Origin of the sequence: Candidatus Electronema sp. JM, assembly GCF_048287415.1 — a bacterium.
In the GTDB taxonomy this organism is placed as follows: domain Bacteria; phylum Desulfobacterota; class Desulfobulbia; order Desulfobulbales; family Desulfobulbaceae; genus Electronema.
The window spans coordinates 1-52,421 of the sequence record NZ_JBLWEN010000010.1 but is presented as its reverse complement, the minus strand read 5'-3'; the positions used below and the strand labels follow the sequence as shown (position 1 = coordinate 52,421).

Below are 52,421 nucleotides of genomic sequence, written 5' to 3'. Positions count from 1 at the left end.
CGATTGCGGCAAGGACATATTTGCATGTTTCAAGCCGCATTGCAGGCGCTTTTTTCAGAAAATTTCCGGCAGGTCTTCATTTGTCCGGCAGGCTGCAAATTTATGGCAGGTCAAATCAGCTGTTCAAAAACGTCTGACAATGATCAGCGGTGAAATAAATGATCCTGTCTGCGTCATCACTAGGCAAGACTGGATAGATGCTTCCCAGGAGAGGCTAATTTCGGATGCTTGCGTGGCGAAAGAGATGCGTTGTTATGGATTCAAATTGGGTCTGCGTGCCTCAAGATTTGGAATGATCATACATTATTCTATTATTCCAACCCGACATCATGACATGCAAAACATCGAAACTCTGCTGGAATGATTTGAAGGAACAGCACCTGCGGATAAAGGCTTCATTGATGAGTACAGACAGTCTTTCCTGCTGGAACGGCGCAACATTCTTGTGTCACGCCAATGCGGAAGAATATGAAATCAACGCTGCCTGAACCTTTTCTCAAATTCTGCGGACGTGCAAGAAAACGCATCGAAACTGTCGGCCCGCAGCTGACGGGCCGCTTCAAAGCCGGTCATATCCGCGTGCATGACTTATGGCATTTTCAATACCGTCTGATCCGAAAAATCTTAGCACATGCCTGTCTGTGTTTTCATCAACTTATCCTGCAATCGTCCTCCGCTTGATCTGGACGGGCTGGTTGCTGTATAAAGAGTTGCACATTAGGTTCTTGTTATCACCCCAGACCCAACCACTCGGTCGTCTTCATAGAAGACCGCAAACTGCCCCGGCGTGATGGCCCGCTGCGGCTCGTTAAAGCGCAGCAGCCAGCAGCCGTGCTCCGCAGGCATGATTTGCGCCTCAGCGGCCTGATGCCGCGAGCGGAGCTGTGCCCGGCCCTGCCACAGCGCGGGCGGCGGGATATGCCATTCCACCTCGGCCAGCCGCAGCTCGCGCTGGAACAGCTCCTCGTTTTTACCGACCAGCACCCGGTTGCCAAGCGCATCCAAGCCTACAACATACCACGGTGTCGCGTCAGGCAGGCCCAAACCGCGCCGCTGGCCAACCGTGTAGTTCCAGCATCCCTGATGCCTGCCGAGCACTCTGCCGTCCGCCGTGACAATTTCGCCGCTGCACGCCTTCAGTCCTTCTTGGCGCAGGAAGGAGGGCAAGTCCTGCCCGGCGAGAAAGCAGACATCCTGACTCTCGCCGCCCGCCTTGAACTGGCTGAAGCCCAGTTCCGCCGCCTGTGCGAAAACATCGCTTTTCCGCCATGTTCCCAGCGGCAGAATGAGCCGTCTCAGCTGCGCCGCGCTCAGGCGGCAAAGGAAATAGGACTGGTCTTTGCCCGGATCGAGGCCACGGCGCAGACAGCCGCCCTCAGTCCGCGCATAATGGCCCGTGGCCATTGCCTCCATGCCTTTGGCGGCCATCGTCTCAAAGAGCAGGCCAAATTTTATCAGGCGGTTGCAGATGACGCAGGGATTTGGGGTCAGGCCGCAGCGGTAGGCGGCGGCAAAGGCGGCGATGATCTGCTGGCGGAACTCCTCACGCAGGTCAACGAGATGCAGCGGAATGCCGAGCTGATCGGCAACCGCCTGCACCTTGGCGGCATTTTCTTCGCTCTCCGGCAACAGGAGCATGAAAAAGCCCTGCACGGCAAAGCCCTGCTCCAGCAGCAGCGCGGCGGCGGTCGTGGAGTCAACTCCGCCGCTGAGGGCGATGCCGATGGAACAAGCGGAAGGAATCATTTGTGGAATATGCGCAGGCAGCTATTCGCGCTTGAATTTGATGTTAAGTTTTTTCTGCTAACGCCTCATGTTCTCTGATGAAATCGTTCAGTATGAGCCAGTGATTACGAAGCTGTCCTCTGATTTTGCTGTTTTTCATATTGAAGTGCGCCATGTTTGCGTAGGTTAGATAGTTCCCCCATTCATGTCGGTAGGATTTTTTCCATGTTTTTTCATTTTCATCAAAATTCCACTTCATTTTTCTTCTTGCGCCAAGATAGGAAAATTTTTTAAACAGTCTTCGTCTAAATATTTCTCCACGTCCATCTTCGTACTTTGAAAATTTCGCATAAAAAGCTCCTCTGCGAACTGAATGTTTCATTATTCGGTAAAACCTCGACAAACTTGCCGATTTCAAGTACGTGAAGCGTCCATTAAACTCAAAGCCTAAATAGGTAAATCGTCTTCCTGTATTCAGATTGCCATTTGGGAGTATTTTACCGCAGATGTAACCCAGCGGTGAGGAATGAAATTTATATGAATTTGTTTTGCTATCCTGAATTTCCAGATCGTATTCTTTTATTGTATTCAAAACCAATTTTCGGAGCATTTCTCCTGAGCTTTCAGGCGTTACTACAACAATATCATCAGAGTACCGCCGGTAGAGACCGCCGCACTCTTTAACTGCCTCTGCTATTTTCGAGTCAAAGTCCATAAGGTACAGGTTAGCAAGCATGGAACTTATTGGTGAACCCTGCGGAATCCCTTTTTCTCGTTTTGATTGTGTACCATCATTATTTTTTATAAATTTATTTGATTTTATAATTCCTGCAGGTCGAATTTTCGACCTTAACTCTTTTGTCGTACAGAACGCAACGATCTCTTGGTTTCTTAAATTTTCAATATCTTTAACTGCAACTCGCTTGATACCATTATCTTTTTCGTATTTAATTAAGTCATTTTTGACGACATCGAATAACGACTTAATATCTATGAATGAAAATTTAGTAATCGCTTTGAAGATATTGTAATGATCACGAGGCAGTTGTTCGAGCCGCAGAAGGCTGGCCCAAGCAGATTTCAGTCGTAAATGGTTCAGGTTATCAAAGAAACTCTTTATGTCAAATATTGTAGCCACAAGCACTGGTGTTTTCTGCCGCCGAATAAACGAAAATACTTCTTCTGCGAAATCAACATTGTTCATTCCGCGTTGTTTTGTCGGGTGTGGAATTTTTCGATAGGCCGTTACAGAGTTTGAGAGATTTCGATGAGATAACTCCTCTTCATAGAGTTTTCCAATTTTGGTCGTGTAATAACTGAAGACGTTTGAGTCTATATGGTTTGCATAGAATATCTCACGATTTTTTGCACTTTTTTTGCGCATTCCTCCATTGATGATCTCATCAAACTCATCGTACTCTTTTCTGAATTTTCGAGTTAGCATTGTCCGATGGATAAAAGGAAAGAAAGCGTGCTTGGCGATATTTGCAGGGTTATTTACATACTTCTCGACCCAAAGACGATCAAATTCAATCAGTGGAAGTCCAATGTGAGGATACTTCTTGATCCTAAACCAGTCATTTATTCGTTTCATAAAAAATGGGGCATGAAAGCAGAAGCATATCAGGGAGCTTGCCATAGTAGTAGTACATGCTACCTCGACACTATAACTACAGTGCCGCCCCCTTCACGCTGGGATACAAATTACTGTGGTATTCTTCTTATACACTGCGCTTACGATGACTCAGGCAAGGAGACAAGATGATATGAACACAGCATCGTTGATCGAGCTTTGCGGAATGGCGGTCAGTCTCTGGCCGAATCACTCTTGCGCTGCTCAAATGAACGATCCCTGACCTCTACAGGTCAGGCGACGGTTAAGAAACGTACTACTTGGCTCTGCTTTCACGCCCCAAACACAACAATACTTCATTTTTTCCATTCTCGCCATTTGCAAAAAAAAAATTAGGAGTTACGCAGTTGAGTAACTCCTAAAAATAACAAAAGTTTCTTCTCGCATTAGCAATAGACACTATATCGATTTTTCAAGCGATCGGCATTGACTTTTTGCCAAGGCCTGAATCTTAATATGAAATTGTGCAGTGCGCAAGCAATCTCCATGACTGTGTCAGCAAAACCGCGCAGCCAGTTTCTAAATTTATCTTTAACAACCCTGCATCTCTTAACTCCGCTTATAATATGCTCTATTCTGACTCTTATTTTTGAAACATTTTTATTCATTTCCTTTTCATCAGGAGTTAAATCTGTTCCTGGTTTCTTTTTCATTGGTTGAAAAATAAAAACATCTTCAACTGAAAAACCTTGAAAATCTGCATCTTGCAGCAACGAGCTTCCTTTCGGAAGGACATATCCTGCTTCATCTGATATTTTTTTGTCATGCTTTTTTCCAGCCGCTGTAAATGTTAAAAAAATTATCACGCACGAAGAGTTTGCAATTATATTGTTTTTGACGGAAAAGGTCTTTTTTTGCCGCTGTAATATTCTTTCTGCCGTCCGCTGTCTTTTGGGCGATTTATATTCCGTTCTGTTCCGTCATGACAATAAACATCAGGTTTATATTCATTTATATTTTCCATGTTTCTGCATGGAGAAGAGCCGGATTCATTCAGAGCTGCGGGCAAGAAAGGTGTCAAACAATGTGTAAACATATCAGCCTTCGACTGACTGATTCCAAAAAGTTAACCGATTGCCGCCTGTGTCATGTACTGTTTCATATATATTAAAATAAAAAAAAGCCTGTCAGCAGAGCATTTTATCGGAGAACTTCTGTAAACAGCATGTTTGTTTCTCCTTTCTTTTCCTGCAATTGTAAATTTACTTTCACCTTCAGATTTTTTGAAATAAAAAAAAGAGAATTGAACTCGTCAACAGACGAGTCCTGTCATCGCAATGAATTCATTATTTTTTTTCAAAGAGTTCCGTGTAATTTGTCATTTTTATGTCCTCTTCGCCTGTTTGCTTTTTTTGGCATTAAATTTTGAATTAACAAATTAAAACAACAAGCAACCTGAAATTCGACACATGCTCTCCTTGCTTATTTTTTAATAGGCTTTTCAAAATGTTGATAGTCTTTAAGGCTGTTCCAATTGCCGCCCCATGTCCAGCCAAGCCGACGAAACGCCCGCACCAGCGGATGATTCTTTGTCAGTGTGCCCGGAGCAGCCGGGTCATATTTTGCTGCGGCGGGAAGTGTCGTCGTTCCTTTGATGTAAGGATTCTGCATCGGGTTGATGTCGATTGCTCTGCCATAGGCGTGTTGCGACAGATGAGTGGTGCCGACACTGAGACGATAATTGAATGAAGAGGTGTTGTTTGCAGCCATTGAAAGATCGTCATCCCAGCGGCCATCTTTACGGAATTGCGGAGCTGCAATTGGAATGACGGAAAAAATTGGAAAATGTTTTGTTCGAGCTAGCGCAAACACGGTTTGAATATCTTTTTCTAAGTCGCGGTCCAGCACAAGCTGTCCTTGGTGCAGTTTGCCGTCAGTTGAATAATACTGCACAACAATCAGCTTTTGCTTATTGCGGATTTTCTCCGGACACTCTGCGGACAATCCCTCGAACGCTTCCTGTTTCGTCATGCGGCTGTCAATGATCTGCGCCGCCGCGATGCTGCTGCCCGCCCAATTCAGCAGAATTATTGTCAATAGTACGTTTTTACAAATAGAATACGCAAAATTCTTCATCTTATCTCGTTGTTAGTATTGAATGCGCCGCAATGCCGCTCAACGCGAAAGATCCTGCCAGCCACGCGGCGAGCAGCAGCAGGCAGGCTGTTCGCGCCCTGCCTTGCGCTGGGAGAAAAAGCAAGGCGGCAGCCGGAATTGCTGGTAGGGCTATGCCTGCCCAGAAAGGCGGCAGATGCCGGAGCAGCTCCTGCATTCCAAGAAAAAACCACGGTCCGCCGATATGCAGCAGCCCGAAGCGTTCCTGATCCAAAGGAGCTTTCAGGACAACTGCGACCGCCAGCGTCACGACAATCAGCGCGGCATGATTGCGCCAGAGCGCACTGTAGCGGCGGAGATGCGGCCATAGACAGAAACCACCCAGCAGCACCAACCCAGCAATATGATGCAGATAAATCTTCCGCAGTCCCGCCGAGCTGAGATCAGCAAGGAGCTGATTCAGCGGTTTGCCGAAGAGCGGCACAGAACGGAGGATGTTTTCCGTGATCGCTCCGGCGGCATCGCCGGTTGCATCGCCTCGGAGGATGTAGCCGCTGAAGAGCAGGAGCAGAGCAATCAGCACCGCCGCGCTCAGGCGCAGCCACGCCGTGCGGCTGAAAGGAACTCGGTTCTCCCAAAGCACTGCGGCGAGATGGGCGAGCAGAAGGAGGAAAAAAAACTGGCTGGAGTAATAATGCAGGCTGCGCCAGAAGAAGCCAAAAGGAACGACCAGCTCGATGGTGGCGACCGAATAGGACGGCTCTGCCGGATTGTACTGCAAGCCGAGCACCAAGCCGGACAATAGCGAGATGTAGAGGCTGATCAGACTGTGCCCGCCCCAGCGCACCGCCAGCAGCCGCTCTTTCAGCTTATTCATCAAACTGTCACCACGTAGCCAGTCACTTTGCCGGTTGCATCCTGCTCCACCTCCACCGGAAACACGGGCAGATTGCGCTGCGCAGGCCCGGCCAGCCGCTCGCCCTGCGGCGTGAAGCGGCTTTGGTGGCAGGGACATTCAATAAGCTGCTTGTCTTCCAGAAAATTGACCCGGCAGCCGAGATGGGTGCAGGTGCGCGACACCGCCCAAGCTGTGCTGCGGTCGGCACTGGCAAAAAGGAAGAATTCCCGCTCGGCATGAACCCCGCTGCGCGGCAGCGGCGCGGCAATTTTGATGTATTTCGGCTTGGGCTTGATGGTGAAGCCGCTGAACCGGAACAAAGGGTGAATCAGGGCCAAGCCGGACAAGGCCGCCGCCCAGCGGACAAAACGCAGCAACACACTGCGGCGGTCGGGTTCTTTGGCGCAGTCCGGGCAGCTCATGCTACAAAATATAGCGGCTCAGGTCTTCGTTCTCCGAGATTTCCATAAGCTGCTGGCGGACATACTCCGCAGTCACGGTGAAGGTCTGCTCGCCCAGCTCGGAGGCATCGTAAGAGAGCTTGTCTAAAACGCATTCTATCACCGTGTGCAGCCGCCGTGCGCCGATGTCCTCGGTCTTCCGATTGACTTCCGTGGCAATCCGCGCCATTTCCCGAATCGCCGCTTCGTCAAAGTGCAGCTCGATGCCTTCGGTTTTCAGCAAGGCGGTGTATTGCTTGACCAAGGCGTTGTTTGGCTCAGTAAGAATGCGGAAAAACTCATTTTCTCCGAGCGGATGCAGATTCACCCGGATCGGAAAGCGGCCTTGCAGCTCTGGGGCAAGATCGGACGGCTTGTTGGTGTAAAACGCGCCGGAAGCAATGAACAAAATATGGTCGGTGCGCACCGGGCCGTATTTGGTGGTCACAGTCGAGCCTTCAACGATGGGCAGCAGGTCGCGCTGCACGCCTTCCCGCGACACATCCGGGCCGTGGCCGCCACCGCCCCGCGAAGCAATTTTGTCAATCTCGTCAAGGAAGATGATGCCGGTCTGCTCGGTGCGGCGCACCGCTTTTTCGGCCACGCTTCCGCTGTCCACCAGCTTCTGCGCCTCTTCTTTCTTTAGATACTCAAGGGCTTCGGGCACACGGATTTTGCGCTCCTCCTTCTGCCCAGCGAAAATCTTGGAAAAGGCCTCTTGCAGCGAGGACTGCATCTGCTCTAAGCCGGAAGCGGAAAAGACCTCGACCACCGGCCCGCCCGGACGGCCTGCGGCCACTTTCAATTCCACCGTGCGCTCGTTCAGCTCGCCGCTGTGCAGCATCCGGCGCAGCTTTTCGCGAGTTTTTTCGGCACTGCTCCGCAGCCGCTCCTCCTCCGCGTTGTCCTCATAAGGCAGGGCGACAACCTCGCCGTCTTGCGCGGGTTTGCGTTCCGGCAAGGGCAGGAGCAGGTCGAGCAGCCGCTCTTCCGCCGCCGCCGCTGCCTTGGCCGCCACCGTCTCCTCTTCTTCTTTGGCGACCATGTTGAAAGCTAACTGCACCAAGTCGCGGATCATGGACTCCACGTCCCGGCCCACGTAGCCGACTTCGGTGAATTTGGAAGCCTCAACCTTGAGAAAGGGCGATTGAGCTAAATGCGCCAGCCTGCGGGCGATTTCTGTCTTGCCCACCCCTGTAGGGCCGATCATGATGATGTTCTTCGGCGCGATTTCCTCGTTGAGCGGAGGCGGTACTTGCTGTCTCCGCCAGCGGTTGCGCAGGGCGATGGCGACCGAGCGTTTAGCCTCGTTCTGGCCGATGATGTAACGGTCCAGCTCCTGCACAGTCTGCTTCGGGGTGAGGGAATTAAGAGAATTCATAACTCATTATTATAGACAAAAAGATGATATTGGTGTATTTCCCTGAAACTAAACAAGGAGTGTTGACAAAATTATGTCAACACTCCTGTTAGGTTACTCAGATTGTGTTTTTCGTTCATCACGACTAATGAAAAACACAATCCAAGCAGAATACACCAAAGCTGAAATACCTAAGATGCCGAAAAATATCAACGCTGCTATAGAAGCAGAAGAAAATTTTGCAGCACTGAAGAGCAGAACTATCGGCACTGATAGAGCGATTACTGCGATAGTTAAAGAAGGGTTTTTCGAGAGATACGGAAACAACCGAGCAAGCTGCCTAATATCGACTTTCATGATCATAGCTCCATGTTAATGCTGAAAGTAATACAAGTATTTCTTTCAACGTAAAACTACTACGTCACAAAACTTTTGTATTCTTTCAGTTCACTATGAGCTATGCCATATAGCTGCTTTCTTGCACTACGGTAGGCATATCAAGTTAAAGAGCATAATCTTACTTCAATCTCCCCTCTTCTGTCAACAGGAAAACTATAAAGATTTTACCTGCCGAACTTCGCCTTCAGCGCGGCCTGCACGTGGGCCGGCACCATGCCGCTGATGTCGCCGCCGTGCCGTGCCGCGTCCTTGATGATGGAGGAGCTGATGTAAATCCAGCGGAAGCCGGTCATCAGAAAGACTGTTTCCACCCGCCGTTCCAGCTTGCGGTTCATCAGGGCGAGCTGAAGTTCGTAATCAAAATCAGAGACCGCCCGCAGGCCGCGAATAATGGCGCAGGCGTTTTTTCGCATCGCATAATCCACAATCAGACCGCTGGCGGTGTCTATTTCCACGCGCTCGTTAGCGGAAAAACATTGCCGGATCATGCTGATCCGCTCCTCCACACTGAAGAGCGGGGTTTTGGCAGGATTCAGGGCGATGGTGATAATCACGCGCTCGAACATTCGCAGCGAGCGCGTGATGATATCCACATGTCCGTTGGTGATCGGATCAAAGGTGCCGGGATAAATAGCGATGTTCACTGCCCCGCCTCCTCTATCCGCCGGTAAAACCAGAGACCAGTTTCGCCGTAGCTGCGCTGATCAATCAACCGAAGCTGGCCGCATTGTTCCGGCAGGCGGGCATTTTTGCGCTCCTCAGCGATCAGCAGACCGCCTTCTTGCAGCAGGCCGCTTTCCGCCGCTGCCGCCGCTGTTTTTTCCGCCAATTTTTTTTCATAGGGCGGATCGAGAAAAATCAGATTAAAGCGCATTCCAGCGGGCAGGCGGTTTTTCAATTTAGCGAGACTGTCGGGCTTGGCCAAATCAAGCTGAAGCAAGGCCGCGTTGGCTCCGGCGGCGCAGCGGCTGAGGCTGTCCTGAATAAGCTGCAAGGATGTTTTGGACAGGTCAGCAAAGACTGCCGCTGCCGCGCCTCGGCTCAGGGCCTCCAAGCCAAAAGAGCCGGTGCCTGCGTACAAATCCAGCACCGTGCTGCCGGAAATCTCCGCCGCGATGATGCTGAACAGGGCTTCGCGCACCCGGTCGCTGGTCGGGCGGATGAGCGTGCAGCCGGATTTTGGCCCGCTGATGCTGCGGCCTCTGGCAGTGCCGCCGGTGATGCGCATCGTTCAGGCTGTAATTCCGCTGTCCGATGACGGCGGCGGCTGATTTTTCCGCTTCGCCATGCCGTACAGCTCCATCACCAATCCTGAGGCGGCGTAACAGAGGGCAAGCACGAAGAGGGTCACTGGCGGCTCGGTGGCGATGACCGCAATGAAGAGAATTGCGCCAACAGTTGCCTGAAACCGCTTCTCTTTGGCAATTTTTACCTTTTTGAAACTCAGGTAGCGGTGATTGGAGATCATCAGATACGAGAGCAGATACACCAGCAGCAGGATGGACAGATGTTTGACTGTTCCAGTCGCGCCGAAAAAGCGGCAGAACATCACCGTGGTGGCGACTGCTCCAGCCGCAGCAGGGCAGGGCAGGCCGACAAAATCGTGATGCTTGATTTTGCGCTGTTCCGGCGGAGTTTCGGCGATGACGTTGAAACGGGCAAGCCGGAGGGCGGTGGCGGCGACATACAAGAAGGCGGCCAGCCAGCCATAGCGTCCGTAGGGCTTCAAGGCCCAGAGATACGCGAGCAGGCCCGGTGCCACGCCGAAGGAGACCATGTCGCAAAGGGAATCTAACTGCATTCCGAAGCCGGAAGTCGAGCCGGTCAGGCGGGCTACTCTGCCGTCCAGCCCGTCAAAGATTCCGGCGATAAGGATCGCCACCGCTGCCGAATAAAAATAATCTCCGCCCTTGATGGCGGCGACCATTGAATAAAAACCGCAGAACAGGCTGGTGCAGGTCAGCAGAGAGGGCAGCAAAAAAAAACGGTTGGGCCGCAGCAGTTCCATAGCACGCCTCACAGGCAGGAAGAAAGCAGAAAAAAGCAGGCACCGGATCGTCCGGTCTGCGCCGGAAAAAGCTATTATACCTGCGGGACGCGGAGATGCAAGAAAATCCGCCGCAGATTCAGCAAGGAAGCGGCAGGAGGCAGCTTTTCTTCTGCATGTGTGCTGAAACGGCAAACAGGCCGGAACGGAGCTGCTCATCCGTTCCGGCCTGTTTGTTGTTGCGGGGAGATTGCTATTTGATTTCAGACAGCAGATTTGGATCAGTCACCAGCTTTCTGACACCGTGCCCGTGCTCTTCTTGGAACACATTGTTTTTGCACCACTCGCCAAGGCTGTTGATGTCAAGTTTGGCGCATTGCGGGCGGACGCTCCACGTCACCTGCAAAGGCGAGCAGACTTGATCATGGTACGACGGCCCGGTGGTTGAACCCAAGAACTCAACCGGGATGCCGGTGTTGTCCGGCAGGGATTTGGCCTGATGCTTGCCGCCGATCAGCCCGCCGCTGTAGTTGAGATCATTGAAGTTGACCGCCGTGGGATCGTTGACCACCAAGAAGACTTGGGTTTCCACCCGCAGTTTGGGGTCTTTGCAGCTCTCAGCCAAACAGGAGCCTAAACCTTTGCCCGGCTTCACATCGCAGGAGCTATGCACCCAATGCACTTCAATCGTGTCGCCCGGCTTCAGTCCATTGCAGACCTCACCCTTCAGCGGCTTCAGCTCTTCAGGACGCAGCGACGCGGTGTCATTGCATTTGTAGCCGCCTCCATGACCATCCTCTCCTTCACCGGCATAAAGGGAAAAATCTTTCGCTTTGTGCTCGGCATTGACATGAAAATGGACATTACAGAGATTTAATTCTCTGTAGCTTGGCGCAACAGGAAAAAAGACCTTGCTCTTTCCTTCCTTGCTGTCAATATCCCTCGGTGTTTGCGGCCCGGCACTTTTGCAGTCAACAGTTGGCGGAGCTGGAGATTTTTCTTTTGAATCTCCTTTGTTGATGCCGACGCAGGAAGAAAGACCAACGACAGCAAGTGCCGCAACAATATATGATGGAATGATTCTTTTCATGATGATATCCTTATGAGTTTATTTGCTGTTATCGAAAATAGAACCGGCCAGTAACTTCATCTGTTGGCAATAATTTATTGTAAGCGAGGCGTATTTTGAAAGTCAAGGGCTGCTGTGATATTTTTATCACCCGGCCTGAACTTGCGAACGACCTGCCAAGACTGTTTGCTCACTTTAATACAAATTTGTTATCAACTCTCTCTATGCGGTTACAAAAAAGTATGACTTGCTGCAAGCCTGAACAGGTTATGTCGCGCACAACCGCACGCTTTTAAAGGAAAAGGAGCAATGCTGCAAAAATGGCATACACTTTGCAATAACCAGCGCAGGACGCGACCGGAACGCAACAAAGGATGAAGAACGCAGCTCTTTGGCAGCGCATCTTCCGGCAATAACTTAATTTCTTTGAAGGAGGACTTGTTATGAATCCGAGTGCGATCAATGCGGGAGACACCGCGTTCATGATGATCGCGGCGGCGCTGGTCATGTTCATGACCCCAGGACTGGCCCTGTTTTACGGCGGCCTGGTGCGCTCCAAAAACGTGCTCTCCACTGTGGTGCAGAGCTTCTTCTCGCTCGGCGTGATCGGCCTGATGTGGGTGGCCTATGGCTACTCCGTCGCCTTTGGCCCGGACATCGGCGGGGTGATTGGCGGCTTGGACTGGGCCTTCCTCAAAGGCGTGGGCTTGGAGCCAAGCGGCAACTATGCCACCACCGTGCCGCACATAGTTTTCTGCGCCTTTCAGCTCATGTTCGCCAGCATCACCCCGGCCCTGATCACCGGCGCCTTTGCCGAGCGGATCAAGTTTAGCGGCTTCCTGCTCTTCACTTTCCTCTGGACGACCATTGTTTATCTGCCGGTCTGCCACTGGGTCTGGGCGGCTGACGGCTGGCTGTTCAAGCTGGGCGCGCTGGACTTCGCAGGCGGCACGGTCATTCACCTCAACTCCGGCATGGCCGCGCTTATTGCTGCAATCTACATCGGCAAGCGCAGAGGCCACGGCAGAGACTCCTTCCTGCCGCACAGCTTGGGCATGAGCGTGCTCGGCGCAGGCATCCTCTGGTTCGGCTGGTTCGGCTTCAACGCAGGCAGCGCAGGCGCAGCCAACGCCGTGGCAGGTTCGGCCTTCTTTGTCACCCACATTGCGGCAGCAGCGGCAATGGTTTCGTGGGTGGCTGCGGAATGGATGCTGCATGGCAAGCCGACCGTTCTTGGCGCAGCTTCGGGCGCAGTTGCCGGACTCGTCGCCATCACCCCGGCTTCCGGCTTTGTCGGCCCGGTCTCAGCAATTATCATCGGGCTGGTTGCGGGCGTGCTCTGCTACTTGGCGATCAATCTGAAGGCAAAATTCAAATATGACGACGCGCTGGACGTGGTGGCCGTGCATGGCTGCGGCGGCACCTGGGGCGCAATCGCCACCGGCCTCTTCGCCTCCAAGGCCATCAACTCGGCAGGCGCGGACGGCCTCTTCTTCGGCAGCCCTGACCTGCTCTGGAAGCAGATAGTCGGCGTGCTGGTCACCTTCGCTTACTCCGGCATCCTCACCTACGTGATCCTGAAAGTCACGGACAAGCTGGTCGGATTCAGAGTGACGGACGAGGACGAGGTGATGGGGCTTGATCTGTCCCAGCACAACGAGGTAGGATATAATCTCTAACGATTCTCTCAGGCGCACGGAGGTGCGGGCATGAAAAAGATAGAAGCCATCATCAAGCCGTTCAAGCTGGACGACGTGAAGCACGCCTTGACCAGCCTCGGCATCACCGGCATGACCATCAGCGAGGTCAAGGGCTATGGCCGCCAAAAAGGCCACACCGAGATGTACCGTGGAGCCGAGTACCACGTCGAGTTCAACCCGAAGATCAAAATCGAGCTGGTGGTGCGGGCTGACATGGCCGAGAAGGTGGTGACAGCCATCCGCGAGGCGGCCCTGAGCGGCAAGATCGGCGACGGCAAGATCTTCGTCCTGCCGGTCGAGGACGTGGTGCGGGTGCGCACCGGCGAACGCGGCGAAGCGGCGGTTTGAGAATATCTACGAGGAGCTGTCGGCAGGCAGCTCCTCGTTTAAGTTGTGCAGTATGAACAAATCAGTCCATTGGCGCCAAAACCTCCCTTGACCGAGAGCCATCCGACGGCCCGATTATGCCGTCGCGCTCCATCATCTCGATCATCCGCACGGCGCGGTTGTAGCCCACCCGCAGCCGCCGCTGGAGCATGGAAACTGAAGCCTGCTGGGTCTCTATGACCACCGCCACAGCTTGGTTGTAGAACGCATCGTACTCTTCGCCGCTCTCCGCATCTTCCTCAGCAATTTTCAACATGGACTCATCGTAGTCGGCATTGCCCTGCTCTTTGAGGAAATGGATGATCCGTTCTGTTTCTGCCTCTGAGATGTAGGCACCATGAATCCGCTGCAATTTCACTGCGCCGGGCGGAAGAAAGAGCATATCGCCTGCACCGAGCAAATGTTCGGCCCCGGAGCTGTCAAGAATGGTGCGCGAATCCACCTTGGAAGAAACTTTGAAGGAAATGCGGACAGGAAAATTCGCCTTGATCAGACCGGTGAGCACCTCTGCCGAGGGCCGCTGGGTGGCAAGAATGATGTGCATTCCGGCGGCGCGGGCCATCTGCGCCAAGCGGGTGAGGGACGTTTCCACATCCTTGGAGGCGGCCATCATCAGATCAGCCAGCTCGTCAACGATGATCACGATATAAGGCAGTTTCTCCGCCGCAGTTTCGTTGTAGGAGTCAAAAGATTTGACCCGCGCCGCTTCCAGCAGCTTGTAGCGCCGCTCCATCTCCTGCACCGCCCAGAGCAGGGCGCGGCTGGCCATTTTCGGCTCGACCACCACCGGGTGCAGCAGATGCGGAATGCCCTCATATACCGACAGCTCAATCCGCTTTGGGTCTATCAGCAGCAGCCGGACTGCATCCGGCTTGGCTTTGCAGAGAATTGAGCAGATGAAGGCGTTGATCGCCACCGACTTGCCCGCGCCGGTGGCTCCGGCGATGAGCAAATGCGGCATCCGCGCCAAATTGGCCACGGTCGGTTTGCCGATGACATCCACACCGAGGGCGACAGTCAGGAAGGAGGCGGAGTTTTGATATGCGCTGTCCAAGAGAATGTCGCGAAGAAAGACTGTTTTGCGCTTGGGATTAGGAATTTCAATGCCGATAGCCGCCTTGCCGGGAATTGAGCCGACCACTCGCACCCGGTCCACTTTCAGCACCATTGCCAAATCATCGGCGAGATTGACGATCTTGTTGATTTTAATCCCGGCTGCCGGGGCGAATTCGTAGGTTGTCACCACCGGTCCCGGCGACACGCCGACCACCTCGCCTTGCACAGCGAAATCCAGCAGTTTTGCAATCAAGATTTCGCTGGTTTCGTCGTAATGCTGCTGGTCAATCTCAATATTTTCCTGCGTGTTCTCCTCCAGCAGGCTGATTGGCGGCAGTTGAAAATTGTCCCAATTCACCGGCTTTTTCTTCGGCAACGCAGCGACCGGCATTTCCGGCTTGGCCGCCTCGCGGATAAAGGGCAGTTTCTGGACAATCATCGAAAGGCCTTTCGCCGTTTCTTCCGGCGGCAGAGACGGCAGCATCTTGCGCTGCTCACGCTCGGCATTCCAGTCGGCGAGTTTTTCCTGCGCATTCAGGGCACGGGCGGCGGCGTTTTTTGCCGCTGCCGCTGTCTGCTCCCAGGTCCAAACAGCAGCAGTCAACGGCGAGAAACGGACTGCAGCCATCAACGAAAAGAGCAGAAGAAGGAGCAGGAGCAAGATGGAGCCAGTCTTGCCGAGCAGCCCTTCGAGCAGGTGCCGAAGCAGTGTGCCGAGAAAGCCGCCCGGCAGGACATGCTCCGGCGGAAAAATCAACTGATCCGCCGAGGCCAGCAGGCCGGAGGCGGCCAGCAGCACGCCGGTCAGCCCCGCGACAATGAAGGGCAGGCGGTGGAAAACAGCGCGGGCGGCAAGAACTGCGGCGGCGAGATAGAAAAGCAGCAGCGGCGGGAAAAATGCAATCAGCCCGAAGAACGACAAGAAATAACGGGCGGTGTAATGGCCGAAATGACCACACCAGTTCTCGGCGGGCAACTGCGGCTGAGGCGGCTGGCCGAGCAACGGCAGGCTGTAGCTGATCAGGCTGAGGAGCAGCACCGCGCCGAAAAAAAGGCAGGTGACTGCCGCCGCCTCTTGGCGCAGGGCCGCTTGGTTGCGCGGGGACATGAGGAAAACGACTTTGTTCTGACAGCAGCTCGGTTAATAAAATTGCATAAATAAAAAAAGGAGATGCCTTGCGGCACCTCCTTTTTTTCCAGCAGCAGGGGCGAAAAATTTTTCGCCCCTGCTGCAAGACAATTTACATGCCTGCGCCGGAAGCGGCCTTCTGCATCTTGACCTCAACCTTCTCGGTCAAACCGCTGTAGTAGGTGCGCAGGTGCTCCAGAACTTCCTCACGGCCAAAGTGGTCAACCACCTCTTTGCCCTCAGACAGCGCCTTGCGCAGCTTGGTGCCGGAGAGGATGACGCGGTCTTCCTTGGTGTGGTTGCAGGTGCGCAGCGAAGCCATGCCGTCGCACTTGTGGCAGTAGAAGGTCCAGTCGATCTTCATCGGCTTGCAAAGCAGGTCCTTGCCAGCAATGCCGGTGACCGGCACGCGGTCAAAAATCTCCTGCGCCTCGAACAGGCCGTAGAAGTCGCCTACACCAGCATGGTCACGACCGATCAGCATGTCGGTGATGCCGTAGTTCTGGCGGAAGGTGGCGTGCAGCAGGGCCTCGCGCGGGCCTGCGTAGCGCATATCCAGCGGATAGCCTGCGTTGATGACGTTGTCTTTGACAAAGTAGTTGTCAATCAGTATCTCGATGGCCTTGACGCGTACCGGGGCAGGAATGTCGCCTGCCTTCAGGTTGCCGATCAGGGAGTGAATCAGCACGCCGTCACAAACCTCAATGGCGATCTTGGCCAGGAACTCATGCGAGCGGTGCATCGGGTTGCGCAGCTGGAGAGCGGCAACCTTGGACCAGCCACGCTCCTCGAACATGGCGCGGGTCTCAGCCGGGGTCAAGTACACGCCCGGATACTCGGACGGATAGCTGCCCTGGGACAGCACCTTCACCGGGCCGGCGATGTTCACATCCTTCTGGTTCATGACCATGATCACGCCAGGATGATCTGCCGGAGCGACCTGCCAGAACTTGCCGTCCACAGAGTCCGCGCCGGAACCCATGAAGACCTTCTCGCACTCCCACTTCTTGTCGGCCTCGGTCATGTCAAACTTCTCCGTGACCTTCATGGTGGCGATGATCTCGCCATCTGCCTCAAGAGCGATCTCGTCGCCGGTGGTGATGGCGTTGGCATCGTCCTTGGTCACATCCAAGGTGATCGGCACAGGCCAGAAGGTGCCGTCAGCCAGCTGGAAGTTCTCGCAGACGCTTTTCCAGTCAGCCTTGGTCATGAAGCCAGCCAGCGGGGAGAAGCCGCCGATGCCCATCATGATCAGGTCGCCCTTGGCGCGGGCACTTACCTTGACCTTCTTCAGACCTGCGGCCTTCTCTTTCTCTGCGGCCAGCTCGCTGCCGTGCAGCAGAGCGCAGACCAGACCTTTGCCGCCGTGGGGGGCTACCAGTTTAGACATGACTTTTTCCTCGTTCAAATGATGGTTTATTTTCTCTTAAGAAATGCGGCGCACTGAGGCCGCAGCAAGAACGGTTTCTGTGAAGATGAAATCTTCTAATATAGGACAATGGGCGGAGAAGTCAAGCGGAAAACAAACGGAGCGGAAAAAGGAAACGGCCCCCGGCGTGATGCCGGAGACCGTCTCTCAACCTGCTCTCCGCTGCTTAGTTACTGAGAGCAGCGGTCTGTCCAGTTCTGCCTGCCGCTTTTGGTTTTTTTGATGGGCAGGTTCTCTTGGCTCACCTCGATGATCTCACCAGTGCTGGTCTGGATGAAGGCCTTGGCCGCGCTGTCGCCGGTGCCGACATGCATACTCGGCGTGGTGGAAAGACCGCGTCCAAGACTCAGCTTGTCCATGACAAATGCCCCGCCTGCTGTTCCACGGGTTGTGATGCCGGTGCAGGTCGTTGCCCCTGATGCACCGCAGCTCAGGTCGAACGTGCCGAAAACATTCTCTATCCATGCCGTGCCGGTCTGGTAATGCACGCCGTAGAGCGAGCTTTCCCCTTCAGCCTTGCAGATGTCGTTGTAGGGCTGATAGGTGGTGTAGGTCAGCAGGCCGCCAAGCAGGGCCGAGGTGCCGAGATTCCGCTCCCGCGCATCATGGAAGTCCCGATACCAGCCGTCAAGCCCGGTGGTGTAGTTCTTGCCGTCAACCGTCATGAAACCGGTGCCTGCGATGTACTTCCGCAGTTTCTCGAAGATCGGCACGTCAATCAGCGGAGAGGTTCCCGTATCTGTGGCTTTTCTTCCTTTTACGGAGATGCTGTTCATAACATTGGTCGGGAAACAGTAGTCCGCGTCCGTGCTGATCACCTCCGTGCAGGTGTATTGCGTGCGGTTCGTGACGCTGGTTTTGCAGTTGTAGCACGACAAAGAGGACAACGCGTTGCCGTTTGCGTCAACATGCGGAGAATGCAGCACATCCGCAACAATGATTTTGTCTGTCTGCATCAGGCCGCGCTTGCCGGGCGCTTTGGCGGGAGGAGCCGTTTGCGCAGAAAGATTGGCGTTCTGATTGTCGGTCTTGTTGATATCCCATTCAATCCGCGCCCATGTCATCATGGGATTATACTTGTAATCAAGACTGCTGGGCGGCAGTGTGGCCCAGTAATCAAAACTGGACAGCTCGTCCTTCAGCGGCTCCTTGAGACCAAAGAAGCCAATTTTGCTCCGATCACCTTGCTGGTCGCAATTCGCTGAGGCGCCAGGCAAGCACCAGCCGTCATCTGCCTTGTCCTGCTCGCTGAAGAAACGGCCTGTTCCTGCGTACACCCAGAAGTTGTCGCCGTCATAGCCGATGGAAGGTGCGCCGATGACCGGCATCTGCACATCAGCGAGCTGCCGCAGCGGGCCGTTGTTGTACTTCAGACTGTCAGCAGTATCATTCCACATTCCAGGCCAATCGGAAGGTTTGGCGGCGGTCTCTATGCCGTTTGGATTCAGCTTTTTCGTCACCATGCGGAAGACTCTGCCGCCTTTCTTCCAATAATACTGCCCGGCGATGCCGTTGAGATAACCTGGTGGATAGGGTTCAAAGGCGGAGCCGTCAATTGTGCCGAAATAGATTGCGTCAGTGCGATATCGTGCGCCCCGGTCATCAGGCGCGGTCAAGTTGATGTTGTAGTCAACCGCGATGATGTCGGAGATGAAGCTGGAATTGATGGTGCCGCCGTTGGTTGGCAGCGTGAAGACACCTGCTTCGCTGCCGCTGGTCGGCGCTGTATTAGGAATGCGGAATTGTTTCCAATCCGTTTTGGCTTGGAACGTTTTCGGCCAGCCATTATTCCAGTCGGTCACTTCGCCATTCAGCCACGAAAGCGGCATCACGGCGATTTTGCCTTGCGGGGCATGGCTGCCGTCCAGCTCGGTCGGGCCGTTGCCAAGGACAAGATACCAGTCTGACTTCACATTGCCTGTGCTTTCTGCCATGCCGCCTGAAGCATCCGCATTGGGATAACTGGAACGCATTGTCACCAACGAAGGCGACGAGGTGGTGTAGCCCATGTCGGCATAGAGCGTGTTGCTGCCGTTCAGCACTTGGGTCATCTCGCCCAGCAGACGTGGCGTTGCCGCGTCTGGGTCCGTGATATCCAGGACGAAATACGCCGAAGTGAACTGCCGATTCTCACTGTTGTAATTCGAGTCTGCGACATCAAGCAGGTCTTTGGCCTTCACTGGTGCGCCGCCGAAACGCATGGAGCCAACCAGAATAGTGCCCCAGCCGCCGGGATGGATGCAGCCTGCCGCAGTTACTCCTCCGTTACATGCACTTTCTGGCTCAAATATCTGCACATCAAAAATGCGGGGTTTCTGATCAACATAGTACTTATGAGCATAGTACTTGTCAGCCAGGCATTTCATGTGCGGCTGGAGGTTGTAGGGAAGATAGGCCCACAGCTCCTGCCCAAGGGCTTTGCCGCCGGTGCCGCAGCTTCCTTTGTTTGGCTGATTGCTGGTTGCGCATGTTCCGTCAGCCTCTGGAGGAGCGCAGCAGAACTGGCCGCCATTGCTTTCAAGATAAAAGCCGCCGTTCACCGCGTGCAGCATTCCGTCGTTGCTGCCGAAGTAAATCATGTTGCGCCGTCCTTTCCAGCGCTCCACGAAATCCCGGTAGGTCGGGTCGCGGTAGATGTAATGATAGGCTTCCGCAGGTTTGGCCACAAGAATCGGGGTGGAATGGATGATGTCGCCAAGCCGCCATGTTTCTGATAGCTGATTGGTAGGATCTGACGGATCGTCGCTGATCAGATTGAAAGCTCTGGAGCGCAGCACTTTATCCAGCCTCTTGTTGTTGTTGGCATCTGTCGTTTCATCAGTTGTGACCGAATCAACACCCTGAATCCACGTGACCAACCCGTCAAGAGATTCGCGTTCCCTTCTTTTGGCGTAATCAGCCGCATTTTCAGTCGCTCCTTGCGGCGTATATCCAGCGAAGGTCAGCAAGTCGGCGGAAGTCAGAAAATCTCTGCTGATTGGCCCGCGCCCGCTGCTCTGGGCAACCGTGTTCAGCGCGGTGAGTTTGCCGCTGTCGGTGCTCTTGGTGATGGTGTCGTTGATCTTGCTGCCGTTGTTGTAATAGCTGGCAAGTTCTGTCAGCAGGAACTGTTCCCCGTCATCCACGCGGCCATTGTTGTTGGCATCGTTCCATGTCCAGATTTTGCGCTCGTTCAGGACATCCATCTTTGCCAGCCGCTTGTTGGCCGACCAGAGATAGTTGATGTCAGTGATTTCCACGCAATTGCTTGAATTGGTGGCGGGACAGCGCGGATCCGGGGTGCTCGGCGTTGCATCTGGCTCGCCCGGACATTGCATGTTGTTGGTGTAAAATCCTTGAATATCGTAGCAACCGCGTGTTCTGTTGGCCTTAGTGCTGAAGTAGAAAAGCACTCGCTTGTCTGCGCCTGCATCAAGCGTGCCGTTGCCGTTGAGGTCCTCGCCTGCGTCCAGCTTGCCGTTGCCGTTGGCATCCTCACCTGCGTCCAGCTTGCCGTTCTGATTCGTATCCTCATACATCAGACCAGCGGAGCTGACAAAAAGCGAATGCACATCACCAACCCAAGAAACCTTATTTGTTGGCGTGGACTGATCCTGATGTTTAGGCCAGAACACCGCTTGATAGACCGCGCCGGAACCGCTGCGCGAGCTGGAGATAACCGAGGCTGCCGAACCTGCCGAAGCCCGGCTGAGAATGTCGTCCAGCACGGCGTAGAGATTTTTCTCCAACTGATCCGGGTTTTCGCCGGGATAATAGGAGTTGGTGCCGCCTTTGCTTGCCGCATAGCGGAGCAGGGTTTCCGGCTTGCACTCCTCCACAGCACCGCTTGCTGCTGTCGTGTTCAGTTTACTGGTGGCGACAACATAGGTGGAGATGTTCTGCTTCTGGGTCGGATTGCCGTCCGGGTCAATGAAGTAGCGGCTTTTGTAGGTCGGCCAGACGTTCTGTCCCCACCACGTCATGTCATCCAGATAGGTGCTGCGGAAGAGCGTGTCTTTGCAAGGGCCTGTGACAGGCGTGGTGGTCGTGGTCGGTGTTGGTTCGGCGGTGCCGTCGCCGGTCAGCACGTCGCCGTTCTTTTTGCTGGGGAAAAAGGTTGTCTGATCCACTGTTGTTGGCGCAGAGGCGAATTTGACCACCGCCGGATTCACATCGGTGGTGGATTCACCTTCCGTGATCAGCAGGATGTGGTTGTCCTGACACCAGTATTGCACCGGATCTTTGTCCAAGGCGTAGTCGGTGCAGGTGCCGTTTGTGTCGGTTTTGACGCAGAAATCAAGATACTTGTTATTGCTGTCCTTGGTGTCGCGCAGCCGGAAGGCATCATTCTGCGTATAATAGCCCAGAGCGGTGTACAACGCCTCGGCAAGCGGTGTCCATGAGGTGCCACGGACATCATTGATGGCTGCGGCCATATCGTCCACATGCCGCCGCTTGTTGCCGGGATATTCTGTATCCGTTGCATCCACGATGAAATCGCCTGCCTCGAGCTTGGCGAGCAGCTTTGCGCCGTCTTGGTTGCCGGTCGGACAGTAGCGGGTGACACCAGGCGTGACGTAATTCGTTTGGCATTCCGTGGATGCGCCCACATTATTGAAGGCCATCACGCCAAGCCGCAAGTCGCGCTGCACGTTGTGCAGGATGCCCTGAGGCCGCGCAGTCTGCTGAATGTAGCCCTTCATGGTGGCGATAGGATAATCGCCGCCCATCAGAGAAATGATGCCGGAATCAGAAACCACGCCGGGCACGTTCCATGTCTTGGTTGTGTCACCAGCTTGATCAGAAGGGTCAATCACTTCAGGCAACGCTGTGTCCTGGCAATAGGCGATGCTGGCATCAACGATGCAGTTTTCAACAGCAGTGGCAAGCTGGTTGCTGTTTCCAGTCTGGCCTTCCCATTGCCCGCCTACTGCGTTACCAGTCTGCGTCTGTCCTTCATTCGTGCAGCTATTGTTGGAACCGTCATTCCAGATAAATTGCTGCACCCAGTCAGAAGTAGCACAGTCTGCTAACGTGCTTTTGGTGCATTTGTAGTTATAAGAAGGCGTTTTTGTGTTTTTATAGAATGCGCCTCCGTATGAGTAGGTGCATTCCGTTGCCTGTCCGTTCATGTCGCACCCTGGACCGGTATTGTTGCCGTTTGGTGCTGGCACCGCAGGCTTTGCTATACAAGTCATCATCGTGCCCTGCGCCGGTTGCCAGCAGCGTCCCACATACCCTGCCCGTTGTGCTGGATTGGTGATATTGGAATCATAGATGCCGTAGCAGATGTAGGCACCGTAAGCAGGTTGCAGCGTGGACGAAGGATACGGCGGCGTTGTCCAGCTTGTGCATGGAGTTTGGTTGTTCGCGCAGTTTCCGCTGTACAACGCAGCGCAGTTTGTTGCCACATTGCTGATATTGCGGTATGTCTGATCTTTCCACCACTTGGAGCAGAACTGAAGGCTGTGATTCAACATAGGCCGCTGCTTGGTGATGTCGGTGTTGTTCGCCGGCATGGTCGCCAAGCACGAATCTATGGGCTGTCCCCAGTTGGCACCGTTCGGATCTTTATTCAGAATGGTGTCAAGCATATCTTGGCACTGCCCGGAAATCTGCATTCCCAGTGCTGTGACCGCCATCACTTCCAGCCGGGTGGTGTCGTCGCTGCTGTCCACCCGGTCTTTTCTGAAATAGGTCGAATCATCCTCATATTTGCCGCCCCGCACGCCGAGAGTCAGGTAGGACACGGTGCTGTCAGATGCCTTCACCATCTTCACCTGCTTCATCATGCGCGAACCAGAGCAACCCCGGTGCTCGGCAACCAGCACTTGTTCATAATAATTGTGCTTGCCGCCCGTGAGAATCTTCTTCTCAATGTCAAATTTGGAGGCTGTCGCCCAGTTGAGAAAGTTGCCGCGTGCGACAAAGGATGTCACTTTTGTCGGGGTGACAGCAGTGTCAATGGTCAGACAGAGCGCGTCAGTGCGGGTGTACTTTGTCCCGTTGCCGGAACAAGCGGCTGTTGCTGAAGCAGGCGCGTTCGCCAGCGGAGTAAATCCGCCTTGGCGCAGGCTTTGCCATTTTGCGCTGTCCTTGCCCGGCACATTGTTTTGGTTGCTGCCAACCAGCGATTGATACAAAATGCCTTTGTACGAAACAATTTTGCCGGAGCTGTAGCTTTCCGTGCTCATCCACGTGTGCTCAACGGGCTTCCAGTCGGTAACACCGGTGTTTGCCGTCAACGCTGTGCCCGTGCTGGTGCCGCCTGCCGCAGTGTAATAGAGCTGTGGGCCGTACCAGGTGAAGGATTTCGGCGGATAGGTGATGCCAGCTCCCCACTGGGTCAAACTGGGCACGGTTGCCGACAGCTTCCGCCATGTCACTCCGGTGTCTTTGTCAATGGTCGTGCCATTTGAAGTGCCTGCGGTGGTTGCTTCATAAATGTTGCCAAATGCCTGCACCCTGGTGTTGACTGTATAAGCAGTGCCGCTTTTCCATTCAGAACCACGATAGGTGTCCGTCACATCTGCCCATGTGTACCAGGCATCGTTCTTAAAATATCCACCGTAGGAATAGGTGTTGTCATAGCCAGTGACAGTAGTGATGTTCGTGCGGGTGCCGTTGCTGGACACATCCACAATGTCATAATCGCCATCCATGCAGCGCTGGTATTGCGCTTGCAGGCTGTTGTTGATCATCACCGGCGTTGTTCCATTCGCTTGATAAATCAAGCCCTGCTTGCTGTAGGCCGCGTCCAGCATCGAGCCGGAGTTGTCCAGCACCATCAGCAGGTTGGGCTTGGCCCCGGAAGAAAGGAACGGCGGAATGCCCACACCCGAACTGCACACACTGTCTGCCGTGCGTCCTGCGGCAGGCAGCAGCAGGGCCGCTGCGGCGCAGGACAGGGCTGCATATATCGTTTTTTTCATCATCGTATCTCCCAGCGCGTTATCGTGCTTCCGCTTATGGATAATTGCAGGCTCCGCTTGAACCAAGAATGTGGCCGTACTGAACGCAAATCACCGACTGGCTGCCGTTGCGTGGATTCGTATGCTGCACATTGATGTCATAGACCAGCGTGGCTCCGCCGCTGCCCATTCCTTTGCCCACACCTTCATAACCAGCGGCCATCTGCAAGGCCGAGCCTTGGGTCAGCCGTGTGTTGCCGCCAAGGAGGATATTGGAGTGCGGCTGGCTGTTGGTCGCCGTGTCATCAAAATTTCCAGCAGCATTGAACACCGCCGGAAAAACTATGGCCCGATCTGTGTCTTTTGGAATGGCAATGCCGTTCGGCGCATAGTTTCGCCAGAAACCCAGCGCGTTTCCCATGACGGCCAAATCATAACTGGTTGAGCTGCCTCGCATCCGCATGACCGCATTATCGGGGGTGTTCGCCCTGAAACCAAGACAGGCAACGCTCTGCTCCAGTGTTTCAGAAGCCAGCTCCGTCGCCGCGTCCGCGTTGTAAAACGCATCTTTATAGGCGCGGTCATTCATGGCGATCCGCCATTCTATCTCACTGTTCTGATTCACTGCAATGCCCAGCATGGTGAGCACCAGCAGGATGAGCAGCGACGCGACCATCACAAAGCCTCCCTCGCCACCGCCGTGTTTCCATATTTTCATAGCCAGCTCTCCTTAATTTTGCTGCTTCACATTTTGTTTGATGTAATTGAATGTTGCGATTTCCTGCTCGCCCAAGCCCCGGTTGACAGTCACAATCACTCGTATCAATTTAGGCTTTTGCTCTTCACGCTCGTTTATGGCATCCGGGATAGCGGTCATGAAGCAATTTCTGGCGACATTCCAATGGATAGTATAGACAGGAGGTGTCGTGCCGCTCGTTAGAGATGGGTAACTGTCAGGTTTCTGCTTATTGGTATCAGTTTGCAGCGGACTGTTATTAATGCCCGCGCATCCGTCTTTGTTCTTGTCCTCAAGATTGATGTAATCTTGCCCCAGCAGCAGCTCAATTTGGTCTGTCGCCCATGTTGCGCCGCTGGTGATGGTGTTGGCGCTGAGGTTTTTAGTGATCACGGCTGACTGCATTCCAAACAACCCCAGAATGCCGATGGTGAAAATCGCCATCGCTATCAGCACCTCTATCAGGGTGAAGCCGGTTTGCCCGGTGCGCAGCAGCCCTTTTGCGCAAACCGCAACTTGAGCAGCAAGGGATTGAGCAGGGGCGAAAAATTTTTCGCCCCTACTCAGCAAGCGGTCTATTCGTTCTGTTTTCATGATTACAGTCCAACATTGCGAAGTTCAATGGAAGTGACAAGCAGCCGCCGCTGATAATTGTCGTTGGGCGGATTGCCGGAACCGCTGGTGCGAGTCCATGCTTTTCCCGAAGCGGGAAGATAGGTTATGGTGTCCTTGTAGTAGGGATCAGGATACAACGAACGAATCAGAATAGAGAGCTGAATAATGCGCGTGTCTTTCGCCAAATCCGCTTCAGGCGGAGGTAGTTCTGGATGCCCCGGAGGACTGTTTCCTTGCAGATAACGAAACTCAATCGCATCAATTCCTTCGGCGACAGCCTGTTGCTGGCCGGGGCTGTCTTGAACTTGCAGATTGCGCATCAATCTGCTGCCCTCCAAGGAATATGTTACTGTATGGAGCTTCCATGTATTATCTTCCAACCCGCAGTATTCAAAAGAAAAATTATCCACCCCCATGTTCAGAATGCCATAGGTTGTCGGATTCACGCTGCAAACACCTCCCGGATTATAGCCGACCATCCGTATGTCTCTGGTTATGAAATCCAGCGCGGAGCGCAACTGCTGCTGGAGGTCAGCCACCTGCCCCTGCGTTTTATAGGAACGCTGCTGGATGCTGTACACACCGTAAACGCCTGCAATGACGAAACTGGAGAGCACCAAGGAGATCATGATCTCCACAAGGGTGAAGCCGCTGCTTGCAAGTATTTTTTTATTCATCATAATCCCCTCAGCTCCTGCTGAACTGTGTGCAGCTCAATCAAGGATTTGTTCCGTCATTGTCCCAAGAAACACCATTGAACCGCCGTATTTTTACCATGCCGTATGTTGTTGTCGTCACAGCATAGCAAACATCATGATTCTGATCGTCGAGATAGGTAGTGCCGGGATTGGCCGTTCCTGTCTTGCCGAAGGTGATATTAGTCGCCAACGCGGTGAAATTTTCCTTGTCCCATCGTTTAACCACCTTGCCTCTGCCATAATTAACACCGCTATATTCCGCCAATTCTCTTTTAAATTCTCCTGCATCCCATTTTTTGTTATCGTTGTCGTCAAAATAATAATATCCGGGTTGCGCAGAGGTGACAAATTTCACCCGGCTTTCAGCGTTATTTTTCACCGCCAGCAGCCGTGCCCGCTGCATGTCCGCATATAAGGTTCTTGCCGCGCTTTTCAGCCGCTGTTCTGGCAAGCCGCTTAAAAAACTTGGCAAACCAATCGCTGAAAGCGCACTGATCAACGCGATAACCACCATCAGCTCAACAAAGGAAAATCCCAAGTCTTCCGTTGTCAGCATTTTACTCCCAAGCAGAGCCGCTGAAGCGCCGCAGCCTGATGCCGCCAAACTGATTCACGCTGGCAGCATAGCAGACATCACTATTCTGATTTTGCAAATAAATATTTGCGCCGATTTCTGGTATTGGAATTTTCTTATTGTTTGTGTCCAGCCCAAGAAAAGCTGTTCCTTGCGGCTCGAAAATTATTGTTCCTGATGAAGGCACAGGACTTGTCTCAATTGCGTAGCCTGTGTCATAGGGCGACCAAAGACTATTTGCTTTTCCTTTGCCATAGCTGATGATTTTGCCGGTTCCGCCGTAACTACTCAATGTTTCTGTAGTTACCGTTACCGTTGCATTACTGTCATTTTTGTAAAATATTGAATATGTTCCGCCAGCTGCGGTACTAAACTGCACCGTTACTTTTTTATTGAGATTCACCGCTAACAGCCTCGCCTTTTGAAGGTCAGAGAGGAGACCTCTTGCTGCGCTTTTCAGCCGCCGCTCTGCCATGCCGCTCAACAGGCTCGGCAGCGCAATTGCCGACAAAGCACCGATCAGGGCGATGACCACCATCAGCTCCACAAAGGAGAAACCCGCTTGTTTGTGTGCGCAGTGTCGTAGTTGTCTGGTCATGATGTCATCTTGGGTTCAAACTTGCGGTCGAAATGCCCCTGCCCTGTTTATGCAACTTTTGTTCCAGTTATAAACAGGCACCGGTTTAACCGCGCTGCAACATCTCTCAATGTCAGGATAAAAAATACATTTTTATTCTGATGCACCATTTCTTCGCTTGTCTTCCGACAATGAAAAAAATTTCTATCGCGGCGGCTGACTATAAAAATATTTTACATTTCATCCGTCGCGCTGTCATCTGCTTCCGGCAGTTTCAGCTTGCTCAACAGCGAAGGATAGCTGATTTCCAGCAATTCGGCAGCCCGGCTCTTGTTGCCGCCGACCGCCTCCATCGCCCGCCCGATCAGCCACTGATCGACAATCTGCCGTCCTTTTTTGATGGAGGAAACGCCGCGCAGCAGCTCCAGCGGATGCCTGCCGCCGCTTTCTGTCAGCAGCTCCGGCAGATTGTCCGGCTGAATCAGCCTGTCCTCGGCCAGCAGCACGGCCCGTTCCAGCACGTTTTCCAGCTCGCGGACATTGCCCGGCCACGAATGCGCGAGCAGCCGCTGCAAGGCCGCCGGAGCGATACCCTCAATCTCAGGCCGGTTCATGCTGACAGCGAATTTTTCAACGAAATACTCACAGAGCTGCGGAATGTCAGCGATACGCTCGCGCAGCGGCGGCAGGTGGATGTTGACTACGTTGAGGCGGTAGAACAAATCTTCACGGAAGCGGCCTGCCCGCACTTCCTCAGCCAGATTGCGGGCTGTGGCCGCAATGAGCCGCACATCCACCCTGCGGCTGGCCGATGCGCCGACGCGCCGGATTTCCTGCTCCTGCACGACCCGCAGCAGCTTGACCTGCATGGCTAACGGCAGCTCGCCGATTTCATCAAGGAAGAGCGTGCCGCCGTCCGCCTCCTCGAACAGGCCTTTGCGGTCGCGGTCCGCGCCGGTGAAAGCCCCGCGCACGTGGCCGAACAGCTCGCTTTCCAAGAGATTTTCCGGGATGCCGCCGCAGTTCACCGCCAAAAAGAGCTTGGCCGCCCTGCCGCTTTGCTCGTGAATGCCGCGAGCGGCCAGCTCCTTGCCTGTGCCGGACTCGCCAGTGATCAGCACAGTGGTGCTGTGCTTGGCAACCTTGGCCGCGAGCTGAAAGACCGCCTGCATCGCCTTGCCGCCGCCAATCATCCCGCCCAGCCCGGCGGCCTGCTCCAGCACGGCCAGCCGCTTTTTCAGCAGGATGTTCTCCCGCCGCAGCCGCTCGCGCTCCTCGGCCTTTTTCAGCACCAGCACGATTTCATCATTTTTGAACGGCTTGGAAATGAAATCGTAGGCGCCCTGCTTCATCGCCTCAATGGCCGTGTCCACCGTGCCAAAGGCGGACATCATGATGATGACAGCGGAATGGCGGATTTCGGCGGCGGCTTGAAGAAAGGCGATGCCGTCCATTTCCGGCATTCGGATGTCGCAGAGGACGAAATCAAACCTGCCGCCGCGCAGCAGCTCCAGCCCGGCACGGCCATGCGCGGCGGTCTCCGCCGCATAGCCCTCAACCCGCAGCAGAGCGGAAAGCATGTGCCGCATGTTTTCCTCGTCATCAATCACCAGCACCCGCTTCAGCTCATCAGCCATTGCCTTTCTCCTGCATTGATCACTTGACAGCAGCAAGAACAAGCTGCCTGAGCGGAGTCGAAGGCAGCGGTTTCGGCTCCGCTCAACCGCCTTAACAAAATGCCAAGGGCAGGCAGATCGAAACCGTGCTCCCCTGCCCTGCCCTGCTTGCCATCTTCATTGAGCCGCCTGCCGCCTCGACAATGGAGCGTGAGACCGACAGCCCAAGGCCGGTGCCTCGCCCCGGCTCCTTGGTGGTGAAAAAGGGATCAAAGACCGCGCCGAGCTGCTCCGCCGCGATGCCGATGCCGTTGTCCTCGATGCGGAGGCGGAGCAGGCCCGGCTCCGGCAGATCGGTGGTCAGAGTGATCACGCCGTCTGTCCGCCCTGCGCTGCCGACAGCGTCCGCGCTGTTGAGCAGGCAGTTGAGCAGCACTTGGCGGAGCTGGTCAGGATCGGCATGAACCCTGTCCTGCGCCGCCCCAGCCTGCACAGTCAGCTTGATCTGCCGGAACGCCTTCTGCACCCGCACCATGTCCGCCGCAGCCTCCATCAGCTCGTGCAGGGAGACATCCTCAGGCCTGCCCTTGGAGCTTCTGGCGCAATCCAAAAGCTGCCGGACAAGCCGGGTCACCCGCTCCAGCTCCTGCGCCGCCCGGCGGATGAAATCCTGATTATCCGCGCTCTGGCCGCCGCGCTCCAGCAGGCCGAGATAGCCCTGAATCACCGCCAAAGGATTGCCGATTTCATGCGCCAGCCCGGCGGCCAGCCGACCGGCGGCGGCCAATTTCTCCGCCCGGATCAGCTCCTCCTGCCGTTCATGCAGCTGGCGGTTGACGGTTTCCAGCTCGGCCACCGTCGTCCGCAGGATATGCCGGTCGTGCTCGATCCGCGCCAACATGCTGTTGAGGCTGCTCGCCAGCCGGTTGAACTCGCTGCCGGAATCCTCAGCGGCGAACCAGACCGCCTCGCTGCCGCTGTGCCGCCTGGCCAGCTCCACCAGCCGTTCCGCTGGCCGGACAACCAAGCTGTTCAGGCGGAAAAAAAACAGCGCGGCTAGTGCCAGCAGATTGACGGCTATATATATAAGGACGATCCGCTCCGCCTGCCAAAGGGCGTGAAACACGGATTCCAGCGGGCGGATTACCGCAACCACGCCGATGATCCGCCCGTCCTGCCGCAACGGCAGCGCGCTGGCTATAAACGGTGCCCTGCCGCGCAGCAGCTCCGCCGCCCAGGCTGTTGAATGGACTACAGCCTGGCCGGTGCGCATGGACTCGGCGGCAGCTTCCGCCAGCAGCGGCGGCAGACCGGCTCGCGCCTCATCCCGCAGCAGCACGACGATTTCTCCAGTCTGTGCGCCGGGATAGAATTCCGCAAAAAAAAATGCCTGCGGCCTTGCTTTTTCCACCGCCGCGCGGTATGCAATATGAATCAGCGCGGCTTGATCCTGCGCCGCCTCCCGCTGGAGGGCATCGCGCTTCCAAAACACGAACAGCACGAGATTGATCAGCAGCATGGTGGCCAGCAGCAGCGCGGCCACAGTCAGCGTCAGTTTGGTTTTCATTGCAGTTTCACCTTAGCACAGCGGCGGTGGCGGCGACAAGGAAAAGTGCCGGTGCCCTGCCAAGTGACAAAAATTGTCACTCGGTGACAAAAAACGTCACCGCCGAGGACTGAACAGCGCAGCGGGCAGGTGCTGGCGGCAGGTACAGGGATGCGCTTGGGCGGTCAACTGTCTGCGCCGCAAAGAGAAAAATGATTGCAGCAGCCGAGCAGGAAAATTGGCACGGCTTTTGCTTATACCAAAGCAAACGAGAAAGGCCGGATGACGGCAGCCACGCCCCCGGCAACCAACACAACCGAGAGGAACATCATGAAGATCAATAAACTGAGAATGCTGGCCAACCAGAAAGGCTTCACCCTGATCGAGCTGATGATCGTTATCGCCATCATCGGCATCTTGGCCGCAGTTGCGATTCCGAACTTCATCTCTTATCGTGACAAATCGTACTGCTCCGCAGCAGAGAAGGATGCGAATGGTTTAATGGCTACTGTCGCTGACTACTTTGCAATTCCTGCTCATACTACGTGGACTCCTGTAACTTTGGCAGCACCATTCACTGGTGGTGTAGTAGGTAGTGATAACTCTATAAAATGGCCTGCACTGTCTGGCAAGAACGCGGCTACAATTAGTGGTACCGTCTCAAATATAGTAGTTGCCGTTACAGACGGCAGCCTGCGTTGTCCGTCGGACTACAAAGCTGCACAGGCTAATGCTGGCTGGAGTGGTGGTGCTACTGCTACAGCTTTCTATAAGAAGATGAAATAACATTATCACTCTCAAACAAAAGGAGTGGTCAGGACTATGACCGCTCCTTTTGCTATTTTATAGCAATGAAAGTAAATAAAACAATCGGTATACTACTTGTTATCTTTTTTATTTCCTTTGCTTACTCCAATACATTTCAATCCTCATGGCATTTTGATGATGAGCCGAACATTCTCCTCAACAGCAATCTACATATAACAAAATTTAATTTGCAGCAAATTAATCAGGCGATGCGGGCGCACCCCACGTCTTCCGAGAGCGGAAAACTGTACCGTCCGATTCCATGCCTGACCTTCGGTCTCAATTGGTATTTTGGACAGGACGATGTTTGGGGATATCATGCGATCAACATAGCGGTTCACATTTTGACCGCATGGCTGCTTTTTCTGACGCTGCGCCTGCTGCTGCGCATTCATTATCAGGAGCAGGAAAATTCGCAGCTAATTGACACAGCCGCCCTGCTCGGCGCACTCTTCTGGGCACTCGCTCCCATCCAGACACAGGCCGTCACTTACATTGTCCAGCGCATGGCCTCAATGGCGGCCATGTTCGGCATTGCAGGTATTTATTCTTACTTGCGCGGCAGAACCGCCGCAAAGGGAAAATTTTATTGGTTCGTCCTTTCGTTAATAGCATTCTTCGCCGCCCTCGGCAGCAAAGAGAACGCCATTATGTTGCTGCCTTCCCTTGTTTTGATTGAAGCTGCTTTTTTCAGGCACTCAATCACAAAACGTCAGATTGTCCGCCTCGTCCTTGCCTCAGTTTTCATCCTGCCCGCCGCCTTTTTTTTCGTCTATTACGGACTTGGACTCACTCCCTTTAGCTTGTCAAATCCACTGCGTTTCCTTGATGATTACAGCAACCGTTCCTTCACCTTCAGTCAGAGGATTTTAACGCAGCCGCGTATCCTGCTGATGTACCTTTCGCAGATATTTCTTCCCATTGTTGATCGACTGTCTTTCGAGCATGATGTTGTTTTGTCCACTTCGCTTTTCTCTCCATGGACGACACTCCCCTCCATCGCGGCTGTTGTTGGTCTGATTGGAGGTGCCATATTTCTTTTAAAGAAATATCCGCTCATCTGCTTTCCTGTGCTTTTTTATTTTCTTAATCATGCGGTCGAATCTACTATTTTGCAGCTTGAGCTGGTGTTTGAACATCGCAACTATCTTCCTTCGCTTTTTCTCTTTCTTCCGGTCGGAGCTGCGGTCGCCCGCATTCTGTGCAGCAATCCGCCGCAGCCTGCCTTCCGCCGGACGACCGCAGTATTCTGTGCCACGCTTTTCCTAATTATCTCAGGTCATGCCACATACACCAGAAACATGGTTTGGGCGACAGATGAAACTCTCTGGACGGATGCCATCAGGAAAGCTCCGAAAAGCGCAAGAGCGGCGGCGCATTTAGGCCAATGGTATGACAAACAAGGACAAAAAGAAAAAGCTTATCAATATTTTCAATTATCTTTAGCAAATGCGGAACATGCGCCGAGTCCAAAATATGCCACCACCGTAGCTCTTAACTTAATAGGTGCTTTGCACTACAGCCGACAGGAAAATGAAAATGCGCTTATCTATTTTAATAGATGCATCGATATTGACCCGTACAATATCGATTGCACAGCAAACAGAATATTAATTTTTTTGCATACAAACCAAAACAATCTGGCATTTGATGACGCTAAAAAATTAACAGATAAATATCCTGGCTCTTTTAAATACAGGTACTTAGCAGCTCTTTCATTGTACCAAGCCAATAAATTTGATGCAGCTTTCGATATGATCGCCAATGCTGCCAGCCAGCTTGATGATCATCAGATAATGCAGCTTGCCGGTATAATTTTTCTTAAAAAGCATGACTATCAGAACAGTCTATTCTTTTTAAGAAGAGCCGAAGAAATTCTTCCATCTTTGGAGAATAAAATAAATTTAGCAGCTATTTCTTATTTGGCTGGCTATCAAGTTCCTCTTGAAAAAATTACTCGTGCAATTTTTTTTGGATATAAAAAAGAAAACATTGACCTCCTGCTGAAAGAAGATCGTTATAATATCTTAACAGAAGATATGCGGCAATATTTTTACGACAAATTTAAAAAAATGGCCTATCATAATGAACAGCAGATATCTTCTCCGTAAACAAACTTTCCTCTGGTTCGCCGCGCTGCTGCTTGCCTTGACAGGTCTTGCAGTCACCCTCTATTCCGCTCACAGCCACTATCAGAACTACACCGACCCGCTTTACAGCAGCTTCTGCGCCATCAGCAAAGCCATCAACTGCGACACGGTCGCGCAAAGCCCGTGGTCGATTCTTTTTTCAATTCCAGTCGCGTGGTGGGGCGTGCTCTTCTATGTGTTCTTTCTGTTCATCCTGCTGACAGAAAACCGCCGTAACCTCGTCGCCTGGCAGGGATTTTTCTTTGTGATGCTGATAGCCTCTGCTGTCACACTGGTGCTGGCGGTCATTGCTATCACGCAAATTAAATCACTTTGCCTTGTCTGTTTAGCCACCTACATCATCACGTTTTTTCTAACCTACACCTGCTGGCTTGGCAAACGCCGCTGCAAAGAAGCCATTGCAAAAGGTGGGGAAGGCTTCAGCACAACATTGCAAAAAACAGACGCGCTGCGCAATTACGGCACTGCCGCCGGAATATTTTGCGTCAGTTTACTGCTCCTATACGGCCTGATGCCGCGCTACTGGCTGCTCTCTCCAGCAGAAGCCGACATCAGCCATCTGCCGCATGGTCTGACCAAGGACGGTCATCCGTGGATCGGCGCGGAAAAGCCTGCGATCACCATTGAGCAGTTTTCTGACTACCAGTGCTTTCAGTGCAGCAAGATGTATCTGCTCCTGCGCCAAATGCTGGCCGCACATCCTGATTCTCTCCGCTTTGTTCACCGGCATTATCCCTTAGATCATAAAGTGAATTCGGTTATTGTGCCGGAACCATTTCATCAAGGTTCCGGTGATCTGGCAAAAATAGCCATACTCGCCGCGCTTCGGGACAAATTCTGGCAGACCAATGATTTGCTCTACGCGCTGATGCGCAACAAAGTGCAGGAAATTCCTTTGCAAAAGATTGCCGATAAAACCGGCCTCGACCGCAATGAGCTGTCTGCGGCTCTGTCGCATCCTGATATTGCCGAGCTGCTGCGTAGAGACATCTGGCAGGGGATGAAATTAGGCATCACCGGCACCCCGGCCTTCCTGATTGACGGAAAAATCTATCAAGGCAATATTCCACCAGAAATTCTGAGAAAAGTTGCCGAGCTGCCGTCGGGTAAATGAACAGACGGCTTCTTTTTTTGCAGGCGGCACTGAGTCTTGTCCTGTTCAGCCTTGTTCTGCTTGCCTGCACCCCGCCTTTTGACCGCGACGGCCTGATTCACCATCTGCAAGTCCCAAAGCTTTATCTCCAGCACGGCAGCATCTACGAGATTCCCGATCTGGTCTTTTCGTATTATCCCATGAATCTCGACCTGCTCTACATGGGGGCTTTATGGCTTGGCAGCGACATTCTGCCAAAATATATTCACATGGCCTTTGCCTTGGCCACGGCCATGCTGCTTTTTTTTCATCTGCAAAAACGCTTGCCCAGCATCTACGCTTGGCTGGGCGCGGTCTTTTTTCTCAGCATTCCGGTTATTGTCAAACTTTCCATCACCGTTTACGTTGACCTTGGCCTTGTCTTTTTCAGCACTGCCGCTTTATTGCTGCTTTTCCGCTGGTTAGAGACGCGGCGGCTGCGTCATCTGCTGCTGGCAGGATTTTGTTGCGGCTTAGGCATCGGCACGAAATACAACGGCCTGCTGGTGCTGTTCATTTTGACGGTGCTGGTGCCAGTTCTTTTCATCAGAAGTCAAGAGCAGCAAAAAGGAGCGGCATTGTTCGTGGTAAAAGCCGCTGTGTTTTTCTGCTTTGCCGCGTTGCTGGCTGCCTCGCCGCTGCTGATCAGAAACACGGTCTGGACAGGCAATCCGATGTACCCGCTCTACAATGGTTTCTTCAACCGCGCCCATGCGCCGTCGGCGGCAGAGACCGGAGCTGAGGAGATGCAGCAGCCCAAAAGCGGCGGCGTGCGCGGTGTGTTCGCCACTCGCTATGTCCTTTACGGCGAAAATATCTGGCAGCTGCTCCTCCTGCCGGTGCGGATTTTTTTTCATGAAACGCAGGACGACGATCCCCGCTATTTTGATGGCCGCCTGAATCCTTTCCTGCTTTTGCTGCCGCTGACCGCGCTCCTGCTCCTGAAAAAAGCAAACCGCCAAGCGCGGCTTGAGCAGGCCGCAATGGCCGCTTTCTGTCTGCTGTATTTCCTTTACGCCTTTAATATCGAGGTGCTGCGCATTCGCTATTTAGTGCCGATGGTTCCGTTTTTAGTCATTCTTTCCATGCACGGCCTGCACCGGCTGGAAACGCTGGCCGGAACTGGCCGCCTTGCCGCAGCCGTCTGGCTGCTTCCTGTAATTTTGATGCTGACGTGGAACGGTCTCTACATCCGCCAGCAGTTTGCAAAGGTTGATCCCTTCAGTTATATCAGCGGACGCTTGAGCAGAGATGAATATCTTGCCAAACAGATTCCAGAATATCCACTTCTTCAGCACATCAACAGCAAGCTACCGGATTCGGCGAAAATACTTTGCATCTTCATGGGCTGGCGGGGATATTACATAAACAGGCCGCATTTCTTTGATTATTTGGGAAATGCAAACGGCCTGCTGGCGTGGCTGAAGCAGCCGGGAATGACAGCGGAACAGATTGGGCAGCGGCTGAAGGAAAAAGGCTTCAGCCATTTGCTGATCAGGCGGGATTTGCTCTACAACCAGCTGCGGCAGGAAGAGGTCAGCACCCAGCAGCTTTGGGTGGAGCTGGAGCAGCGGCATTTTCAGCCGCTGGCCTCTCATCTCTATTACACCTTGTACCAGACCTCATTCTGAGGAGGCAATTTTTTCTTTCTCACTGAAACGTTTTTCCGTGCCGTTGAGCAGCCGCCGGATGTTCTGCTGATGTTTGATCCAGATCATCAAAGCGACAAATGCGGCCAGCCAAAATTTCCACGCTGGTTCGTCAAGAAAATAGAGGCTTGGCGGCATGGCGGCTGCGCCAAGAAGCGAGCCGAGAGAGACAAAGCCGGTCGGCACAGTTATGGCAAGAAAGAGAGCCACGCTGATCAGCAGGGCTTTGGGAGCGAGATAGAGAAAAATGCCCAGCGCGGTGGCCACGCCTTTGCCGCCTTTGAAGCGAAGAAAAACCGGAAACATGTGCCCGGTCACCGCCGCCGCGCCGCAAAGGGCGGTTATCAGGTCGCGGCTCGAGTCATCGCCGCCGAGCAGCAGTTCGGCAGTCAGCATGGGCAGAAACCCTTTCGCCGCATCGAGAAACAAGGTGAGCAGGCCGATTTTTTTGCCCACCAAGCGGGAGACATTGGTCGCGCCGATGTTGCCGCTGCCGTGCTGGCGGATGTCAATGCCGCTGCGCCGCGACAGGAGCAGGCCGAAGGGAATCGAGCCGATCAGGTAAGCCGCCGTAGGCAGCAGGAGATGCAGGCTGTTCATGACCGGCTGCGTCCGCGCTCAGGCTGAATGTTCAAGCAGGATGTTCAGCATCCGCCGCACCGGCTCTGCCGCGCCCCAGAGGAGCTGGTCGCCGACCGTGAACGCACTGAGATACTGCGGGCCAAGATTCATCTTCCGCAGACGGCCAATCGGCACAGTCAGGGTGCCGGAAATAGCTGCCGGGGACAGCTCGCGTAGGGTGTCCTCCTTGGTGTTCGGCACCAGCCGCACCCAAGCGTTGTGGCTGACTATCGCCGCCTCAATCTCATCCAGCGGAATGTCCTGATTCAACTTCACGGTCAGCGCCTGGCTGTGGCAGCGCATCGCCCCGACCCGCACGCAGCAGCCGTCCACCGGAATCTGGCAGCTCTCGTCCCGGCCCAAAATTTTGTTGGTCTCGGTGATGCCCTTCCATTCCTCGCGGGTCTGGCCGTTTTCCATCGCCCGGTCAATCCACGGAATCAGGCTGGCCGCCAGCGGCGCGCCAAAATGCTGGGTGAGGAAGCGCGGGCTGCGGATGGTTTCCGTCACATTGCGGTCGATGGCGAGGATGTTGGCCTTGTCATCAAGCAGATTCTGGCAGTTTTCGCCGATCAGCCGCATCTGGTTGACCAACTCCAGCATATTCTTCGCCCCAGCCCCGCTCGCAGCCTGATAGGTCTGCGTGCTCAACCACTCCACCCAGCCTTTTTCAAAAAGGCCGCCGAGTGCCATCAACATCAAAGAAACCGTGCAGTTGCCGCCGATATAATTTTTAATGCCGCCCGCCAGGCCTTTGTCAATCACCGCCCGGTTGACCGGATCAAGAACGATGATCGCGTCCTTCTCCAAACGCAGGGCGGAAGCCGCGTCAATCCAATAGCCCTGCCAGCCCGCCTCGCGCAGCTTGGGATAGACTTCTTTGGTGTAATCGCCGCCCTGGCAGGAAAGAATGATGTCCAAATCCTTCAGCAGCTCAATGTTGAAAGCATCCAGCAGCTCAAAAGTTGCGCCGTTGATCTCCGGCCCGGCCTGCCCGGCCTGCGAGGTGGAGAAAAAAAGCGGCTCGAAATTTTGAAAATCGTTTTCCTCGCGCATCCGCTCCATAAGCACCGAGCCGACCATGCCGCGCCACCCGATGATGCCTGTTTTTTTCATAATCTGTTCCTGAATAATTTGTGCAGAGTTTTTTCCCTGACGGGCTGGGTCAGATGATCCGCAGATAATGAATCAGCTCTTTGGCGATGACCGGAGCCACCGAATACACTTCCAGTATATCATCTGTTTTTGTGCCGGGATAGGTGTCTGCGCCGATAATCCGGCGGATGCCCCGCTCTTGGAACTTGGCGCGGGCGTTGCCGGAGAGCACCAGATGGGTGGCCATGCAGAGCACATCGGTCGCGCCTGCCTCGTAGCAGCGGTCGGCGGTCTGGAGCATCGAGCCGCCGGTGCGGATCATGTCGTCGCAGATGATGGCGGTCTTGCCTTTAACCGCGCTGGAAAGCTGGCCGATGATGGTTTTGTCCACATCGTAGCGGTCTTTGTTCGCCGCCGTGTGCGGGCAGCCAAGGATGCCCGCCACTCGCGCCACCCGCTTGCTGAAACCGTAATCCGGTGAAACAAGGACGTAATCACCCAGTTCCATATCCCGAATTTTTTTCGCCGCCAGCTCCTCCGTCCAAATATGCCGGGTTTTGATCTCGCCGGAATGCGCGTGCAGCACGGCCTCGGAATGCAGATCAACAAAGGCCACATATTTCGGGCGGCTGCGGAATATTTGCCGGGTGCGGGTCACGCCTTTGGGGATTTCGCCGGACTCCGGCTTGGCCCGCTCCATGGTCGAATAGCCGAGATAGGGTATCACCACGTTGACGCTGCGGACGTTCCAGTACAGTCCGCCCGCGATCAGGTCAAGCAACTCCTGAAGCGCACTGTCCGTGTGCGTGGCCGAGATGATAACCATATCCACCCCGGAGACATCGCGGGGAAAGGCATGATAAATTTCACCATCGGAGAATTGCTTGCGCACCATCGGGGTCCATTCAATCTGGAGTTCCGATGCGACTTTGTCGGCCAGCGGAATAGTGTCCTGTGTGGCGAGCAGAAGAATGTTTTCGCGTCTGGTCATTTTTCTTGCTCTGCTCAGAACCAGCGTTTTTTTCGGAAGAAGAATACGCCGAGTATCGACATGCTGACTGACATGCCAAGCACAGCCAAGAATGAATATCTGGAATGCTGAAACGGCACTTCAATATTCATTCCATAGAAGCTGACAACTAGATTTGGAATCATCATAATGATGGTGATCAGGGTTAAAATTTTCATTACCGCATTCAGATTGTTTGAAATTACCGAAGCAAATGCATCCATCATGCCGCTGAGAATGTTGCTGTAGATATTCGCCATCTCAATAGCCTGCTTGTTTTCGATGATCACATCTTCAAGCATATCCTCATCATCTTCATTCAGGCCAAGTGTCTTGATTTTCAGCAGCCGTTCCATCATCAGTTCATTGGATTTCAGCGCAGTTGTAAAAAATACAAGGCTTTTCTCCAGGTTAAGCAGACGGATCAATTCCTCATTTTTCAATGATTTTTGCAGTTCTTTTTCAATTTCTCCGGTCCGCCGGTTTATCTCTTTCAAAAATTTCAAATACAACAACGCGGTTCGGAGAAAAATACGGAGAAAAAATCCTGTTTTGCTGGCACTTGGAATGCTCTTCACCTTGCCGATATGCAATTCGAGCAGCTCATTGATATCAGAAGAACAGATTGTGATCAGAATATCATTTTTCGCTAAGATGATGCCAGCAGGAATGGTGATAAAAGGCACTTCTGAGTTATTCTCATCATAATCTGGAATCCTGAGAACTATCAGCAGCAGTCCTTCTTCGGTTTCAATCCGCGACCTTTCATCTATATCTAAGGGGTCTGTTAAAAAATCTAAAGGAATATCCAGTTCTGCTGACAGCTTTTCTACTTCCTGCCTGCTTGGATTGACAATATTAACCCAGCAGCTTTGCTCAATCTCTTCAACAGAAGCATATCTGTTCCCGACCCATTTGAACACTTGAATCATCGCTGTCACCTTTCTCGTTTGTGCAATTTTTTGATGACAGAACCTGCTGTCCAGTCAGCGCAGGAAAAATATTTTCCCTGCGCCTGCAATCTCGCAGTCCTTATAACGCCATTGTGATAGCCTCGCCCATTTCCTTTGTGCCGACAATCTTGCAGCCCGGCGTGGCAATGTCAGCGGTCATGATGCCTTGCTCCAGCACGTTAGCCACCGCATTCTCAATCGCGTCCGCCGCCGCAGGCTGACTAAGGCTGTGACGCAGCATCATCGCGGCGGAAAGAATCTGGGCTATCGGGTTGGCGATGCCCTTGCCCGCAATGTCTGGGGCTGAACCGCCCGCAGGCTCGAAGAGGCCGAAGCCGCTGCTGTTCAGGCTGGCCGAAGCCAACATGCCGATGGAGCCGGTGAGCATGGCCGCCTCGTCGGAAATAATATCACCAAACATGTTGCCGCAGAGCATGACATCGAACTGCTGCGGCCAGCGCACGAGCTGCATCGCCGCGTTGTCCACGTAAATATGGCGCAGCTCTACGTCCGGGTAGTCAGCGGCGACCTGATTCACTACCTCGCGCCAAAGCACCATAGTGGTGAGAACATTGGCTTTGTCCACCGAAGCCACCTTCTTCCGGCGGCCCCGCGCCGCTTCAAAGGCCATGCGGGCGATGCGCTCAATTTCCGACCGCTTGTACAGCATGGTGTCGTAGGCGAACTCATCCGGGCCGCTGCCTTCGCGGCCTTTGGGCTGGCCGAAATAGATGTCCGAGGTCAGCTCGCGCACAACCAGCACATCAAAGCCGTCCGCCGCGATGTCGGCCCGAAGCGGGCAGGCGGCGGCTAATGCCTTGAAAACTTTGGCTGGACGCAGGTTGCAGAAGAGATCAAAATGCTTGCGCAAGGGCAGGAGAGCGGCGCGCTCCGGCTGCTGCGCAGGCGGCAGACTCTCCCATTTCGGCCCGCCTACTGAGCCAAAAAGGATCGCGTCGCTGGCCTCGCAGAGCTGCAAGGTGGACGGCGGCAGGGCTTGGCCGTGGTTGTCGATGGCGCAGCCGCCAACGTCGGCGAACTCATAGTTCAGGCTGAAGCCAAACTTTTTCTGAGCCGTGTCGAGCACCCGCACCGCTTCCGCCATTACTTCCGGGCCGATGCCGTCTCCGGCCAGCACTGCTATTTTTTTCGTCATATATTTCGCCGTCCTTATCGGTCAGAATTCGCTGGAAAGAATTTGCGCGGAAGAATACCAGAAAAAGAATGTCTTGCCAAGACTGTCAAGGCAGTTTCCGTACGGCGGCCAGCAGGCGCGGATCGCCGGAGAAGGGCAAGACGAATTTGAGCCGCTCGACCGTCTCCCAGCGGCCTGCGTCCCAGCTTTGCCGCTCCTCTTCCGCCAGCATGAGAATGACCACGGTTTCCGGCCCGGCGGCAGCCTCAATCAGCGGCAGAAAAATTTCCGGCGCGGCCACGGCCCGGCTGGTGATGAAGGTGAACTGTTCCGGCAGCGGCTGGCCCGGCTCAAGCCGCTCCTCGCGCACCTGCACGTTGCTCAAGCCGAGGGTGCGGACGACGTGGCGGAGGAAAGCGGTGCGTTTCTGGCGCGGCTCCAGCAGGGTCACGCGCAGTTCCGGCATTGCCGCCGCCAGCACTAATCCGGGAAAACCCGCGCCGCTGCCGACATCAAGCAGCAAGGACGAAAAATTTTTCGCCCCTACAGCACTGCCGCCGTGTTTATGCAATAGGGGCAGCAAAGCCAGCGAATCGAGAAAATGTTTCTCAACCATCTCCGCCGCCGTGGTTTCGCGGGCGAGCAAATTGATTTTCCGGTTCCATTTCTGCAATTCCTGACAATACAGCAAAAGTTTGTCAACAGCGGCAGAGGAGATGCTGATGTCAAGCCGTTCAAGGCCGAGAAGAAATTGCTTGCGGTCGCACATAGATTGACAAATACAGAATTTTCAAATAGAGACTCTTGTCGCAACGTTAATTAATTCAATCCCTGCGTTCTTTGATTATCACCGTCGCGCAGGCGCAAGAACAAAAAACTGTTGACGCTGGCCGGACTGGTTGGTAGGATGGCAGACTCTCCTGCAACAGTTTTTCCTTTCCTCAATCTTGAACACAGCATGGCTAGTCCTGAACATACCCCGGAAATGGAGCCGCTTGACCGCCTGACGGTGGTGCTGTACCGCAGCGGCCTTTCGCTCTTCGCCCTTGTCTCGGCCTTGAAGTCTGCCGAGCTGCTCTCCGGCGTGCGCATTCTTGGCGAATGGCATCTGCCGCTCATCGCCGCCGCCGCCGCAACCGCCAGCGCGAACATCCACCTTTATGATCCCCGCTTTCGCTGGTTTTTTCCGCTGATGAGCTGGCTCGGCTTCATCGCGCTGGCGTTCACCCTGCCGGTGCACGCACCCAATTTGGTTAATTCTCTCGCCAATCTCAGTTTGGCCTTTTTTTACGCAGGGGCGGCGATGTTCGCTGTGAAGGAATATTTCTGCTTCCGCATTCCCGGCCTGCCCTTGATGCCGCTGCTGCTGGGCGGCTCGGTATTGCTGCGCTGGGCTGGCTTTTTTACGGGCGAAGGAATGCTGCTTGCCCCTGCCGCCCTGCTGTACTGCTGGCTGGTGTGGGCTAAATGGTGGATGCCGCTGCATTACGACATCGGCGACAAGAGCATGTACAAAATTTAAGCAAAATCAAGACGAAAAAGCCCGCTGACTGCTGCCAGTCGCGGGCCTGAAATGGCTGGTGGAGGTGCCGGGAGTTGAACCCGGGTCCGAAAATACTCCCCTCTCGTCTCTACATGCTTAGTTCCAAGCTTGATCCCGCCTTCAGCTCTCGCTTGGAACAGAGGATTGCTGAAGGCCGATCTGCTTTATCTCGTCACTGGGCCGCAGATGCTCCCGATGACCAGCCCGAAGAGTCGACGCTTTGCTCCGGTCTTACGGGCGCGAACCGGGAAAGCGGCAAAGCAGGTTATTAAGCTGCTACTGCGTAGTTATAATCGTCTGCGATTATATTTAAATTCCGCCTTTTTTACGAGCTGACAGAACGCTCGGCATGCAACGATGAGCTTGCATATCCCCGTCGAAGCCGTTTCACCCCCGAATATTCATTCGTTATGCCGCAGCGCACGCTGCATTTCACGGGTCGCCTGATGCTCTTTCAAGGCTTCCCGCTTGTCGTGAAGTTTTTTGCCGCGAGCAAGGCCAAGCTCCACCTTCGCCTTACCCTTGTCTATAAAATATATCTTCAGCGGGATAAGCGCAACCCCTTTTTCGTTCAGCTTGCCGATGAGCTTGCGAATTTCCTGCCGGTGCAGCAGCAGCTTGCGCACGCGCAGCGGATCAGCGGCGGATGTGGTGCAGAAGGTGTAGGGCGAAATGTGCATGTTGTACAAGTACACCTCGCCGTTTTTTATCCCGGCATAGCCGTCTTGCAGATTGGCTTTGCCTGCCCGGAGCGACTTCACTTCCGCCCCGTTCAGGATGATTCCAGCCTCCATCGTTTTATCAATATGATAATCGTGAAAGGCTTTCTTGTTATTACAAACGATCTTCATGGCAGTTCCTTTCGTGGTATGCGCAGCGAAAGCAGGCCGTCTTCCGCTCTTTCAGCGGCGACAGCGAAATCAAAGCAGTTCAGGCGCAGGCAGAGGTCAAAGTCTGTGCTTGGACTCCACGGCTTTGCTGGGTCAAAAAAACGCGCCGAGCAGGGCGATGCCTTCAGGCGCGGCGCAATTGCATCTTCGGCGAAATTGCGTCCGAGCAGCAGGCTTTCCAAATACTCGGCGCAAAGGTTGTCTTCGTCCGTGGGCGTTTCCGCCTGCCAGCCCATCCTGACCAACGTCACGACCGCAGGCTTTTTGCTGAGAATATGCCGGGCTGTGGCCTTGGCGTTGACAAACGCGCCGGTCAGCACCTCGTCCGCCTGCGCCGCGTTGACCACGCCCTGCGTGCCAGCGTGCGTGGTCTGAATCACCGGTTTGCCCCGCAAATCAGCATGAAGCAGCTCGGTCGGCGAATTACCAAAATCAAAGCCATCCAGCTTTTTGCCGCCGCGCTCGCCGACCAGCACAGCACCAGCAAGCTGCTCCTTCAACGCTAAGGCTTCATCAATCCCGCTGACCGGCACAATCCGCTGTGCTCCGGCATTCAGGCAATAGCAGGCGGTGGAAAAGGCGCGAAAAACATCAATAATCACTGCGATGCCTTCCGCCGCACGCGCTCCGGCGATGAAATCTGTTTTGAGAATTTTCATGTTCGCTTCGCTGCGTTAGTTAGCTGGGTACTTTTGTTGCAGTTTCCAACGCGCTTCAATGGTATCTGCGGATAAATCAGCACCGCAGTTCCATTCTATAAAATATTTTCCATTGAATATCTGCATAAAAGCTGATTCATTCTGCAATTCGGCAAATGCTTCATCGTGCAGATACGGCGTAACGTCAAAAAGACCAATCCGGCCATCCTCGGCGATAACGAGCAAGGTACGATCAGGGTTGGGATGAATTTCCTGTATTCTCATTGATCAAGACCTTTGATAGGGAATGGTTTCTTGCCGTTTACCGCTAATTCCCAATCTGCCAGCAAATCTTCCTGATGGATTTCAATCCAAGCAACAACCAGCTTGTGTTTGCTTGACGGCAAGCTGCCTGCGAGCAACGCTCCGTCAGGTATTGAATACACGGCAACCTGTCCTTGGTATTCTGCGTGAATGTGCGGAACATGGTGCTTTTCAACATCACGGAAGAACATCCGAATAAGAATTCCGTAGAACAGTGAGATGGTCGGCACAATTATTTCTCTTGGCCACGAGCAGGAAGAGCAGAATGGCAAAATACTGCGTCGGATTGGTCGGTTAGCAGTCTAATATCTCCGCTGAAACCTCCTTAATCGCCTTGGATTCATCCACGGAAATCACTTTGGCCTTGCCGCTCTGCTTAAAGCACGCTATCTCAATCTCAGCCCATCCGGCACGTCAGCGGCGGCACCTGTTCGCCTGCCGCGACAACGCAGTCATGCAGAACGCTGTGCGCACCGATCACCGCGCCTGCGCCGATTTGGCATTGCCCGCTGATCTGCACTCCAGCATGAATAACCGCATCTTGGCCGATGCTGCTTTCCGGCGCGACCAGCACGGTTTCCGGCGAATAAATCGTCACTCCGGCCAGCATCAGCTCCCGGTTGCGGCGCAATTGCAGCTCGGCATGGGCTTGCGCCAGTTCCACCCGCGAATTCACGCCCAGCACGTCAATCGCTGGATTATGCGCGAATTTTTCCACGCGCCTGCCTGCCTGCACAGCAATGCCGACAATGTCGGTCAAATATACCTCGCCTTGGCTGTTGTTGGTGCCAACCTGTTGCAGCGCGTTGAAAAGAAAATCTTTTTCCGCCAGATAAATCCCGGCATTGATCTCCCGCACTGCCCGCTGCGCCTCGTCCGCGTCCTTCTGCTCAACGATCCGCAGCACATGACCGCTGGCATCGCTGATGATTCTGCCGTAGCCAAAGGGCTGCTCCAGCTCCGTGGTCATCAAGGTGAGCACCGCGCCTTTTTCTTGATGCTGCCGGAACATAGCCTGCAAGGTTTCCGGGCGGATCAGCGGGGTGTCGCCGCAGAGTATCATCACCGAGGCGGCAGCAACGCAGGCCGTTTCCGCGCAGAGCGCCGCGTGGCCGGTGCCAAGCTGCTCCGTTTGAATGACCGGCGTGATTGCATATCCGTGCAAAGTGGCCAGCACGTCTTCGCGCTGATGCCCGACAATAACAGCGGTCTGGGCAATTCCGGCGGCAGCGACAGCATCCAGCACATGATGCAGCATCGGCTTGAAAAAAAGCTCGTGCAGCACCTTAGCTTTGCCGGATTTCATCCGGGTGCCTTTGCCAGCAGCAAGAACAACAGCAGTACTATTTGAAGAGTTCATAGCAATATCGTTGCTGGAGCTGTGACGTTACCGCAGCTCCATATATTTTTTCTTGTACGCTTCAAGCTCATCTTTCGGTAAATAAAGAAAGAGCTGGTAATTTTCATCGCCAAGCGAACGGTTGAATTCAGCTAATTTAACCGTTTCTGCTTTAAATGTATCAACTTCTTTAATATTAAAATTTCCTCTGTAAATTGTAGGGATCGTGATCCCTTCTTTCAGGCCAAAATAGCCAATAATAATAATCACAGGCACCTTTCTTTCCGCATTGATTTTCTTTGCCGCATTAAGAAGCTGCATTAAACTATGCGTTTTCTCAAATTTTCTTGAGAAATTAACAAAATCCCTGAATACCTCTTCTTGCACAAGATACATTCGGTTGCCGGAATAAAAAGCTATTGGCTCAAGCGTATAATCTGGTGTGCCGATGATAATAGCCTGTTCAAGCTGCGAGTTGGTGCGTAAATAATTTCCAGCAGCCAAGGCTGTGCTTTTTTCAACCTCAGCTTCTTGTATCACAATATCATTATTAATTTTTATCTCGTGAATAAGGAATGGCATCAAAAAAATATAAAGAATGAAAAAAAATACTATCGACGCATCATTGAATACACCCTGTTTTTTCTTGCTCAGAATATCTGATAAAGCAATCCAGTAGAGCGCAATGATAAATCCATACAGCACCCCCTGATGCCGAGTTTGTGGATAGATAAATGCTGCGCCGACAAAGTTAAAAAATGTGACTGCAACCCAGAGCGTTATGCCAAAATATGGACTGATAACAAACAGCCCGATGATAAGTCCAATAACAAAAATATCACGAACAAGTGGTGGAACATTGAATATATACCAAATATATTCGCCAGGATGTCGCAGAGCCTTTGCAGCAGCCTTCCAGTAATCAATACTTGCAAATTTTTCCGGCTTAATGAATACCGACTCAGCGTCAAATCTTGTGCTGTAGTACGAGATGGCAATTCCTGCCAGGGCTATTGCCGCCGCCATGATGTACCGCTTATCTTCCTTTAGAAGAGTAATGCCAGAATCGGCGATCCAGCAGGCGAGAAAGAGGCCAGAAAGATACATCCCATACAGGTTGCTATTCGCCTGAAGAAAAAGCAGCACGCCCATCAGGACAGGATGTCGCTTAGACTGTGGATAACATGCGGCCAAAATGAAAAAAAGCAACATGCTGACCCCATAATCTCGTGCGTCAACTGTGTTAACCGAAAACGGGACTATGCCAAAAATAAACAACACTCTAAAAAGCAGAGGAAATGACGAATATTTAACAAAAATAAAAACAAAAGTAAGGCCGACAATAAAACTTCCTGTTGCAAGGACAAGCTGATGCGGAATCAACCAATGCAGAACCATCAAGATGGTCCGCCAAAGCAATGGATGGCCATCATATTTTGCAAAATCAAAATATTCTTTAAAACTATTTGTTTCCGTTGCTATTAAAAATTCCCGTGTCTCATCGCGCCACAATTCATGTGTCCACATTGAAGCAAATACAGCAATAATCCATAAGAAAATTGCCACATTTTCAATACTGATATTTTTATTTTCTGCGGCGTTTGCTGTTGGCTGCAAGAGAGCAGCGAACGCTGGTTTGATGTTCATGCGATTTGTGATCAAAAAATGGGCCTGTCATTATCCGCCGCTGAAGGCGCGGGCGTTTGCAACGGTTTGTTATACCATATCAAGTCGCAGCGCATCAAGAGGGAAGTCTTGTCCGGCTTGCAGCCAGCCGCCAGCTGAATGCGGCGCAAAAAAACGCAAAACCCGCTTGACAGGTCTCCCACGTTGCGGTAGAGATGAGGAGTAATCAGTATTATCAATCTGTATCTCATATTACTTCGACGAGGAGACGGAGACAAGAATGCACATTTCAGAAGGGGTGCTTTCCGCCCCGGTGCTTATCGGCAGCGGTGTGTTGGCCGTTGGCGGCACCATCATCGGCCTGCGGCGAATTGAGCAGGAAAACGTCATGCCCGCCGCCCTGCTTTCGGCGGCCTTTTTCGTCGCCAGCCTTGTTCATGTTCCCATCGGCCCGGCATCCGTGCATTTAGTGCTGACCGGGCTGCTCGGCTTGGTGCTGGGCTGGGGCTGCTTTCCGGCCATCTTGGTCGGCCTGTTTCTCCAAGCGGTCTTTTTTCAATTCGGCGGCCTGACAGTGCTGGGCGCAAACACCGTGACGATGGCCACGCCCGCCGTCTTCTGCCATTATCTCGTCCGCCGCTGGATGGAGCAACCAGGCACCCGCATGCCCGCCGCGTTCGCCGCAGGATTTTTGGCCATCCTGTTCTCCGCCCTGCTGACTGCCGCAGTTCTGGATTTCTCTAATGAGGGCTTCGCCGCCGCCGCAAAAATGCTCATTATCGCCAACATGCCGATCATGGTGATCGAAGGCTGCGTCACCATGTTCACCGTCGCATTCATCGCCAAAGTGCAGCCGGAAATTCTTCAGGTCAAGACCGCATCATGATGAAAAAACACGTATTGCTCATTCCGCTGCTGGCCGCGCTGCTCCTTCTTCCGGCTTTTTCGGCGCAGGCGCATAAAATCAGCATTTTTGCCTGGCCCGAAGGCAGCACGCTGCTCGGCGAAGTCAAATTCAACGGCGGCAGATTAGCCAAAAACGTCACTATTGAGGTGCAGAATGCGGCGGACAATGCCGTGCTGGCAACAACGGTTTGCGATGAAAAAGGCGAATTTCGCGTCTCTCTGCCAGACCAAGTTGTGAAAGCGCGGCCTGATCTGCTGCTGGTCGCCAATGCCGGAGAAGGGCATCGCGGCGAATGGCTCTTAAAGGCGGCAGAGTATGCTCCTGCAGGCGATGCTGTTGCAGTTCCTGCTGCCAAATCTGAGCCTGCCCAAACTCAGACAGAACCTGCCGCGCCCGCAAGTCAGACTGCTCAACAGGCCGCCGCGCCGTCATCATCATCTTCTGCTGCGGTCAGCGAGGAGCTGCTGCGCCGGGTTGTTGCGGAGGAGGTGAGCAAAGGGCTGTCGCCGGTGCGCAAGGCTCTGGCTGAAAGCCAGAATCAGGAGCCGACCTTGCGCGACATTCTCGGCGGCATCGGCTGGATCGTCGGTTTGGCCGGAATGGCTGCTTGGGGACAAAGCCGCCGGAGTAAAAAACAGTCCTGAATACGCAGGCATCCTGCAAACTGGATGCCTATTTTCATTTCATTTTTTTCAACAAGGAGCAATAAATGCAGATCAAAGCCGCTGCCATGACCGCCGCCCTCCTCGCCCTGCTGACCGGAGAGGCCTTGGCGCATTTCGGAACTGTCATTCCTTCAGAGAACATCGTCACTCCAGCTAAAAAAAACGTTCAGCTGGAGATTTCCTTCATCCATCCTTTTGAGCAAAAAGGCATGGACATGGTCAAGCCGAAGCAATTCTTCATGGTGCGGGGCGGGGAAAAAACTGACCTGCTGCCAGAACTGAAGGAAGCCAAAGTGCTCGATCATCAGGCGTGGACTGCGGATGTGGCGATCAAAAAACCGGGGGTTTACGGCTTTGGCATGGAGCCGACTCCGTACTGGGAGCCAGCCGAGGACATCTATATTATTCATTACACCAAAACCTTGGTTGCGGCCTTTGGCGATGACCAAGGCTGGGACGAGCCGCTTGGCTTGGCCACAGAGATTGTGCCGCTGACCCGGCCTTTTGGCAATTACGCTGGCAACAGCTTCACCGGCAAAGTGCTGCTCAACGGCAAGCCGGTGCCTGATGCAGAAGTCGAAGTAGAGCTGTATAACAAAGACGGCAAATTTGCAGCCCCCAGCGACTACCACGTTTCGCAAGTGGTCAAGGCGGATGGGAACGGTGTCTTCACCTTCGCCTGTCCGCAGCCGGGCTGGTGGGGCTTCGCCGCCCTGAACAAAGCTGATTACAAGCTGAAGGGACCAGACGGCAAAGAAGACAAAGGCGTTGAGCTGGGCGCAGTGCTGTGGACCTATTTGGATTCCTATAAGAGCAAATAATCCCGCCTGCTCTTGCAATAATCCTGACTGCTGCCGCAGAGTGCGGCGGCAGTCAGGCCATTTCCTTTCTTGCCGCAGCCGGGCTTTTGCCGCACCAACGCCGGAAGGCCTTGCGGAAGCCGCGCTCACTCTCAAAGCCAAGCCGGAAGGCCGCTTCGTCCACGCTGAGGCTGCTGTCCGCCAGCAGGCCTAAGGCGTTGACATGCCGGGCTTCGTCAATCAGCCTGCTGGCGCTGGTGCCTGCCTCATGCAGCCGCCGTTGCAGACTGCTCAAGCTCATGCCCATGCTCCGCGCCAGCCCGGAGGCGGAATAATCCCCCTTCAGCGCGTTCCGCATCACTGCTTGACGGATTGCCGCAACCTCATCACCGCTGCTGGCCGGAACAATATCCTGCCGCAGGCCTTTCAAGCGCAGCTCCAGCACCTCCTTGTTCTCCACCCGCCACGCCCGGCTGGGCACGTCTAAAATTCTGCTGTCAAAAATCAAGGCGTTGAACTGCGCTCCGAAGGAAACCGGCGCCTTGAAAAATTCCTCATATGCCCCCTGCGGCCCGACCGCCTGATGGCGGAACTGCGCCCGCAGCAGGGATTTTTCCCCGAAGCATTCTTGGGCGATGCGCGTGCCCATGCCCAAACCGATTTCCGCGCTCATGCCGCCGTCGTGAAAACTCAGCGGCTGATGGGTGCGCAGCACAGTCTCTGCTTTTCCCCAGCTCACCACCTCCATCTCCAGCCGGTCGGCGATTAAGTCGCAGTGCCGGGAAAACAGCTCCAGCATGGAACGCAGATCCGGGGCGCAGCGCAGCAGCCTGCCCGGCGCGCCGAGATAGGAGAGCGGCGCGATCTGCGCCAACTCCAACGCCACGTTTCTGCTGGGAAACGAGTCTGCAAGCAGTTTGAAAAATTTCTCAAAAAATGCTTCCGGCAAATACGTGTCAGGATTCATCAACATCGAAGGCGGAACGCCGGTCTCAGTACTGACACGTTCCACGGACAGACCGGCGTAAGCGGCGTAAAACACGGCCACATTGCCCATGCTGCTGAGAATGCGGTGCTGCGGGGGGATTTCAGGAGAGGAGGACATGAGACGAACCTCAAAAAAATTGGACAGAAAAATTGCATCTGACGTGGAAGTTCCGTTTTCTGCCGCGTCAGGACATGAACAAACTACAGCTCATGGTTTATCATGAGACAGCACTGATGACAGGAACCTGAAAACATGCTGGTTCAAAAATAACCATGATGCGAAAGTTCCGTTTTGTGATGCGTCAGGATATAAACAAATTGTTATTGATTATTTATAATCATCAATAAATAATCATGTAGCATTAAAAATGCCTTCAGCATGAAACAAAAAAATGATTTTCGGCTCCATGCCGAACATGAATGCACGAAGTTAACCAAAATGACTTTTTAAAGTCAAGGAGAAAAACTATGAATGCGAAGAAATGGATCAGATTTTTTGATTCCGCAGAGGTCGATGCCTCACCAGCAATGGAGGTGTCCAAATCACTAAGAACCGACAATGCGGAAGAAAGGACAGTTCTGACTGTGCGCTACTCAGTGCGCGGCGCGTGGGAAGGTGTGGTTGGCGATTTCCAAAAAGTGAAGTGCCGAAAACAAGCGCAATTGAAACGGAAGGTGCCCCTGCTGTACCAAAAGACGGTCTTTTTGTTGCTGTACCGAAAGATGCGGAAGATGTGACAGTGCGTCTGCTGGATAAATCTTATGTCACGCTTGATCATGAGGTGCGGATCGCGCCTGCGCCTAAGCAATAGGCACTATGTCGAATTTCAGGTTGCAATATTTTAAAATTTATGTTACTTGTTGTTTTAATTTGTAAATTCAAAATTTAAGGCCAAAAAGGCAAACAGACGAAGAGAACATAAAAATGACAAACTACACGGAACTTTTTGAAAAACCCAATGAATTAATTGCGATGACAGGATTGTCTGTTGAAGTCTTTTTTTTCAAAAAAGCTGAAGGTGAAAGCAAATTTACAATTGCAGAAAAAGCAAGGAGGAATAAATACGCTGTTTGCAGCAATTCTCCAGTAATTATCCACCGGCAAAGCCGGTGGCTTTATGATTGCGGCCCCCTCAAGGGGGGGCTGACCGCAATCGTTTAAAACAGCTCATCTAAGTCTTGAAGGCATTTCAAATATGCTGAAAAAACTGCAACGTTGCAGAACATTAGCCACATTTTCAAAAGCTATCTTCGCGGAACTGTTAAACTTTGGGAGTCCCCCGGCAGAGCCGGGGGGGGGGCCGGAGGAATAATCGCCTTCCCCTCCCCATGTACGCGCCGATGACCTCAATGCCGGTGCTGCGGACAAGCATCCAGCGCATCAGTCTTGTTGGCTGTTCTTATCTGTTTCAGCCGATCCACATTCTGGGCGTGCCGACTGCGCAGGTCTTCGCAAATCATGTTTAAATCGTAGTCGAATCTACGGGCATGTTCATCACGATACTCCTATATGATAACCCAAGTTGTGACCTATAACATTGTTTTTTCAATACCGTAAGCCAAGATAAAAAGAAAAACCTTCAATTCAAAACCATGCGAGGTGACAGCATGAATATGTGCTGGAAATCTTTG

The 52,421-nt window shown here is 53.4% G+C and carries 48 protein-coding genes, 1 other RNA gene and 1 pseudogene; 14 read left to right on the top strand and 36 right to left on the bottom strand.

Features of this window, described 5'->3' with window-relative positions; genetic code table 11:
- Together ACNKH6_RS02535 and ACNKH6_RS02530 are read left to right on the top strand one after the other, a co-directional pair.
- A partial coding sequence (locus ACNKH6_RS02535; RefSeq protein ID WP_417913974.1) for a hypothetical protein occupies positions 1-364 on the top strand: 364 nt, incomplete at its 5' end.
- A gap of 104 nt (positions 365-468) precedes the next feature.
- Positions 469-681 carry a hypothetical protein gene (locus tag ACNKH6_RS02530; RefSeq protein WP_417913973.1) on the top strand — a complete coding sequence of 71 codons (213 nt, stop codon included), beginning with the start codon at positions 469-471 and terminating at the stop codon, positions 679-681.
- Positions 682-717: 36 nt separating this feature from the next.
- Here the strand turns inward: ACNKH6_RS02530 and mnmA are convergent, their stop codons facing one another.
- The 12 genes and pseudogenes from mnmA to ACNKH6_RS02470 form a co-directional block, all read right to left on the bottom strand.
- Entirely contained in the window at positions 718-1,746 is a 1,029-nt protein-coding gene (gene mnmA / locus ACNKH6_RS02525; protein ID WP_417913972.1) for a tRNA 2-thiouridine(34) synthase MnmA, read from the bottom strand.
- Between the two features lie 43 nt (positions 1,747-1,789).
- Positions 1,790-3,319, bottom strand: coding sequence for a reverse transcriptase domain-containing protein (locus ACNKH6_RS02520; protein ID WP_417913971.1), 1,530 nt, complete (start codon positions 3,317-3,319; stop codon positions 1,790-1,792).
- 425 nt (positions 3,320-3,744) lie between these two features.
- Positions 3,745-4,245: pseudogene (locus ACNKH6_RS02515) on the bottom strand (transposase family protein); the annotation flags it as partial.
- Between the two features lie 535 nt (positions 4,246-4,780).
- The gene (locus ACNKH6_RS02510) at positions 4,781-5,434 is read right to left on the bottom strand and encodes a M15 family metallopeptidase (RefSeq protein ID WP_417913970.1); all 654 of its coding nucleotides are present in this window, start codon (positions 5,432-5,434) and stop codon (positions 4,781-4,783) included.
- 1 nt (position 5,435) lies between these two features.
- Complete coding sequence (locus tag ACNKH6_RS02505) at positions 5,436-6,290, bottom strand: cytochrome b N-terminal domain-containing protein (protein WP_417913969.1); 855 nt, start codon at positions 6,288-6,290, stop codon at positions 5,436-5,438.
- The gene (locus ACNKH6_RS02500; RefSeq protein ID WP_417913968.1) at positions 6,290-6,733 is read right to left on the bottom strand and encodes a ubiquinol-cytochrome c reductase iron-sulfur subunit; all 444 of its coding nucleotides are present in this window, start codon (positions 6,731-6,733) and stop codon (positions 6,290-6,292) included. The genes ACNKH6_RS02505 and ACNKH6_RS02500 overlap by 1 nt, the downstream gene beginning before the upstream one ends.
- Position 6,734: 1 nt before the next feature.
- Positions 6,735-8,132: an ATP-dependent protease ATPase subunit HslU gene (gene hslU / locus ACNKH6_RS02495; protein ID WP_417913967.1), complete on the bottom strand. Its 1,398-nt coding sequence runs from the start codon at positions 8,130-8,132 to the stop codon at positions 6,735-6,737.
- Positions 8,133-8,225: 93 nt separating this feature from the next.
- Positions 8,226-8,468 (bottom strand): hypothetical protein, encoded by a 243-nt coding sequence (locus tag ACNKH6_RS02490; RefSeq protein WP_417913966.1) that lies wholly within the window; start codon positions 8,466-8,468, stop codon positions 8,226-8,228.
- Positions 8,469-8,674: 206 nt separating this feature from the next.
- Positions 8,675-9,154, bottom strand: a complete 480-nt coding sequence (gene coaD, locus ACNKH6_RS02485) for a pantetheine-phosphate adenylyltransferase (RefSeq protein ID WP_417913965.1) — start codon at positions 9,152-9,154, stop codon at positions 8,675-8,677.
- Entirely contained in the window at positions 9,151-9,738 is a 588-nt protein-coding gene (gene rsmD / locus ACNKH6_RS02480) for a 16S rRNA (guanine(966)-N(2))-methyltransferase RsmD (RefSeq protein WP_417913964.1), read from the bottom strand. Before rsmD ends, coaD begins: the two co-directional genes overlap by 4 nt.
- A 3-nt stretch (positions 9,739-9,741) precedes the next feature.
- Positions 9,742-10,518 (bottom strand): CDP-diacylglycerol--serine O-phosphatidyltransferase, encoded by a 777-nt coding sequence (pssA, locus tag ACNKH6_RS02475; RefSeq protein ID WP_417913963.1) that lies wholly within the window; start codon positions 10,516-10,518, stop codon positions 9,742-9,744.
- 232 nt (positions 10,519-10,750) lie between these two features.
- Positions 10,751-11,587 (bottom strand): delta-class carbonic anhydrase, encoded by an 837-nt coding sequence (locus ACNKH6_RS02470; RefSeq protein ID WP_417913962.1) that lies wholly within the window; start codon positions 11,585-11,587, stop codon positions 10,751-10,753.
- Positions 11,588-12,009: 422 nt separating this feature from the next.
- Between ACNKH6_RS02470 and ACNKH6_RS02465 the strand changes: the two genes are divergently transcribed.
- Positions 12,010-13,245: an ammonium transporter gene (locus tag ACNKH6_RS02465; RefSeq protein ID WP_417913961.1), complete on the top strand. Its 1,236-nt coding sequence runs from the start codon at positions 12,010-12,012 to the stop codon at positions 13,243-13,245.
- 30 nt (positions 13,246-13,275) lie between these two features.
- The gene (locus ACNKH6_RS02460) at positions 13,276-13,614 is read left to right on the top strand and encodes a P-II family nitrogen regulator (RefSeq protein WP_417913960.1); all 339 of its coding nucleotides are present in this window, start codon (positions 13,276-13,278) and stop codon (positions 13,612-13,614) included.
- A 61-nt stretch (positions 13,615-13,675) separates the two neighbouring features.
- On the opposite strand, the gene ACNKH6_RS02455 is transcribed toward ACNKH6_RS02460, so the two are convergent.
- From ACNKH6_RS02455 to ACNKH6_RS02410, 10 genes are all read right to left on the bottom strand, one after another.
- A complete protein-coding gene (locus ACNKH6_RS02455) occupies positions 13,676-15,817 on the bottom strand; it encodes a DNA translocase FtsK 4TM domain-containing protein (RefSeq protein ID WP_417913959.1) in 2,142 nt (713 codons plus the stop codon).
- A gap of 133 nt (positions 15,818-15,950) precedes the next feature.
- A complete protein-coding gene (gene sat / locus ACNKH6_RS02450) occupies positions 15,951-17,228 on the bottom strand; it encodes a sulfate adenylyltransferase (protein ID WP_417913958.1) in 1,278 nt (425 codons plus the stop codon).
- A 209-nt stretch (positions 17,229-17,437) separates the two neighbouring features.
- Positions 17,438-24,181: a hypothetical protein gene (locus ACNKH6_RS02445; protein ID WP_417913957.1), complete on the bottom strand. Its 6,744-nt coding sequence runs from the start codon at positions 24,179-24,181 to the stop codon at positions 17,438-17,440.
- 31 nt (positions 24,182-24,212) lie between these two features.
- The gene (locus ACNKH6_RS02440; RefSeq protein ID WP_417913956.1) at positions 24,213-24,875 is read right to left on the bottom strand and encodes a PilX N-terminal domain-containing pilus assembly protein; all 663 of its coding nucleotides are present in this window, start codon (positions 24,873-24,875) and stop codon (positions 24,213-24,215) included.
- A 12-nt stretch (positions 24,876-24,887) separates the two neighbouring features.
- Positions 24,888-25,487: a type IV pilus modification PilV family protein gene (locus ACNKH6_RS02435; RefSeq protein WP_417913955.1), complete on the bottom strand. Its 600-nt coding sequence runs from the start codon at positions 25,485-25,487 to the stop codon at positions 24,888-24,890.
- Between the two features lie 2 nt (positions 25,488-25,489).
- The gene (locus tag ACNKH6_RS02430; protein ID WP_417913954.1) at positions 25,490-26,188 is read right to left on the bottom strand and encodes a prepilin-type N-terminal cleavage/methylation domain-containing protein; all 699 of its coding nucleotides are present in this window, start codon (positions 26,186-26,188) and stop codon (positions 25,490-25,492) included.
- 37 nt (positions 26,189-26,225) lie between these two features.
- Positions 26,226-26,762, bottom strand: a complete 537-nt coding sequence (locus ACNKH6_RS02425; protein WP_417913953.1) for a GspH/FimT family pseudopilin — start codon at positions 26,760-26,762, stop codon at positions 26,226-26,228.
- A 1-nt stretch (position 26,763) separates the two neighbouring features.
- On the bottom strand, positions 26,764-27,378 hold the full coding sequence (locus ACNKH6_RS02420) for a GspH/FimT family pseudopilin (RefSeq protein ID WP_417913952.1): 615 nt from the start codon (positions 27,376-27,378) through the stop codon (positions 26,764-26,766).
- A gap of 212 nt (positions 27,379-27,590) precedes the next feature.
- Entirely contained in the window at positions 27,591-28,994 is a 1,404-nt protein-coding gene (locus ACNKH6_RS02415; protein WP_417913951.1) for a sigma-54-dependent transcriptional regulator, read from the bottom strand.
- Positions 28,995-29,085: 91 nt separating this feature from the next.
- Entirely contained in the window at positions 29,086-30,540 is a 1,455-nt protein-coding gene (locus ACNKH6_RS02410) for a sensor histidine kinase (RefSeq protein ID WP_417913950.1), read from the bottom strand.
- 195 nt (positions 30,541-30,735) lie between these two features.
- On the opposite strand from ACNKH6_RS02410, the gene ACNKH6_RS02405 reads away from it, so the two are divergent.
- The 4 genes from ACNKH6_RS02405 to ACNKH6_RS02390 all read left to right on the top strand — a co-directional run bounded on the left by ACNKH6_RS02405 (position 30,736) and on the right by ACNKH6_RS02390 (position 36,239).
- Positions 30,736-31,305, top strand: coding sequence for a type IV pilin protein (locus tag ACNKH6_RS02405; RefSeq protein ID WP_417913949.1), 570 nt, complete (start codon positions 30,736-30,738; stop codon positions 31,303-31,305).
- Positions 31,306-31,370: 65 nt separating this feature from the next.
- Complete coding sequence (locus tag ACNKH6_RS02400) at positions 31,371-33,437, top strand: tetratricopeptide repeat protein (RefSeq protein ID WP_417913948.1); 2,067 nt, start codon at positions 31,371-31,373, stop codon at positions 33,435-33,437.
- On the top strand, positions 33,412-34,590 hold the full coding sequence (locus tag ACNKH6_RS02395) for a vitamin K epoxide reductase family protein (protein ID WP_417913947.1): 1,179 nt from the start codon (positions 33,412-33,414) through the stop codon (positions 34,588-34,590). Before ACNKH6_RS02400 ends, ACNKH6_RS02395 begins: the two co-directional genes overlap by 26 nt.
- Positions 34,587-36,239, top strand: coding sequence for an ArnT family glycosyltransferase (locus tag ACNKH6_RS02390; RefSeq protein ID WP_417913946.1), 1,653 nt, complete (start codon positions 34,587-34,589; stop codon positions 36,237-36,239). Before ACNKH6_RS02395 ends, ACNKH6_RS02390 begins: the two co-directional genes overlap by 4 nt.
- On the opposite strand, the gene plsY is transcribed toward ACNKH6_RS02390, so the two are convergent.
- The 6 genes from plsY to rsmG form a co-directional block, all read right to left on the bottom strand.
- Positions 36,231-36,857 carry a glycerol-3-phosphate 1-O-acyltransferase PlsY gene (plsY, locus tag ACNKH6_RS02385; RefSeq protein WP_417913945.1) on the bottom strand — a complete coding sequence of 209 codons (627 nt, stop codon included), beginning with the start codon at positions 36,855-36,857 and terminating at the stop codon, positions 36,231-36,233. The genes ACNKH6_RS02390 and plsY overlap by 9 nt on opposite strands.
- 18 nt (positions 36,858-36,875) lie before the next feature.
- Positions 36,876-37,994: an aspartate-semialdehyde dehydrogenase gene (asd, locus tag ACNKH6_RS02380; RefSeq protein WP_417913944.1), complete on the bottom strand. Its 1,119-nt coding sequence runs from the start codon at positions 37,992-37,994 to the stop codon at positions 36,876-36,878.
- Positions 37,995-38,043: 49 nt separating this feature from the next.
- Positions 38,044-38,964, bottom strand: a complete 921-nt coding sequence (gene prs / locus ACNKH6_RS02375) for a ribose-phosphate diphosphokinase (protein ID WP_417913943.1) — start codon at positions 38,962-38,964, stop codon at positions 38,044-38,046.
- A gap of 14 nt (positions 38,965-38,978) precedes the next feature.
- Positions 38,979-39,914 carry a magnesium transporter CorA family protein gene (locus ACNKH6_RS02370; RefSeq protein WP_417913975.1) on the bottom strand — a complete coding sequence of 312 codons (936 nt, stop codon included), beginning with the start codon at positions 39,912-39,914 and terminating at the stop codon, positions 38,979-38,981.
- 100 nt (positions 39,915-40,014) lie between these two features.
- Positions 40,015-41,091 (bottom strand): 3-isopropylmalate dehydrogenase, encoded by a 1,077-nt coding sequence (leuB, locus tag ACNKH6_RS02365; RefSeq protein WP_417913942.1) that lies wholly within the window; start codon positions 41,089-41,091, stop codon positions 40,015-40,017.
- An 85-nt stretch (positions 41,092-41,176) separates the two neighbouring features.
- Positions 41,177-41,839, bottom strand: a complete 663-nt coding sequence (gene rsmG / locus ACNKH6_RS02360) for a 16S rRNA (guanine(527)-N(7))-methyltransferase RsmG (protein ID WP_417913941.1) — start codon at positions 41,837-41,839, stop codon at positions 41,177-41,179.
- 189 nt (positions 41,840-42,028) lie between these two features.
- Between rsmG and ACNKH6_RS02355 the strand changes: the two genes are divergently transcribed.
- Positions 42,029-42,592 (top strand): DUF2301 domain-containing membrane protein, encoded by a 564-nt coding sequence (locus ACNKH6_RS02355; protein WP_417913940.1) that lies wholly within the window; start codon positions 42,029-42,031, stop codon positions 42,590-42,592.
- Between the two features lie 56 nt (positions 42,593-42,648).
- Here ACNKH6_RS02355 and ssrA read toward each other — a convergent pair.
- The 7 genes from ssrA to ACNKH6_RS02320 form a co-directional block, all read right to left on the bottom strand.
- Positions 42,649-43,008: a transfer-messenger RNA gene (ssrA, locus tag ACNKH6_RS02350) on the bottom strand.
- 6 nt (positions 43,009-43,014) lie between these two features.
- Positions 43,015-43,464: an SsrA-binding protein SmpB gene (smpB, locus tag ACNKH6_RS02345; protein ID WP_417913939.1), complete on the bottom strand. Its 450-nt coding sequence runs from the start codon at positions 43,462-43,464 to the stop codon at positions 43,015-43,017.
- Positions 43,461-44,162, bottom strand: a complete 702-nt coding sequence (locus tag ACNKH6_RS02340) for a 2-phosphosulfolactate phosphatase (protein WP_417913938.1) — start codon at positions 44,160-44,162, stop codon at positions 43,461-43,463. Before ACNKH6_RS02340 ends, smpB begins: the two co-directional genes overlap by 4 nt.
- Before the next feature lie 15 nt (positions 44,163-44,177).
- Entirely contained in the window at positions 44,178-44,426 is a 249-nt protein-coding gene (locus ACNKH6_RS02335; protein ID WP_417913937.1) for a DUF2442 domain-containing protein, read from the bottom strand.
- Positions 44,423-44,695 carry a DUF4160 domain-containing protein gene (locus tag ACNKH6_RS02330; protein ID WP_417913936.1) on the bottom strand — a complete coding sequence of 91 codons (273 nt, stop codon included), beginning with the start codon at positions 44,693-44,695 and terminating at the stop codon, positions 44,423-44,425. The genes ACNKH6_RS02335 and ACNKH6_RS02330 overlap by 4 nt, the downstream gene beginning before the upstream one ends.
- 167 nt (positions 44,696-44,862) lie before the next feature.
- Entirely contained in the window at positions 44,863-45,825 is a 963-nt protein-coding gene (locus tag ACNKH6_RS02325; RefSeq protein ID WP_417913935.1) for a bifunctional N-acetylglucosamine-1-phosphate uridyltransferase/glucosamine-1-phosphate acetyltransferase, read from the bottom strand.
- 27 nt (positions 45,826-45,852) lie between these two features.
- On the bottom strand, positions 45,853-47,451 hold the full coding sequence (locus ACNKH6_RS02320; protein ID WP_417913934.1) for a hypothetical protein: 1,599 nt from the start codon (positions 47,449-47,451) through the stop codon (positions 45,853-45,855).
- 259 nt (positions 47,452-47,710) lie between these two features.
- Between ACNKH6_RS02320 and cbiM the strand changes: the two genes are divergently transcribed.
- The 3 genes from cbiM to ACNKH6_RS02305 all read left to right on the top strand — a co-directional run bounded on the left by cbiM (position 47,711) and on the right by ACNKH6_RS02305 (position 49,823).
- Complete coding sequence (cbiM, locus tag ACNKH6_RS02315; protein WP_417913933.1) at positions 47,711-48,316, top strand: cobalt transporter CbiM; 606 nt, start codon at positions 47,711-47,713, stop codon at positions 48,314-48,316.
- The gene (locus ACNKH6_RS02310) at positions 48,313-48,981 is read left to right on the top strand and encodes a hypothetical protein (RefSeq protein WP_417913932.1); all 669 of its coding nucleotides are present in this window, start codon (positions 48,313-48,315) and stop codon (positions 48,979-48,981) included. The genes cbiM and ACNKH6_RS02310 overlap by 4 nt, the downstream gene beginning before the upstream one ends.
- 65 nt (positions 48,982-49,046) lie before the next feature.
- Positions 49,047-49,823, top strand: coding sequence for a DUF4198 domain-containing protein (locus tag ACNKH6_RS02305; RefSeq protein ID WP_417913931.1), 777 nt, complete (start codon positions 49,047-49,049; stop codon positions 49,821-49,823).
- A gap of 52 nt (positions 49,824-49,875) precedes the next feature.
- On the opposite strand, the gene ACNKH6_RS02300 is transcribed toward ACNKH6_RS02305, so the two are convergent.
- The gene (locus tag ACNKH6_RS02300; protein WP_417913930.1) at positions 49,876-50,907 is read right to left on the bottom strand and encodes an AraC family transcriptional regulator ligand-binding domain-containing protein; all 1,032 of its coding nucleotides are present in this window, start codon (positions 50,905-50,907) and stop codon (positions 49,876-49,878) included.
- A 350-nt stretch (positions 50,908-51,257) separates the two neighbouring features.
- Here ACNKH6_RS02300 and ACNKH6_RS02295 point away from each other — a divergent pair, with 350 nt between their 5' ends.
- Both ACNKH6_RS02295 and ACNKH6_RS02290 read left to right on the top strand, forming a co-directional pair.
- Positions 51,258-51,527 (top strand): hypothetical protein, encoded by a 270-nt coding sequence (locus ACNKH6_RS02295; RefSeq protein WP_417913929.1) that lies wholly within the window; start codon positions 51,258-51,260, stop codon positions 51,525-51,527.
- 187 nt (positions 51,528-51,714) lie between these two features.
- Positions 51,715-51,951 carry a hypothetical protein gene (locus tag ACNKH6_RS02290; RefSeq protein ID WP_417913928.1) on the top strand — a complete coding sequence of 79 codons (237 nt, stop codon included), beginning with the start codon at positions 51,715-51,717 and terminating at the stop codon, positions 51,949-51,951.
- Positions 51,952-52,421 lie beyond the last annotated feature (470 nt).

Coding starts and splice junctions, on each gene's coding strand:
- ACNKH6_RS02310 (WP_417913932.1), top strand. CDS start 48,313: ATGATGAAAAAACACGTATTGCTCATTCCGCTGCTGGCCGCGCTGCTC.
- ACNKH6_RS02455 (WP_417913959.1), bottom strand. CDS start 15,817: ATGTCCCCGCGCAACCAAGCGGCCCTGCGCCAAGAGGCGGCGGCAGTC.
- ACNKH6_RS02320 (WP_417913934.1), bottom strand. CDS start 47,451: ATGAACATCAAACCAGCGTTCGCTGCTCTCTTGCAGCCAACAGCAAAC.
- ACNKH6_RS02430 (WP_417913954.1), bottom strand. CDS start 26,188: ATGATGAATAAAAAAATACTTGCAAGCAGCGGCTTCACCCTTGTGGAG.
- ACNKH6_RS02505 (WP_417913969.1), bottom strand. CDS start 6,290: ATGAATAAGCTGAAAGAGCGGCTGCTGGCGGTGCGCTGGGGCGGGCAC.
- ACNKH6_RS02510 (WP_417913970.1), bottom strand. CDS start 5,434: ATGAAGAATTTTGCGTATTCTATTTGTAAAAACGTACTATTGACAATA.
- ACNKH6_RS02395 (WP_417913947.1), top strand. CDS start 33,412: ATGAACAGCAGATATCTTCTCCGTAAACAAACTTTCCTCTGGTTCGCC.
- ACNKH6_RS02470 (WP_417913962.1), bottom strand. CDS start 11,587: ATGAAAAGAATCATTCCATCATATATTGTTGCGGCACTTGCTGTCGTT.
- ACNKH6_RS02440 (WP_417913956.1), bottom strand. CDS start 24,875: ATGAAAATATGGAAACACGGCGGTGGCGAGGGAGGCTTTGTGATGGTC.
- prs (WP_417913943.1), bottom strand. CDS start 38,964: ATGACCAGACGCGAAAACATTCTTCTGCTCGCCACACAGGACACTATT.
- ACNKH6_RS02305 (WP_417913931.1), top strand. CDS start 49,047: ATGCAGATCAAAGCCGCTGCCATGACCGCCGCCCTCCTCGCCCTGCTG.
- hslU (WP_417913967.1), bottom strand. CDS start 8,132: ATGAATTCTCTTAATTCCCTCACCCCGAAGCAGACTGTGCAGGAGCTG.
- ACNKH6_RS02295 (WP_417913929.1), top strand. CDS start 51,258: ATGAATGCGAAGAAATGGATCAGATTTTTTGATTCCGCAGAGGTCGAT.
- ACNKH6_RS02370 (WP_417913975.1), bottom strand. CDS start 39,914: ATGATTCAAGTGTTCAAATGGGTCGGGAACAGATATGCTTCTGTTGAA.
- ACNKH6_RS02355 (WP_417913940.1), top strand. CDS start 42,029: ATGGCTAGTCCTGAACATACCCCGGAAATGGAGCCGCTTGACCGCCTG.
- ACNKH6_RS02300 (WP_417913930.1), bottom strand. CDS start 50,907: ATGTCCTCCTCTCCTGAAATCCCCCCGCAGCACCGCATTCTCAGCAGC.
- ACNKH6_RS02290 (WP_417913928.1), top strand. CDS start 51,715: ATGACAAACTACACGGAACTTTTTGAAAAACCCAATGAATTAATTGCG.
- ACNKH6_RS02530 (WP_417913973.1), top strand. CDS start 469: ATGAAATCAACGCTGCCTGAACCTTTTCTCAAATTCTGCGGACGTGCA.
- mnmA (WP_417913972.1), bottom strand. CDS start 1,746: ATGATTCCTTCCGCTTGTTCCATCGGCATCGCCCTCAGCGGCGGAGTT.
- rsmG (WP_417913941.1), bottom strand. CDS start 41,839: ATGTGCGACCGCAAGCAATTTCTTCTCGGCCTTGAACGGCTTGACATC.
- pssA (WP_417913963.1), bottom strand. CDS start 10,518: ATGGAACTGCTGCGGCCCAACCGTTTTTTTTTGCTGCCCTCTCTGCTG.
- leuB (WP_417913942.1), bottom strand. CDS start 41,091: ATGACGAAAAAAATAGCAGTGCTGGCCGGAGACGGCATCGGCCCGGAA.
- ACNKH6_RS02325 (WP_417913935.1), bottom strand. CDS start 45,825: ATGAACTCTTCAAATAGTACTGCTGTTGTTCTTGCTGCTGGCAAAGGC.
- ACNKH6_RS02425 (WP_417913953.1), bottom strand. CDS start 26,762: ATGCTGACAACGGAAGACTTGGGATTTTCCTTTGTTGAGCTGATGGTG.
- ACNKH6_RS02520 (WP_417913971.1), bottom strand. CDS start 3,319: ATGAAACGAATAAATGACTGGTTTAGGATCAAGAAGTATCCTCACATT.
- ACNKH6_RS02400 (WP_417913948.1), top strand. CDS start 31,371: ATGAAAGTAAATAAAACAATCGGTATACTACTTGTTATCTTTTTTATT.
- ACNKH6_RS02465 (WP_417913961.1), top strand. CDS start 12,010: ATGAATCCGAGTGCGATCAATGCGGGAGACACCGCGTTCATGATGATC.
- ACNKH6_RS02445 (WP_417913957.1), bottom strand. CDS start 24,181: ATGATGAAAAAAACGATATATGCAGCCCTGTCCTGCGCCGCAGCGGCC.
- ACNKH6_RS02435 (WP_417913955.1), bottom strand. CDS start 25,487: ATGAAAACAGAACGAATAGACCGCTTGCTGAGTAGGGGCGAAAAATTT.
- rsmD (WP_417913964.1), bottom strand. CDS start 9,738: ATGCGCATCACCGGCGGCACTGCCAGAGGCCGCAGCATCAGCGGGCCA.
- asd (WP_417913944.1), bottom strand. CDS start 37,994: ATGAAAAAAACAGGCATCATCGGGTGGCGCGGCATGGTCGGCTCGGTG.
- ACNKH6_RS02390 (WP_417913946.1), top strand. CDS start 34,587: ATGAACAGACGGCTTCTTTTTTTGCAGGCGGCACTGAGTCTTGTCCTG.
- sat (WP_417913958.1), bottom strand. CDS start 17,228: ATGTCTAAACTGGTAGCCCCCCACGGCGGCAAAGGTCTGGTCTGCGCT.
- ACNKH6_RS02410 (WP_417913950.1), bottom strand. CDS start 30,540: ATGAAAACCAAACTGACGCTGACTGTGGCCGCGCTGCTGCTGGCCACC.
- smpB (WP_417913939.1), bottom strand. CDS start 43,464: ATGAAGATCGTTTGTAATAACAAGAAAGCCTTTCACGATTATCATATT.
- ACNKH6_RS02340 (WP_417913938.1), bottom strand. CDS start 44,162: ATGAAAATTCTCAAAACAGATTTCATCGCCGGAGCGCGTGCGGCGGAA.
- ACNKH6_RS02460 (WP_417913960.1), top strand. CDS start 13,276: ATGAAAAAGATAGAAGCCATCATCAAGCCGTTCAAGCTGGACGACGTG.
- ACNKH6_RS02490 (WP_417913966.1), bottom strand. CDS start 8,468: ATGAAAGTCGATATTAGGCAGCTTGCTCGGTTGTTTCCGTATCTCTCG.
- ACNKH6_RS02500 (WP_417913968.1), bottom strand. CDS start 6,733: ATGAGCTGCCCGGACTGCGCCAAAGAACCCGACCGCCGCAGTGTGTTG.
- ACNKH6_RS02335 (WP_417913937.1), bottom strand. CDS start 44,426: ATGAGAATACAGGAAATTCATCCCAACCCTGATCGTACCTTGCTCGTT.
- ACNKH6_RS02415 (WP_417913951.1), bottom strand. CDS start 28,994: ATGGCTGATGAGCTGAAGCGGGTGCTGGTGATTGATGACGAGGAAAAC.
- cbiM (WP_417913933.1), top strand. CDS start 47,711: ATGCACATTTCAGAAGGGGTGCTTTCCGCCCCGGTGCTTATCGGCAGC.
- ACNKH6_RS02420 (WP_417913952.1), bottom strand. CDS start 27,378: ATGACCAGACAACTACGACACTGCGCACACAAACAAGCGGGTTTCTCC.
- plsY (WP_417913945.1), bottom strand. CDS start 36,857: ATGAACAGCCTGCATCTCCTGCTGCCTACGGCGGCTTACCTGATCGGC.